This window comes from Streptomyces sp. LHD-70 (assembly GCF_031157275.1).
Taxonomy (GTDB): Bacteria; Actinomycetota; Actinomycetes; order Streptomycetales; family Streptomycetaceae; genus Streptomyces.
The window spans coordinates 567675-624223 of the sequence record NZ_JAVIFW010000002.1; the positions used below are offsets into that span (position 1 = coordinate 567675).

The window sequence follows — 56549 nt, forward strand, 5'->3', positions numbered from 1 at the left end:
GACCAGGACGCGCGGAGTGGTGCTGTCGGTCATACGGCAGGCCGCCCTTCGATCGCGGTACGAACGGCCCCCAGTCCGGCCCTGGCGCCGCGTCAGGGGCCGTTGGAGGCGTCGTCCCGGGGCCGCGCGCCAGGGCCGGACCAGGGCGCCAGGGCACGGGATACGACGCCCTCAGCAGGGATTGACACGCTAGGCAGCAGATCTTTAGATTGTCAACAATCTACCGTGCCGGTGGCCGCGCGAACAGGCCGCGCCGGGCCCGGAGACCGCCACGGCCGCACAGCCCGCGGGGCACCCCCACGCCCCCTGCTGCGACTTCCCCGGCACGGGTGCACACCACAACACCACTCCATGTCCACCAGGGCGCACGGCCGACCGTGCCCGTGCGCGTGCAGCGTCGAAGGGGAACTGCGTTGGACATCACCACCCTGGGCGGTCCACTGCCCCAGTGCGGCGTCGGCGTCGTCGCACCGTTCGACTTCGCCCTCGACCGCGAGCTGTGGCGCTGGGTCCCGGACGAGGTCTCCCTGCACATCACCCGCACCCCGTTCGTCCCCGTCGAGGTCAGCCTCGACATGGCCCGCCTCATCAGTGAGCACGAGACGCTGCGCGCCGCGGTCTCGGCCCTCCAGGAGGTCGAGCCGCGCACCCTCGCGTACGCCTGCACCTCGGGCAGCTTCGTCGCCGGGCTCGCCGGGGAGCAGGCCATGTGCGCCCAGATGAGCAGCGCGTCCGGCGGGCTCCCGGCGGTCACCACGTCCGGGGCGCTCCTGGAGGCGCTCGCCGACCTGCGGGTGCGCAGGCTCGCCGTGATCACCCCGTACACCCGCTCGGTGACGGACTCGCTCGCCGACTTCCTGCACCAGGTCGGCATCGAGGTCACCGGCCGCGAGTATCTGGGCCTGACCCGGAAGATCTGGGCGGTGCCCTACCGGGACGTGGTCGAGATGGCCCGCCACGTCACGCTCGGCGGCGCCGAGGCACTCTTCATCAGCTGCACCAATCTGCCCACCTACGACGTGATCCCGCAGCTGGAGGCCGAGCTGCGGATGCCGGTGCTGTCCGCGAACCAGGTCACGATGTGGGCGGCGCTGCGCCGCATCGGGGTCAAGCCCGTGGGCGACTACCAGGCCCTGATCGACCCGCAAGCACGCGTGGCGGCCGTGCCGCCCCCACCCGTCGAGTCCGGCGCGGCCTCCCCCGCGGCGCCCGCCGAGTTGGCGTCCGACGTGCCCTCCGACCTGCCGTACGACCTGCCCTGATCCCCCGGTGCCGATGATCGGCCGCTCGCAGATTGTCGAATGTCTACAACTTTTCGTCGTCTCGTCGACAGCGGGCTAAACTTCCCGCGCGAAAGGAAATCGAACCCATGCCTGACCGGACCACCTGCGTCGGATTTCTGTACCCGGGCCACTCCGCCGAGGACGACTACCCCCGCCTCGAAGCGCTGCTCGGCGACGGCACCCGACTCCCCCTGGTGCACACGGACATGGGCGAGGACGCGCACCGCGTGGACGCCCTCCTGGAGATGGGCTCCACCCACCGCCTCGCCGACGGCCTCACCGAGCTCTCCCGGCACAGCCCCGACGTCGTCGTCTGGGCCTGCACCAGCGCCAGCTTCATCTACGGCCCAAAGGGCGCTCTCCGCCAGGTCGAGGAACTCGCCGAGGCGGCGGGACTGCCCGTGAGCCGCGCCTCCTCGACGTCCTTCGCCTTCGCCCACGCCGTCCAGGCGCTCGGCGTGCGCAGGCTCGCGATCGCGGCGACCTACCCGGACGACGTCGCCGGCTACTTCGTACGCTTCCTCGAAGCCGCCGGGGCCGAGGTCGTCCAGGTCTCCGGGCGCGGCATCATCACGGCCGCCGAGGTCGGCACCCTCACCCGCGACCAGGTCCTGGACCTCGCCCTGTCCAACGACCACCCGGACGCGGAGGCGGTCCTCCTGCCGGACACGGCCCTGCACACCATCGCCTACCTCGACGACCTCGAACAGGCCCTCGGCAAGCCGGTCCTGACCGCCAACCAGGTCTCCGCCTGGGAGGGCCTGCGCCTGGCGGGCGACGCGAAGCCGCGCACGGGCCTCGGCGCGCTGTTCGCGCTCTCGCACCATCCCCGTATCACCACCGGCGTGGCCTGAGCCCGGCCGCGCCCCGACCAAGGACAAACCGAAGATGGCGGAAGTGAAGAGTCTGCGCCCCGTGAAGCGGGAGCCCGCGGCCATCGCGATCGCGGCCCAGCTCACCCAGGCCATCATGGACGGCAGCCTGCCGCCCGGACACCAGCTCGGCGAGGCCGAGCTGGCGGCCCAACTCGGCGTCAGCCGGGGGCCGTTGCGGGAGGCGATGCAGCGTCTCGTGCAGCAGGGCATCGCGGTGAGCGAGCCGCACCGCGGCGTCTTCGTCACGAAGCTCGACGAGGGCGACGTACGCGACATCTACTTCACCCGTTCCGCCATGGAAGCCGCGGCCTGCCGCCTCGTCCTGCGGCAGGACCCGCAGCGCACCGCCGACCGCCTCGCCAAGGCCCACCGGGCGATGGCGACGGCGGCGCGGCGCGGGAACATGACCGGGCTCAGCGCCGCCGACATGGAGTGGCACCAGATCCTGGTCGCCGAGTCCGGCAGCCGCCGGCTCGCCCGGATCGCGGAGACCCTCTTCGTCGAGACCCGTATGTGCCTCTCGGCCCTCACCCACCGCCACCCCGACCCCCAGGCCATGGTCGAGGAGCACGCCGCCCTGATCGAGGCCCTCCGCGCGGCGGACGAGCCGCGGTTGCTGACGCTGCTTGAGGCTCATATGCAGGATGCGGTGGATCGGTTGACGGGTGGGGAGGGTGGGGCCGAGGCGGGCTAGGTCGACCTGATCCGTTCCGTCGGCTCGGGCACCGTCGATCGCCCTTCGGGCTCGTCCTCGAGCTCCCCCAGCCTTCGGCCGGGAGGTGCCCCCAGACGGGCTGAAATCACCGCCGGGCTTCGGCGCCGCAGAGCCTCCACCGCCACCGTGACCGCGATGTTGGCCAGCAACGCCGGCAGCCCCGGGTCGACCGTGCCGATGTCCACGCCCCCGAACGTCAGCCAGCTCAGGACCGCGACGCCGGTGAGGATCCCGCTGAGCGCGGCGGTGGCGCTGAGCCGGACGCGGCGGGCGAGGCCCATCACGATCGCCGGGGCGAGCTGGGTGAGACCGCCGTACGTCAGCAGCAGCAGGTTGGACAGCAGGTCGGGGCGGGCGAGGCCGAGGACCAGGGCGAGTCCGGCGGCGGCGATCGCGACGGCGTGCGTCACCCGCAGCTGGGCCCGGTCGCCCCGGACGCCGAGGAGGTTGCGGGAGACCAGGCTGGAGATGCCGACGATGATCGCGGCGGAGGGCACCATCGCGGCGGAGGCCGCGGCGACGGCGACGAGTCCGACGAGCCACCCCGGCAGGGTCTGTCCGGCGAGGGTCAGGGCGACGGCGTTGCCCGGCGAGTCGGGGGCGAGGCCGAGGACACCGGCGAAGCCGACGATCACCGGGATCATCAGGGCGAGTTGATACAGCGGCAGCCAGATGGCGTTCTTGCGCAGCGCGCGGCCGCTGCCTGCGGCGAGGACCGGCGGCCACAGATGCGCCATGGTGCCGAGGCCGCCGCCGATGCCGGAGATCACCACGGCGCTGATGAACCAGGCGGTGTCGTACCCCTCCTGGTCGAAGCCGAGCAGGGCCGGACGCTCCTCTCGGATCGTGGTGAAGAGCCCGCCGAGGCCGCCGTCGAGGGAGGCCAGGACGCCGACGGCGAGCACGATCAGGCCGATCACCATCAGGAAGTCCTTGAGGTAGGCGACCCGGGCGATGCCGCGGATGCCGGACCACAGGACGAAGCCGACGGTGAGGACGGTGGCGAGGACCATGGAGAGCCGTCCGCCCGCCGCGCTCCCGGTGGCCAGTTCGACGATCATGCCGAGTCCGGTGATCTGGAGCTGGAGGTACGGGAGCAGGAAGACGGCTCCGACGACGGCGACGACCTTGCCGAGCAGCGGGCTGCGGAAGCGGTCGGTGAAGAAGTCGGCCTGGGTGAGATAGCCGCCCTGGACGCCGAGTTCACGCATCCGGGGCATCGTGAAGTACTGCAGGATCAGGTTGATGGAGAGGTAGCAGAGGGCGAAGCACGCGGCGACGCCGCCGCCGAAGGCGATCCCGGCGAGGCCGAGGAAGCTGAAGGTGGTGAACGCCTCGCCGGCCTGCAGGAACCAGGTGGTGAAGGCCCCGAAGCCGCGCTTGGCGACGGTCCATTCGCCGATGCCGTCCTGCTTGCGGCGGCGTCCGCCGATGCCGACGGCGGCCAGGCCGACGATCCCGATGAGGGTGACGACGGTCGTGGGGTCGAGGCTCATCGGCCGGCCTCCTCGGTGGCTCCGGCCGACGGGGCGGCGGCGAGGTCGTCGTCCCGGTCCATCCGGGCGAGCCGTTCGGTGAGCGCGAGGCAGACGGTGGTGCCGGCGGTCCAGGACAGGCACCAGACGAGGACGGACGGCAGCCCGAACCACAGGTGCGGGCCGTTGACGAACGGCAGGAACGGCGTACTGAGGAACCCGAGCACGGGCAGCACGGCCCAGAGCAGGTGCGGTCTTCTCAACGTGACTCCCGGGGAGAGGCGGGGACGAGCCGGAGAGGGTGGTACGAGAGAGGCGTTGGACAGGTAGGGGTGCGGACCGGCCGCCGGTGTTACGCGGCGGAGTCCAGGTCCGGGCGGCGGCGGCCGTGGCCGGTCGCGGCCTCGTACACCGCGCCGATCTCCAGGACCGCTCGCTCGGCGCGGGGGCGGCCGACGATCTGCAGGCCCACGGGGAGACCGCCGGGCGTGAAGCCGGCGGGGACGGCGAGCGCGGGGGCGCCGACTACGGAGAGGAAGTACGCGGAACGCATCCAGTCGAGGTAGGTGTGCTGGGGAACGCCGTCGACCGTCTGCGGGTACTCGGCGTCGACGTCGAACGGGACGACCTGGCTGACGGGGGCGAGCAGCACGTCGTAGCGCTCGAAGAAGGCGGTGGCGGCGAGGTGGATGCGGGTGTGCTCCGCGTGGGCGCGGGCGATGTCGGCGCCCGTGAGGCCGCGGCCGGCCTCGATGTTCCAGATGAGGCTGGGCTTGAACGCCTCGGGGTGCCGGTCGAGGAGCGAGCCGAGGCCGAGGTGGAACTCCTGGGCGCGCAGGGTGCGGAAGACCTCCTCGGCGCCGTCGAGGTCGGGGCAGTCCTCCTCGACGTGGGCGCCGAGCTCCTCGAAGACGGCGCGCTGGGCGGCGAACACGTCCCGGACGTCCCGGTCGACGGGGACGCGGCCGCCGAGGTCGGGGGCCCAGGCGACGCGCAGTCCGGTGAGGTCGGCGCGGGTGAACGGGGCGCGGAACGCGGCGGGTTCGGGGCTGTCCAGGGAGAGCGGGGAGCGTGCGTCGTGACCGGCCATCACGGAGAGGAGCAGGGCGACGTCGGCGACGGAGCGGCCCATCGGCCCGGCGACGGCGAGGGTCTCCCAGAGGTTGGCGGCGGGCAGGGCGGGGACGCGTCCCGGGGTGGGGCGCAGGCCGACGACGTTGCAGAAGGAGGCGGGGTTGCGGAGCGAGCCGCCCATGTCGGAACCGTCGGCGAGTGGCTGGAGCCCGGCTGCCAGGGCCGCGGCGGCGCCTCCGCTGCTGCCGCCGGCGGAGCGGCCGGTGTCGTAGGGGTTGCGGGTGGCGCCGAAGACGGTGTTGAAGGTGTGCGAACCGGCGGCGAACTCGGGGACGTTGGTCTTGCCGACGCGGATCGCGCCGGCCGACTGGATGCGGTCGACGAGGAGTTCGTCCTCGTCGGGGACGTGGTCGGCGAAGAGCGGGGAGCCGTGGGTGGTGCGCATCCCGCGGGTGAGGTGGGTGTCCTTGAAGGCGAGGGGCAGCCCGTGCAGGGGACCGGTGGCCTCGCCCCGTACGAGCTGTTCGTCGGCTCTGGCGGCGGCGGCGAGCGCGCCGTCCGCGTCGACCGTCACCAGGGCGTTGAGGCGGGGGTTGAGGCGTTCGATGCGCTCCAGGTGGGCGGTCACGACCTCGCGGGCGGACAGCTCCCGACGCCGGATGCGAGCGGCGAGTTCGGTGGCGTCGAGCAGGCAGGGGTGATCGGTCATCGTGGTGTCCCGAGGGCAGGGGTGGGCGGCGCGCGAACGGGCGCGCTCGCACAGAGGTGTGCGGTCCCACACTGCGATCCTCTGACGAGAAACATCAATATGCAGGTCTGGATGAACTTTTCAGACGCTTACGAATCCCCAGGGAATGTTTCAGTCACCTTTGAGCAGTGCGGTCGGGGTTCCGCTGCGCTTGAACGCCTCCACGACCAGGTGTGACTGCACGGACTCGACGTGGCTCACCCAGGGGCGCCGGGTCAGGAAGTCGTGGAGCGCCTCCTTGTCGGGCTGCGTGACGTCGACCAGGAGTTGGTGTTCGCCCATGACGACGGCGGCGTACCGCACCAGTGAGTCCTCGACGAGCATCCGGCCGACCGTCTCGACCTCGTCCGGCCGCGTGCGGATCCACAGCATCGCCTCGACCGGAAGACCGAGCAGTGCGGGTTCGACCGCCGCCCGGATGGAGACCGCGCCCGAGGCGATCAGCGACTCGACCCGGCGGCGGGCCGTGGCGACCGACACCCCGGCGAGGGCGGCGAGTTCGTCGTGGGTGCGGCGGCCGTCCTCGGCGAGGGCGAGCAGGATCGCCTCCTCGTCGGGCACCCACGGGCCGTGCTCGGCGCCGACCCCGTCGGCGAACGGGTCGACGCCGCCGAGCTCCGCCACCTCGTCCGCGTCGAGGATGTCGGGACGCCACTCGTGCACGGTCCTGAAGTACCGCAGGACCGGGGTGATCTGCTGGCCCGCGAGGCCCGGGAGCGCGGGCACCTCCTCGTACATCAGCTGCGCGAGCCGGCGCGGCGTGCACTGGATCTCGGCGACACAGTCGACGGATCCGGCCAGGACGTACGAGAAGACGGTGTCCTCGCGGCGGGCGGCGGCGACGGCGGTGTCCCGCACCCGTCCCGGCAGACAGCCGAGCCGTGCGATCACCGTCTCCCCGCGGACCACGAGGCCGGTGACGGCGACCGCCCCGCCGTCGAGGAGCCGCGCCCCGCGCCGGGCCACCTTCCGCTCGGGCTCGCCGAGGGCGGCGGCGATCCGGCGCCACGAGGCACGGCCGTCGATCTGGAGGGCGGCGACGATCCGGCGGTCGAGCGGGTCGAGCGGGTCGAGGGGCCCGGAGGGCCAGGGGGCGGTGGAGGTCACGCGTCGACCTTAACGAGGGCCGGGCGTCCACGGATCGGACGCATCTGGAAAACAGATTGCCTACCCCGAAAAGATCTGTTGGACAGGCTTTCCGGCTCGGGCCAAGGATGTTCATGCGGTAGCGCGCAACGCGACACCTCGATGAACTACCGCCCGAGTGGAGGCTGAAGTGCCGAGTGAACAGACCGAAGTCGTCGTCGTCGGGGCCGGACAGGCAGGCGTGGCGATGAGTGAGCACCTGGGGGCGCACGGCATCCCGCACGTGGTCCTGGAGCGGCATCGCATCGCCGAGCGCTGGCGGTCGGAGCGCTGGGACTCGCTGGTCGCGAACGGGCCCGCGTGGCACGACCGGTTCCCGGGCCTGGAGTTCCAGGACGTCCACCCCGACGCCTTCGCGTCGAAGGAACAGGTCGCGGACTACTTCGTGGCGTACGCCGAGAAGATCGGCGCCCCGGTCCGGTGCGGGGTCGAGGTGACCTCGGTGCGCAGGCACGAGGGGCGGCCCGGTTTCCGGGTCGAGACCTCCGAGGGTGTGATCGACACCCGCTTCGTCGTGGCCGCGACCGGACCGTTCCAGCGGCCCGTGATCCCGCCCGTCGTACCGGACGGCGCCGTGCCCGTGCAGATCCACTCCAGCGCGTACCGCAATCCGGGCCAACTGCCCGAAGGGGCCGTGCTCGTGGTCGGCGCCGGGTCGTCCGGAGTGCAGATCGCCGACGAGCTGCGGCGGTCCGGGCGCCGGGTGTTCCTCTCCGTGGGCCCGCACGACCGGCCGCCGCGGCAGTACCGCGGCCGGGACTTCTGCTGGTGGCTCGGCGTGCTCGGGCTCTGGGACCTGGACACGCCCCCGCAGGGCGCCGCACACGTGACGATCGCGGTCAGCGGTGCCCGCGGCGGCCACACCGTGGACTTCCGCGCCCTCGCCGCCGACGGCATCGAACTCGTCGGCATGACCGCCGCGTACGAGGACGGCGTTCTGCGCTTCGCCCCGGACCTGGCCGAGAACATCGCGCTCGGCGACGAGAAGTACCTGGAACTGCTGCGCGCCGCCGACGCCTACGTCGAGCGCAACGGGCTCGACCTGCCGGAGGAGCCCGAGGCGCACGTCCTCGGCGCCGACCCGGCGTGCGTGACCGAGCCGCGGCTCGAACTCGGCCTGGCCGAGGCGGGCGTGACCTCGATCGTCTGGGCGACCGGCTTCGCCGCCGACTACAGCTGGCTGGACGTCGACGCCTATGACGCGAACGGCCGGCCCGACCAGCGGCGCGGGGTGTCCGCCGAGTCCGGCGTGTACTTCCTGGGCCTGCCCTGGCTGTCCCGGCGCGGGTCGAGCTTCATCTGGGGCGCCTGGCACGACGCCAAGTACATCGCCGACCACATCACGACCCAGCGCGGCTACCTCGCGTACGGCGCGGACGAGAACTGAGGAGCAGCAGAGCATGACCTCCACGAACCAGCCCATCGTCGCCGGCGGGCACACCCGGGTCCGCCCGTTCAACACCCGCGACACGTACCCGGAGCAGAGCCTCGACAACGACCTCTGCCAGGCCGTCGTCGCCGGCGACACGGTGTACGTACGCGGCCAGATCGGCCAGGACCTCGACACCAGCGAGTCCGTCGGCATCGGCGACGCCGAGGCGCAGGCCGAGCAGGCCATGGCGAACATCAAGATGCTGCTCGAGGAGTCCGGCAGCCGGATGGAGCACCTGGTCAAGCTGACGATCTACCTGATCGACCCGCGGTACCGCGAGGCCGTCTACCGCACCGTGGGCCGCTGGACCAAGGGTGTCCACCCCATCTCCACGGGTCTGGTCGTCTCCGCGCTCGCCCGCCCGGAGTGGCTGTGCGAGATCGACGCGATCGCCGTGATCCCGCAGGCCTCGAAGGCCTCGCAGGCCGCCCCACAGGCCGCGCAGGCCTCGCAGGCCTCGCAGGCCTCGCAGGCCTCGCAGGCCTCGCAGGCCTCGCAGGCCTCGAAGGAGGAGCGGGCATGACGTTCTCCCTGGTGGTACGGGACGGCGAGCGGTTCGGCATCGCGGCGAGCTCGTCGAGCCCCGCCGTCGCCGCCCGCGTCGTCCATCTCCGGCCCGGCATCGGCGCGGCGACCTCGCAGAACGTCACCGACCCGACGCTCGGCCCCGGACTGCTCGACCGGCTCACCGACCACGGCGACCCCGAGCGCGCCCTGGCCGAGGTCACGGGCGCGGAGCGGAACCAGAAGTCCATCGCTTACCGGCAGTTGACGGTCCTCGGGCGGTCCGGGTCCGGCTTCGCGTACAGCGGCGCGCAGACCCTGGGCACCCACGCCTCGGCCTGCGCGGACGGTGCGGTCGCGGCGGGCAACATGCTGTCCGGGGAGCACATTCCCGGTGTGCTGCTCGACGCGTACGCCGCGGCCACCGGCGAGCTGGAGGAGCGCCTGGTCGCCGCGATGCAGGCGGCGCTCGCGGCGGGCGGCGAGGAGGGGCCGGTGTACTCGGCGGGCCTCGCGGTCGTCGCCGACGTCGGCTGGCGCGTGACCGACCTGCGCGTCGACTGGGCCGAGGACCCGCTCGACCGGCTCGGCGAGCTCGTCGACGTCTGGCTCCCGCAGCGCGACGACTACGTGCGGCGCGGGCTCGACCCGGCGTCGGCTCCCTCGTACGGCGTTCCGGGTGATCGGTGATGGGCGCGGTGATGGGCGCGGTGATCGGCGCCGAGCAGATGAAGCGGGGCGCGCGGGAGGCCGTGGAGCGGCGGGCGGATCGACTCGTCGCGCTCTCCGAGCAGTTGCACGCCGATCCGGAGACCGCGTGGGAGGAGCACCGGGCGGCCGCGGCCGTGCCCGAGCTCCTCGACCGCGCCGGGTTCGACGTGACCTCGGCCTATCTGGGCCTGGACACGGCGTTCCACGCCCGCTTCGGCAGCGGGCCCGTGCGGATCGCGCTCTGCGCCGAGTACGACGCGCTGCCCGGGCTCGGACACGCCTGCGGGCACAATCTGATCGCCGCGAGCTCGGTCGGCGCCGCGCTCGGTCTGGCCGCGGTCGCCGACCAGGCCGGGCTGACCGTGGAGGTGTACGGCACGCCCGCCGAGGAGGGCGGCGGCGGCAAGATCGAGCTCCTTGACCGGGGCGCGTTCGCCGGGGTGGACCTGGCGATGATGGTGCACCCGGCGCCGGTCGACGTGGCCGAGGCCCGCCCGTTCGCGGTCAGCCACTCGAAGGTCTCGTACACCGGGAAGTCCGCGCACGCCGCCGCGTACCCGGAGGCGGGGATCAACGCGGCCGACGCGTTCACCGTCGCCCAGGTCGCCATCGGCCTCCTGCGGCAGCAACTCCCGCAGTCGGCCAGGGTGCACGGCGTGGTGACGCACGCCGGGGACGCCCCGAACGCCATCCCGGAGCGGGCCGACGGCCGGTGGTACGTACGGGCCGAAACCCTCGCGGAACTCGCCGAGTTGGAGCCACGCGTCATGCGGGCCTTCGAGGCGGGCGCCCTCGCGACGGGCTGCGACCTGGAGATCGAACCGGAGAGCAAGCCGTACGCGGAGTTCCGCGCGGACGAATCGGCGCTCGCGCACTACCGCGCCAACGCCCTCGCCCTGGGGCGGGAGTTCGCGCCGCCCGGACAGGCGGCCCGGATGAACCGCGCCTCCACCGACATGGGCAACGTCTCGCAGGTGGTCCCGGCCATCCACCCGTACATCGGCATCGGCTCCCTGCCCGCCACCAACCACCAGCGGGAGTTCGCGGCCCACTGCGTCGGCTCCGCCGCCGAACGGGCCCTCCTCGACGGGGCGCTGGCGCTGGCCTGGACGGGCGTGGACCGTGCGGGGGCGGCGTCATGACCGGCGAAGGGTTCCGTACGGAGTACGACATGCTCGGCGCCGTCGACGTACCGGCGGACGCCTACCACGGGGCGCACACCGCGCGGGCCGTCGCCAACTTCCCGCTCACCGGGGAGACCCTGGCCGACCGCCCGCACCTGGTCCGCGCCCTGGCCGTCGTCAAGAGCGCCGCCGCGCGGGCCAACGCCGAGGTCGGCGCCCTCGACCCCGCGCTCGCCGACGCCATCACGGACGCCTGCGCCGAGCTTCGCCAGGGCGCCCTGCACGAGCAGTTCGTCGTCGACCTGATCCAGGGCGGCGCGGGCACCTCGACCAACATGAACGCCAACGAGGTGATCGCCAACCGCGCCCTGGAACGCCTCGGGCACCCCCGCGCCGCGTACGACGTCCTCCACCCCCTCGACCACGTCAACCTCGGGCAGTCCACCAACGACGTCTACCCGACCGCCGTGAAGCTCGCCCTGGACGCGCACATCGGCGAACTGCTCGCCTCCCTGGCGCAGTTGGGCGAGGCGTTCGCGGCGAAGGCGGCCGAGTTCGCCGACGTACTGAAGATGGGGCGCACCCAGCTGCAGGACGCCGTGCCGATGACGCTCGGCCAGGAGTTCGGGGCGTTCGCCGCCACCCTCGCGGAGGACCGGGACCGGCTCGCCGAGGCCCGGGTGCTGCTGCACGAGCTCAACCTCGGCGGCACGGCGATCGGCACGGGCCTCAATGCCCGCCCCGGCTACCGGGAACGGGCAGTCGAGCACCTTCGCCTGCTGACCGGCATCCCCACGCTCGTCTCCGCGCCCGACCTGGTCGAGGCGACGCAGGACGTCGGGGTGTTCGTCCAGCTGTCCGGGGTGCTCAAGCGGATCGCCGTGAAGCTGTCCAAGATCTGCAACGACCTGCGGCTGCTCTCCTCGGGGCCGCAGGCCGGGTTCGGCGAGATCGCGCTTCCCGCGCGGCAGGCCGGATCGTCGATCATGCCCGGCAAGGTCAACCCGGTGATCCCGGAGGCGGTCAACCAGATCGCGTTCGAGGTGATCGGGTACGACGTGACGGTCACCCTTGCCGCCGAGGGCGGGCAGCTCCAGCTCAACGCCTTCGAACCGGTCATCTACCGCGCCCTGAGCGCGGGCCTCGACCACCTCACCGCGGGCATCGGCGTCCTCACCGAACACTGCGTGCGTGGCATCACCGCCGACCGGGACCGGCTCGCGGCGACCGTCGCCGCGTCCACCGGCCTGGTCACGGCGCTCAGCCCCGCACTCGGCCACGAGACCGCCTGCGCCCTGGCGTTGGAGGCCCACCACACCGGCAGACCCGCGCTCGACCTGATCCGGGAACGGGCCCTGCTGACCGAGGCGGAACTCACCGCACTCACCACTCCCGCCGCGCTGACCGGCCTGCCCGCGCTCTGAGGGCACGGCACACCGGCGGCACCCGCCCATCAGCTCCGCTTCTCCACCCATCCACAAGGAGGCGTGCAATGCCTACCTCTCACACCGGCACCACGACGACCGAGCCCGAGTCCGGGGCCGGGGTCGAGGCGGCCACGGACGTGGTCACCCTGCGCAGGAGCGTCGCCGCGGGTGCCGTCGGCGTCTTCGTCCACTGGTTCGACTGGGCCGCGTACGCGTATCTCGCCGGCACCGTCGCGACCGTGTTCTTCCCCGCCGACGACAGTACGACCGGACTGCTCGCCGTGTTCGGCGTGTTCGCCGTCTCCTTCGGCATCCGGCCCGTCGGCGCCCTGGTCTTCGGCCCGCTCGGCGACAGGATCGGCCGCAAGCGCACCCTGTCCCTGGTCATCTTCACGATGTCCGGAGCGACCCTCGCGATCGGCCTGCTCCCCGGGTACGACTCGATCGGCATCGCCGCCCCGGTCCTCCTGATCGTCCTGCGCCTGATCCAGGGGTTCGCGGCGGGCGGTGAGTTCGGCAGTGCGGCCAGCTTCCTCGCGGAGAGCGCGCCGCGCCGACGCCGCGGATTCGGCGTGGGCTGGCTGGAGGTCGGCTCGCTACTCGGCTTCCTCGCCGGTTCGTTCGTGTTCCTGCTGCTCTCCACCGGGCTCGACGAGGCCCAGCTCACCGCCTGGGGCTGGCGCATCCCGTTCCTGATCGCGGCCCCGCTCGGCGTCATCGGCTTCATCATCCGCAACAAGATCGAGGACACCCCCGAGTACCGGGCCCTCGAAGAGAACGACACCGTCCCGCGCTCCCCCGCCCGCGAACTGCTCCGCTCCCACCGGCGCCAACTCCTCCAGGCGGCGGGCCTGATGGCGGCCATGCACGTCCCGTTCTACGCCGTCCTCACCTACCTGGTGACGTACGAGACCGACCACCTGGGCCACTCGGCGGACAGCGCGGCTCTCCTCTCCACGGTCATCTCGCTGCTCGGCCTCGCCCTCGTGCCGCTGTTCGGCGCGCTCTCCGACAAGGTGGGCCGCAAGCCGGTGTTCGTCGGTGCGACGACGGCGCTCCTGATCGTGGCCACGCCCGCGTTCTGGCTGATGCGTACGGGCAGCGCCGGGACGTGGATCGCGGGGCTCGTGCTCGGCGTGATCCTGGCGGCGATCCTCGGCACGTACGCGGTGTGGTCGGCGGAGATCTTCCCGACGCGGACGCGGCAGAGCGGACTCTCCATCGCGTACAACGTGACGGCCGCGCTGTTCGCCGGGACGGTCCCGTACCTGATGACGGTGCTGATCTCCGCGACGGGCAGCACGCTCGTACCCGGCCCCTACCTGATGGTGTTCGCACTCGGCGGTCTGATCGCGGCGCTGTCCCTGAAGGAGACGGCCGGTTCACCGCTGCTGCACGCCGAGGACGTGGCCGCCACGAGCGTTCCCGCCGATGCTGCGCCCGGCCGCCAGTAGCCGTCTAGGGTCGGGCCCGGACACGGTTCACCGGGCACGAAGGTCTCGTATGACGTCACCGCTGGGGTTCACCCTCGTACAGCTCCGCTACTTCCTGGTCGCCGCCGAGCGCGGTTCGGTCACGGAGGCATCGGTGGAGCTGCACATCGCGCAGTCCGCGGTGTCCGCGGCGATCCACAACCTGGAGCGGGACCTGCAGGTGCAGCTGTTCATCCGCCGCCGGGGCCGGGGCCTGACCCTGACCCCCGCCGGGGAGCGGCTGCGCCAGCAGGGCCGCGACCTGCTCGCGCGCGCCCGCGAGGTGGAGCGGGAGGCGCGGGGCGACGGCGAGACGGTCTCGGGCCCGGTCTCGGTGGGCTGCTTCGTGACGTTGTCCCCCTACTACCTGCCCGCGCTGTTCAGCGAGTGCACCCGGCGCTTCCCTGACGTCGAGATCGACGTGGTGGAGGCGGAGACCGACCAGCTCGTGCACGCCCTGGCGACGGGCCGTATCGACTTCGCCGTGACGTACGACCTGGGCCTGTCCACCGAACCGGAGGTACGCAGCGAGACGATCGCCCGCGCCCCGGCGTACGTCATCGTCGCGGCGGACCATCCGCTGGCGGGGCGGGACAGCGTGGAGCTGTCCGAACTGTCGACGGAGCCGCTGGTCCTCCTCGACCTCCCGCACAGCCGCGACTACTTCCGCTCCCTGGTCGCGGCGACGGGCACGGCACCGGATGTCCACTACCGCACCCAGTCGTACGAAACGGTCCGCTCCCTTGTCGCGCGCGGCCTCGGCTACTCCGTCCTGAACCAGCGTCCGGCTACGAGTCAGACGTACGGGGGCGGGGAGGTGGTGGAGCTCGAACTCCGCGGGGCGGGGCCTGCGTTGGAGGTCAGGCTGGCCGTCCTGGCCGGGGTGGCGCAGTCCGCGCGGGCGCGGGCGGTGATGGATCTGCTGCGGGAGATCGCGCCCCGGCCGGCGTAGGGGTCGTTCGGCTACCGCGCCGTCGTGGCTGGTCGCGCAGTTCCCCGCGCCCCTAAGAAACAGCCCCCGGCTACAGCGACGCGCACCCCGTGACCGCCCGCGCATGCGCAAGCACCAGCTCCCGCGCCCGCTCCGGCCGCACGGCCGCATTGTGACTGACGATGTGCAAGCCGTACCCGTCCTCAAGGGCGACCAGCCCATGCGCCAGATCCTGCGCGGACGCGGCCAGTGTGAACACCCCTGTCGCCGCGCCGACTTCGAGAGCCGTCGAGTAGAGCCCGACCTCCCGCGCGAACAGCGACGTCATCAGCTCGGCATGGCCGGGGCTGCGGCCCGCACGGCGGTGCAGTTGGTAGAGGAGTCCGTGCAGGGAGTCCTCCGGGCTCTCGGGCAGCCCGCTGTCGACGAGCGCCCGCAGCCGCACCGCCGGATCCGCCCCCGCCTCGTCGTACGCCCGCTGCCGGGACGTAACGAAGCCCTCCACCGCGCCGCGGTGCACCTCGAGGACGAGGTCGTCCAGCTCCGGGTAGTAGTACAGGACCGAGCCCTGTGAGACGCCCGCCGCGTCCGCGATGTCCTTGATGCGCAGGCCCTCAAGGCCGCGCTCCGTGATCGCCTGTCCCGCCGCGGAGACGAGGGCCTGCCTGCGCGCCGTCTGGTTGCGCGGTCTGCCGACTTTGCTCATGGCGGTCCATTCTCTGCCACCCGAACCATCTTTCGCAAGAAGATCTCGCCCAGAGCATTGACGATCCCGTCACCTATTGTTTGAATTTCGACTCAAAGAATTGCTCGGGCCGCCCCCGGCGCGCCGCCCAGGCCCCTTCCCCTCGGCCCGCCCCCGGCCCCTCCCCGCAATTCGCCCTCCCCGCAATCGAAGGCCACAGCATGACGACGTACTCGCACTGGCGGCAGCGCGCCGCCGAGCTCGTCCCCCGCACCCGCCTCTTCATCGACGGCACCTGGTCCGACCCCACCGGCGACGACCCGTGGCTGCCCACCGTGAACCCGGCCACCGGCAAGACCACCGCCCACGTCGCGATCGGCTCGGCCGCCGACGTGGACCGGGCCGTGGCCGCCGCCCGCGCCGCCTTCGAGGACGGCCGCTGGTCGCGCACCGCCCCCGCCGAACGCAAGCGCGTCCTGCTCGAACTGGCCCGCCTCATCGAGGCGCACGGCGAGGAGCTCGCCCTCTGCGACACCCTCGACATGGGCAAGCCGATCGCCGAGTCGTACGGCACCGACGTACCCGGCGCCGCCGGCGTCTTCGCCTGGTACGCCGAGGCCCTCGACAAGCTGTACGACGAGGTCGCCCCGGCCCCGCCCGGCAACCTCGCGCTGGTCCGCCGCGCCCCGCTGGGCGTCGTCGGCGCGGTCGTACCGTGGAACTTCCCGCTGGACATCGCGAGTTGGAAGCTGGCGCCCGCGCTCGCGGCCGGCAACAGCGTCGTCCTGAAGCCCGCCGAGCAGTCACCGCAGTCGGCGCTGCTGCTCGCCGAGCTTGCCACGCGGGCCGGTCTCCCCGACGGCGTCCTGAACGTCGTCACGGGTCCCGGCGAGATCACCGGGCGCGCCCTCGGACTGCACCCGGATGTCGACTGCCTGGCGTTCACCGGCTCAACCGCCGTCGCCAAGCGCTTCCTCGGCTACGCGGCCGAGTCCAACATGAAGCCGGTCTGGCCCGAGGCCGGCGGCAAGAGCCCCAACCTGGTGTTCGCCGACGCCGACCTGGAGGCCGCCGCCGAGCGCGCCGCCTGGGGCTTCGCCTACAACGCCGGGCAGGTGTGCTCCTCCAACACCCGGCTGCTCGTGGACGCCTCGATCGCCGAGGAGTTCACCGCCCGCGTCGCCGAGCACGCCCGCGGCTGGCTGCCCGGCGACCCGCTCGACCCGGCCACCCGCCTCGGCCCGCTGGTCGACGAGGCCCAGGCGCGGCGCGTCCTCGCGGCGGTCACGTCCTCCGGGGGCACGGTCCTGTGCGGGGGTACGCGGCCCGAGCGCGAGGGCGCGTACGTCGACCCGACCGTCGTGACCGGACTCTCCCCGGACTCCCCGCTCGTACGCGAGGAGCTCTTCGGTCCCGTACTCGCCGTCCTGCCGTTCCGCGACGAGGCAGAGGCCGTCCGGCTCGCGAACGACTCCGCGTACGGACTCGCCGCCTCCGTGTGGACCCGGGACCTGGGCCGGGCGCACCGCGTCGCCGACGCGCTCCGGGCGGGCACCGTCTCCGTCAACACGGTCGACGCGCTCAGCCCGTTCACGCCCTTCGGCGGCTTCAAGCAGTCCGGCCACGGCCGCGACCTCTCGCTGCACTCCTTCGACAAGTACACGGGCCTCAAGACCACGTGGATCGCGTACGAGGCCTGACCGGCCCCGCACTACCCAAGTTCGCTCACGAAAGGCACCAGACATGACCCTCGACGCCGCCGAACTCGCCCGCCTCGACCGGGCGCACATCATCCACCCCTACCTGCCGGGCACCGCCACCGAGCGCGTCGTGATGACCGACGGCGCGGGCTGCCGCCTCACCGACACCGAAGGGCGCAGCTACCTGGACGCCACCGGTGGACTGTGGCTCGCCCAGGTCGGCCACGGCCGCACGGACCTCGCCGACGTCGCCCACGAGCAGATGAAGAAGCTGGAGTACTTCACCAGCTTCTGGGACTTCTCCAACGACCGCGCGATCGAACTGGCCGCCCGGCTGGCGGAGTTGGCGCCGGACCCGCTGAACCACGTGTACTACACCTCCGGCGGTTCGGAGGGCGTCGAGGCCGCGATCAAGATGGCCCGCTACTACCACCACCGCCGCGGCGAGAGCAGCCGCACCTGGATCCTGGCGCGCAGCAAGGCGTACCACGGCGTCGGCTACGGCGGCAGCTCCGCCGCCGGATTCCCGCTCTACCAGGAGGGGTTCGCCCCGATGGTGCCGCACATCTCGCACCTGACCCCGCCGTGGCCGTACCGCACCGAGCTGTACGACGGGCAGGACCCCACCGACTTCCTGATCCGCGAACTGGAGGAGCGCATCGCGGAGATCGGCCCGGAGAACATCGCCGCGATGGTCGGCGAGCCCATCATGGGCGTCGGCGGCATGCTCGTACCGCCCGCCGACTACTGGCCGCGCGTGCGCGAAGTCCTCGACCAGCACGGCATCCTGCTGATCTTCGACGAGGTCGTCACCGCGTACGGGCGCGTGGGCGAGTGGTTCGCCGCCCAGTACTTCGGCACCACGCCCGACATCATCGTCACCGCCAAGGGCATCACCTCCGGGTACGTCCCGCTGGGCGCCCTGCTCGTCGCGGACCACGTCGCCGAGGCGCTCCTGCGTGAGCAGGGCTTCCCGATGGGCTACACGTACAACGGCCACCCGGTCGCCACCGCCGTCGCCCTCGCCAACCTCGACATCATCGAGAAGGAGGGCCTGCTCGCCCGCGCGACCACCCTCGGCTCCTTCCTGCACGCCGAACTCCAGTCGCAGCTGGGCGACCTGGAGGTTGTGGGCGAGGTCCGCTCGGTCGGCATGATGCTCGCCGTGGAACTCGTCGCCGACCGGGCCACCCGCGAGCCGCTGCCCCTCGACCCCGACCGGATGCCGCACGACGTGATCCGCCGCGAGACCGGCGTCATCGTCCGCGACTCGGCGCACAGCCTGGTCCTCTCCCCGCCGCTGATCATGACGGAGGCTGAGGCGAAGGAGGCGGCGTCGGCGCTGCGCGGCGTCCTGGAGCGTACGGAGCCGAACGGCCGGATCCGCCAGGCCTGACGACTCGCGGGGAGGCCCGTTCCCCCGCCGGGCCTCCCCTCCCCCGTACCGGCACAGACACGCACGTCCCCCGTACCGGCACAGACACGCACGTCCCCCATATCGGCACAGACACGCACGCGCCCGCACGCAGTCCCCGCAGTCCCCCGACTCCCGCCCTAGGAACTGCCCGTGTCCACCAAGCTCTCGTCCCCCGACCTGCCGGCGCCCGAGGCCACCCCGGGCCTGCGGCGCAGCCTCAAGCGCTTCGACATCACCGCCATGGCCATCGCCGCGGTGATCTCCTTCGACACCGTCGGACAGATCGCCACCGGCGGCGGTGAGGCCGCCACCTGGACGGCGGCCATCGCCCTGTTCTTCCTCGTCCCGTACGCCCTGGTCTTCGCCGAGACCGGCGCCGCGTTCCCGCAGGAGGGCGGCCCGTACATGTGGGTCAAGCTCGCCCTCGGCCGACCCGCCGCCGCGCTCACCACCCTCTTCTACTGGGTCACCAACCCGATCTGGCTGGGCGGTTCCCTGGTCTTCCTGGCCGCCGAGACCTGGGACGGCTTCGTCTCCCCGCTGGGCTCGGGCACGGTCGCCGACTACGCCTTCAAGCTCGTCTTCATCTGGGCCGCCATCCTCACCGCGGTCGTCTCCCTCAGCCGCGGCAAGTGGATCACCACGGCCGGCGCGATCGTGAAGGTCCTCTCCCTCGCCCTGTTCACGTTCACCGCCGTGCTCTACGGCGCCGAGCACGGCTTCCAGGGCCTCACCGACGCCGACTTCACCCCGACGACGGCGGGCTTCCTCGCCCTCGTACCGATCCTGCTCTTCGCGTACGTCGGCTTCGAGGCGCCGAACGCCGCCGGTGAGGAGATGCACGACCCGCAGCGCGACGTGCCCGCCGCCCTCGGCCGCTCCGCGACCGTCGCGGCCTGCTGCTACCTGCTGCCGGTCCTCGCGCTCCTCGCCGTCGTCCCGGCGGGCAGGGTCACCGGCGTCGGCGGCTTCATGGAGGGCGCCCGGCTCGTCTTCGGCGTGTACGGCGGCGCGGCCGGACCGCTGCTCACCCTCACCGCGGTCATGTTCGTCTTCGCGCTCCTCACCCAGGGCAGCGCCTGGATGATCGTCAGCGACCGGATGCAGGCCATGGCCGCGGCCGACGGCGGCTTCTTCTCCCGCGCGCTCGGCGCCTTCCACCCGAAGCTCGGCACGCCCATGCGCACCAACCTGCTCTCCGGCGCCGTGGCCACGCTGTTCATGGTCGCGGCGATGCAGCTCGCGGACGGCGACGCGGCGGCCGTCTTCACCGTGGTCCTGACGGTGGCGGTGACCACCCTGCTGCTCTCGTACCTGGTGGTCGTCCCCGCCCTGATCGTCCTGCGCCTGCGCCGCCCGGAGGTGCCGCGCCCGTACCAAGTCCCCTTCGGCAACCGGGGGTTCGTGACCTGCGCGGTGGTCGTGTACGTGTGGATCGTGGTCGGCTCCTGGTCGGCGCTGTTCCCCGGCGTCCTGGAGGGCCTCTTCGGCATCGACTACGTCTTCACCGACGTCTGGGGCGTCTCCCGCCTCGCCTTCGAGACCTTCACGCTCGGTACGGTCGCGCTGCTCCTCCTCATCGGGGCGGCCGGCCTCGCGGTGGCCCGGCGTGAGAACAACAACACAAGGTCTGACAACTGAACGCAACTGCTCACCTAACGAACAGGGCCCGGCTCCACGAGCCGGGCCCTGCCAGGCTTGCGGGCCTCTGCCCTTCCTTCATCGCGCGCAGAGGTGACCCTGATCACCGGCTCTTTCGCGTTCAAGATCCGAACAACTGGTCAGTAGAGTGAACAGAGAGCCCCTGTGACACGGGAGCGCACCGCACCACCGAGAGGACCAGATGAGCGACGACGCCGCCGCACCGGACGCCCTGACCAACAAGTCCGTGGTCAAGGCGGCCCGACTGCTGCGCGAGCTGGCGTCGCAGCCACGTTCGGGCGCCACCGCCACGACCCTCGCCAAGGCGGTGGGCGTCTCCCGGCCGACGGTCTTCCGGCTGCTGCAGAGCCTCGAACACACCGGGCTCGTCGACCGCGTCGACAACAACTACACGCTCGGCTGGGAGCTGGCCCGGCTCGGCCGCTTCGCCGATCCGTACACGGGCATGGTCAGCCGCGCCAAGCCGCTCCTTCAGGATCTGGCCGACCGCTTCAACGAGTCCGTGACGCTCTCCGTGCCCACGCCGCAGGACGGCATCGAGCTGGTCGCCGAGGCGTACGGCTCGCATGTGGTCGGCGTCATGCACCAGGGGATGATCGGCGAGCACTATCCGCTGCACGCCAGCTCCACCGGCAAGGTGTTCCTCGCCGACCTGCCGCCGGAGCGGGCGCGGGCGCTGCTGCCCGAGCGCCTGGAGGCGTACACGGAGCAGACGATCACCGACCGCGTCCAGCTCCTGCGTGAGCTCGACCGGGTCCGCGAGCAGGGCTACTCGATCATCGACAACGAGCTGGAGGAGGGCCTCCTTTCGCTGTCACGGCCGGTCCACGACCCGTCCGGTGTGCTGATCGCGATCCTGACGCTCAACGGCCCCCGCTACCGCCTCAGCCGGGACCGCATCCCGGGCGCGCTGCAGCAGATGCAGGAGACGGTGGAGCGGCTGAGGTCGTCCCTCTGGGACGAGCAGGCCTGAGCCGGAGCAGGCACCGGCGGGCCAGGCTCTTGCTCAGGCCGGTGCGCCGCGCGAGTTCGGCGGGGCTCGCGGGCGCGCCGCCCGCGGCCAGCTCGGAGGCGATCCGGCGCATGGCCCAGGCGGGCGGGTCCTTGGTGTCCATGGCGGATCTCCTGGTGGGGGTTGTCTTTCGCTGCAGTTCCCCGCGCCCGTTCAGGGGCGCGGGGAACTGCGCGACCAGCTCAGGACGGCCCGCACGCGGCGACGAACCGGACCGCCCCGAACCGAACCGGACCCGGAACGCTCAGCGCAGGCTGTCCCGTACCTCGCGGGCCACGCGCACCGCACTCTCCGCCGCGCCGTCGATGAAACCGGCCCAGATGTTCGCGTAGTCGCCGCCCGCGAAGTGCACGACCCCGGCGGGAGCCTGCAGCGCGCGGTGGTGGCCGGTGAACTGGCCGGGGCGCTGGATCAGCCAGGTCTCGCGGGAGTACGGGTCGGCCATCCAGTCGTGCCCGCCCACCTCCAGGACCTCCAGGTCGTCGCGCCAGACCCGGAGCGCGGCGGCGATCGCGTCCCGGTCGGTGACGTCGATCCGGGTGGAGTCCGCGCCGAAGGCCACCAGGACCGCGTCGTCCTCGCCGATGAACTCGGTGCGTACGACGGACAGCGGGTGGGCCTGCGAGGAGTACGCGAAGAACGGCTTGATCGGGCCGCGCACCCGGATCCACGCCTTGGCGCCCTGCGACGCCGTCTTCTCGCGGGCCGGGACGAGCTTGTCCTCGGGCAGGGCCGGAGTGACGTCGAGCCCGTCGAGCAGGTTCTGGCCGAGGGTGACGACGACGCGGCGGGCCCTGACCGTACGGCCGTCCCCGTACGTGACGGTGGCGCCGTCCGCGTCACGGGCGATCGAGCGGACGGGGGCGTTCAGGCGGATGTCGGCGCGGCCGGTCCCGCGGGCGTCGGCGGCGACGGCTTCGACCAGGCCGCGGGTGCCTCCGGCCAGGCGGAAGATCGCGGACGACTCGTGCATCAGGTGCCAGGAGCCCGCCGTGGCCGCCGTCCAGCGCAGGGCGGAGACGAAGGAGCACTGGTCGAGCGGGGCGTTGAAGTGCCCCACCCAGGCCGCTTCGTTGGCGTTCTTCTCGTCCTCGGAGAGCTTCAGGTCGTCCAGCTTCTCCTGGACGGTGTACCGGTCGGCCTCGGCCAGGTCCGGGTTGCGCAGCGGGTCGTCGGGGCGCGGGATCCACCGCATGGTCTCTTCGAGCAGCCGGGTCATGCCGGGGTCGATGAGGTTCATGAAGTCGTCGAGGGTGCCGCGCCTGACCTCGTCGCCCGCGAGCCAGTACGTCTCCTCGGAGCGCGGCCCGCGGGTGACCTCCAGGCCGTAGCGGTTGACCTCGGCCCAGGCGTGCGGCTGCAGCCAGTGCAGCCAGGTGCCGCCGATCTCCAGGTCGCGGCCGAGGCGGTGGTCGGTCCAGGTGCGCCCGCCGATGCGGTCGCGTGCCTCCAGGACGACGGTGTCCAGGCCGTCGCCGGCGAACTCGCGGGCCGCGATCAGGCCCGCGACTCCGGCTCCGACGACGACTATGTCTGCTTGCTCGTGCTGCATGGGTGGTCTGCCTTCCGGGGCCGGGGCTTGTTCTTGTACGGGGGCCTGTGCGGGGAGGGGTGGAACGGCGCGCGGTGTCGGCCGCGCGCCGTGGTCTCACGCGCTATCGGTCTCACGCGCCATCTGCCTCACGCGCCATCGGTCTCACGCGCCATCTGCCTCACGCGCCATCTGCCTCACGCGCCTTCGGTCTTGCCGTCGACGGTGCGCACCAGCTGCAGCGGGTTGTCCTCGCGCAGCGCGGCGGGCAGCAGCTCCGGCGGGGCGTCCTGGTACGCGACCGGGCGCAGGAAGCGCTCCACCGCGTACGCGCCGACCGAGGTGTGCGGCGAGGTGGCGGCCGGGTAGGGGCCGCCGTGCTGCTGGGCCCGCGTGACGGCGACGCCGGTGGGCCAGCCGTTGAACAGCACCCGGCCCGCCTTCTGCTGCGCCAGGTGCACCAGCGGCGCGAGCGTCTCGCCGTCGCCCTCGCCGGTGTGGAAGGTGACCGTGAGGCTGCCCTCCAGACGGTCGAGGAGGCGGGCGGCCTCGTCCGGGGGATCGTACTGGACGAGCAGCGCGCTGGGCCCGAAGCACTCCTCCAGGAGGTTGTCCGCCTCGCGCAGGAACTCCTCGGCCGAGGCGACGGAGAACAGGGTCGGCGAGGCCTGCGGGCGGCCGTCCCCGTCGGTGGTCAGGGTGCCCTCGACCAGGGTGCGGGTGCCGGTGGCGCGGGTGACCTCGTCGAGGCGGCGGCGGTAGCCCTCCGCGATCGGCGCGGACAGCATCGCGGCGGCGGCGCCGGGGCGGACCTGCGCGGCGATCTCCTCGACGGCCAGCGGGTCGCGGGGCAGCAGCAGGATGCCCGGCTTGGTGCAGAACTGCCCGGCGCCCAGGGTGAACGAGCCCGCGAAGCCCGCGGCGATCTCCGCCCGGCGCTCGGCGAGGGCGGCCGGAGTGACGACGACCGGGTTGACGCTGCCGAGCTCGCCGAAGAACGGGATCGGCACGGGCCGGGCGGCCGCGATGTCGAAGAGCGCGCGCCCGCCGCGCACCGAGCCGGTGAAGGCGGCGGCCCGCACGCGCGGGTCGCGCAGCACGGCGACACCCGCCTCACGGCCGGTGAACAGCGCGAACGTGCCGAGCGGCGCGCCCGCCGCGGCCAGCGCCTCGCGGACCAGGGCGGCCGTGGTGGCCGAGGTGCGCGGGTGGCCGGGGTGCGCCTTGAGCAGGACCGGGCAGCCGGCGGCGAGCGCGGCGGCGGTGTCGGTGCCCGCGACGGAGAACGCGAAGGGGAAGTTGCCGCCCGCGAACACCTCGACCGGGCCGAGCGGCACCTGGTGGCGGCGCAGCTCGGGGCGGGGCGGAGCGGCGGCGGGGTCGGCGTGGTCGATGGTCACGCCGAAGGGGGCGCCGGAGGCGGCGTACGCGCCGTAGCCGCGCAGTTGGCCCGCGGTGCGCTTGACCTCGCCGCTCAGTCGGGCGACGCCGAGCCCGGTCTCCCGGTCGGCGATGGCGACGAGGTGTTCGCTGTTCGCCTCCAGGGCGTCCGCGACCGCGACCAGAACGGCGGCACGGGCCTGCGGAGTGTGGGCGGCCCAGAGCGGTGCGGCCTCGACGGCCTGGACGATCAGGGACTCGATCTCCCCGGCGGGCGTCTCGGGTTCGGCGCCGTGGGGCGGGGTGGTGCTGAGGTCGTTCACGGGGGTTCCCCTGGGGTCGCGGGTGGTTACGGCCGGGTGGGCGGACGGTGCGTGGTCCGGCGGGTGGGCGGAGGTACCGGCCGGGTGGCGGGACAAGTACGGGCAAGGCGCCGAGCGGGTCTCACCCGGGGGCGGGGGCTCAGGCGGCGGCCGGGGCGCGGTAGCCGCCGAGCTTGCCCTTGTGGAAGACGAGCGGTTCGCAGGCGCCTGCGGACATCCGCAGGGCGCGGCCGACGACGATGACGTGGTCGCCGCCGTCCAGCTCGTGCAGCAGCTCGCAGTCGATCCAGGCGGCGGCCCCGGTGAACTGCGGGGCCCCCTCCGGCGAGGCGACCCAGTCGACGCCCTCGAACTTGTCCCCGGTCCTGCGGGACAGCGCGCGGCAGACGTCGGTCTGGTGCTCGGCAAGGACGCTGGCGCTGAACCGGCCGGTGGTGCGGATCTTGGGCCAGCTCGTGGAGGAGCGGTCCACGCTGAAGGTGACGAGCGCGGGGGTGAGCGAGAGGGACTGGAAGGTCCCGACGATCATTCCCGCGGGCCGCCGGCTCTCGGCCTCCAGGCCCGTGATGGCCACCACGCCGGTGGGCAGATGGCCCATCACGTCGCGGAAGAGGCGCTGGTCGACGGCGGCGTCCGCGCCGGTGGCGGTGGTGATGACAGTCATGGCGATTCCTTCGACGTCGTCGTACGGGGAGTTGGGGGACGAGAGGAAGTTCGGGACGAGAGGAAGTTCGGGGCGTACGGGAGCGGCGTCGGACTACGCGCGGCGGACGGCCGAGGCCGGGTGGTCGGGCAGCGTGAGGCGGCTGCCGTAGAAGGTCTCGCGGAGGGTGGCGGCGTTCGTGTCGTACGCCTCCGGGAGCAGGCCCTCCGCGCGCAGGACGGGCTGGGCGAGTTCGATGAACTCCTGCCAACTGCCGCCCTTGGTGGTGTAGCTGAGGTTGATGCCGTCGATGTCGGCGGTGTCGCGCCACTTGCGCAGCTCGGCGGCGACGGTCTGCGGGGAGCCGACGACGACGGCGCCGCTGCCGCCGATGCCGATGAACTCGGCGATCTGGCGGGTGGTCCACTTCCGGTCCGGATCGGCCTTGGAGAACATCTCGACCATCGAGCGGGAGCCGTCGACCTCGACGTACTCGAGCGGGGTGTCCGGGTCGACGCCGCTCAGGTCGATGCCGGTCCAGCCGGCGAAGCGGGCCAGGGCGCCGTCGTAGGAGACGTTGCGGACGTGCTCCTCGTACTTGGCCTGCGCCTCGGCGTCGGTGCGGCCGACGATCACGGTCATCAGGGCGAGGACCTTGACGGAGCGCGGGTCGCGGCCGGCCTCGGCGACGGCGGTGCGGACCTTGTCGACGCTGCGGCGGGTCGTCTCCGGCGTCATCGTGTTCACGAAGACGGCCTCGGCGTTGTGCGCGGCGAACCGCATGCCGCGCGAGGAGGCCCCGGCCTGGAAGAGCATCGGTGTGCGCTGCGGCGACGGCTCGCACAGGTGCAGGCCCGGCACGTCGAAGTAGGTGCCCTTGTGCCCGATGGGGTGGATGCGGGACGGCTCGATGTACGTGGCGGAGGCCGCGTCCCGGACGACGGCGTCGTCCTGCCAGGAGCTCTCCCACAGCTTGTAGACGACCTCCATGTATTCGTCGGCCATGTCGTACCGCTTGTCGTGCGGGATCTGCGTGCCCAGGCCGAGGTTGCGCGCGGCGGACTCGTTGTACGAGGTGACGATGTTCCAGCCGACGCGGCCCGCGGTGAGGTGGTCCAGGGTGGAGAACTTCCGCGCCAGCGCGTACGGCTGCTCGTACGTCAGGGAGGCCGTGACGCCGAAGCCGAGGTGGCGGGTGTGCGCGGCCATCGCCGAGACGACGAGGCTCGGGTCGTTGATCGGGAACTGGGCGGCGTCGCGCATCGCGGCGTCGGGGGACCCGGCGTACACGTCGTGATAGCCGACGGTGTCAGCGAAGAAGATCCCGTCGAAACGAGCCTCTTCCAGCATCTTCGCCGTGTCGGTCCAGTACGCGAGGTCCGTGTACCGGAAGCCCTGGTCCGCGGCATCGCGCCAGGACCCCGCTGTCAGGTGCGCGGGCGCGCAGACGTCGAAAGCGAAGAGCTTGAGGGGCTGGTTGCTCATGCTGTCCTCCCGGATCCACAAGATCGTGGACGTTCACCATGCGAACGTCACGTTCAGTTTGAGCGGATGGAATGGGATCGGTCAAGAGGGGGGATGGGAAGGAGGTCAAGAGCCTTGCGCCCGCCGATAGAACCCTTGAGGGCCCTTGAGGGCCCTTGACAGTGCGGAAAGGCCGTGGAAGCTTTCGATCGCCTGCGAGTCCGTTGAATGAACGTGACGTTCACATAATTCGAGGGTCCGACGTGGCGCTGAGCTCGCTCCCCCGCCCCTTCTCCAGCAAGGAACCCCCGCCGTGGAACAGCACCTCATCTCCCTCGCCGACCGCATCGAAGCCGCCCGCCGCGAGCGCCGGCCCCTCCCCCCGCTCACCGACGAGCTCCCCGACCTGGCGCTCGCCGACGCCGTCGCCGTACAGCGGCACAACGTCCGCCGCCGCATCGCCGACGGCGACCGCCTCGTCGGCTACAAGCTGGGCAACATCGCCAAGGTCATGCAGCAGGCCTTCGGCGTGGACCAGCCCGACTACGGCCACCTGCTCGCCTCCGACCTGCACCTGGAGAACCTGCCGGTCCGCCTCGACCGGTTCATCGAGCCGTTCGCCGAGGTCGAGCCGGCCTTTCTGCTCAAGGGCCGCCTGGAGGGCCCGAACGTCACGGTCGCCGACGTCATCCGCGCCACCGAGTACGTCCTCCCGGCCGTGGAGATCATCGACTCCCGCTTCAAGGACTGGCGCATCCGGATCGCCGACACCCTCGCCGACAACGGCTCCGTCGGCGGCATCGTCCTCGGCACGACGCCCAAGCCCCTGACCGACCTCGACTTCTCCACGATGCACGGCACGCTGCACTACGACGACGAACAGGTCGGCTCCGGCCCGGCCTCCGCCGTCCTCGGCAACCCGATCGCCGCGATCGCCTGGGTCTGCAACGAACTCTCCCCGTACGGCATCGCCTTCGAGCCGGGCCAGATCGTCCTCCCGGGCAGCTGCCTGGAGGCGGTCCCCCTGCGGAAGCCGGGGACGGTACGGGCGGAGTTCGGGGGGCTCGGGCGGGTGCAGTTCGAGGCGGTCTGACGTCCGCGTCGGCACAAGGGCCACTCCCGGGGGCCGGGGCCCCGGAGGCCGCGCTACGCCAAGTCGAGGAAGCTCCAGCGCGCTTGGGGCTGTGCACCGCTGAGCCAGGCTCCGCAGTTCTGCAGCACCACCGGACTTGAGGTGATGTGCTGGGAACCCGTGCCGAGGTCGCGCAGGAACCGGTCGATCGGCCCCCGACGGATCGCCGCTGTTCCCGCCCATCGGTGGACCGCCCTGCCCACGTCAAGGGCGGTCGACGTCGCGTGGTTGAGCGCCAGCCTCAGCAGGGTGTCCTGGTCGGTGCTCGGCAACTCCCCGGATTCCAGGGCGACTTCGATGCCGCGCCAGACCTCCGTCGCCCAGGCCCGTGCGGCCCGGAGCTTGGCTTCCGCGGTCGCGTACTCCGCGTGGAACTGGGAGGTGTCGACGGCGGCGTTCCGTGTGCCGGTCCGGGCCGCGGCGACCGACCTCAGTTCGTCGAGCAGGCGCCGCCCGACACCGAACGCCCAGCCGGTGTGCCCGATCGCGGACAGGTTGACCAGGCCGAGACGGTAGATCGCGCCCCCGTTGGCGGGGGTGGTCGTGGTGGCGGGATAGGTGTGCGTCGACGGGACGTACACATCGGCGCAGTGGTAGTCGATGCTGTGCGTCGCGCGCAGCCCGAGCACGTCCCAGTTGGCGTCGAGTACCACCTGCGACTTGGGCATCGCCAGTACGCGCAGCTCCCCGGTGCCCTCGACCTGGATCGCGCTGTGGACGTGGGAGGCGTGCGCCATGCCGGAGGCGAACTGCCAGGCGCCGCTGACGAGGAAGCCGCCGTCCACCGGGACCGCCCGGCCGGGACGGGTGCCATGACCGGCGAGGAGCGCGTACTTCCCGCCGGCGACATCGGGGAACAGGTCAGCCGCCGCGGCGGGACCGAGGAAGGCCGCGGTGGTGGCGGTCATCACCTGCAGCGCCTGCATCGTCCAGCCGGCGGCTGCGTCGTGGTAACTGACCCGCTCCACCATCTCCATCAGCTGGCGCGGGGAGAACTCGTACCCTCCGAGGCTCTTCGGCAGCTCGGCCCGGACGATCCCCGCGTCGAGCAGGGCCCGCGCGGTGCCCTCGGTGTGCCGTCCGAGTTCCTCGGCCGGCCCCGCGTTCGCGTCGAGGGTCGCGCCGAGCTCCTCTATTCGCTCCAGCACTGCGGGAAATTCCGGGCTGATGTGCAGTCCGGCCGTGGCCGCCATGGCGGGTCACTCCTTGCTTCGACGTCCGAGTCTCTGCCAACTCCGTTGAGTCTGGCGCACGTTGAGTGCCGCGACCGGTCCGGACACTCTCAACCGGTGTGTCAGATACGTCATGTGCCGACTGTGAGCCCGAAGGGGCACCGCTTGCCATCCCGTGAGCCGAGGCACGATCCTGATCGGGTCAACGAACGAACCCCGCAGCGGGCGTACGCTATACCGAACGATGACTGAAGGTGAAGGGGCAGGACGTGAGCGTCTCCGAAGGTTCCGTTCGGGACATGCTGGCCACCAATCTCCGGCGCGCCCGGACCGAGCGGGGGCTGTCGATCTCCGAGCTGTCCCGGCGCTCGAAGATCGGCAAGGCGACGCTCTCGCAGCTGGAGTCCGGCGCCGGAAACCCCACGATCGAGACGGTGTTCAGCCTCTCCCGCGTCCTGGAGGTCCCCCTCTCCGACCTGCTCGACGCGCGCCCCACCAGCGGGCTCACCGTGGTGCGCGCCGAGGACGTGGACACCCTCAGCGGCGAGGGCGTGGACCTGCGCCCGCTCCAGCGGATCGAGTCCGGCGACACCGTCTTCGAGGTCTTCGACCAGCAGGTTCGCGCGGGTTGCCGACAGGAGTCCCTCGGCCACGTGGGCACCGAGCACACCATCGTGCAGGCCGGCCGGCTGCACGTACAGGTGGAGGGGCAGGAGGTCGAGCTCGGACCGGGCGACTACGTCGGCTTCGACGGCTCGCTCCCGCACAGCTACACGGCGAACGACGAGACGGTCCGCTCGGTGCTGCTGCTCCAGTACCGGGCCGACCAGCGCCTCCACCTCTCCGAAGCGGCCCCCGCCGACCCGTCCCCGACGGCGGACTGAGCACCGCGGGCCGCGAACGGCCCGCCCCGCGGGGGAAGTTCGGCCCGACGTGCCCGTTGACACACCCTGAGCCCCGTCGTACGTTCCCATCGTTCGGTTTAACGAACGAGGAGGGTTCGATGTACGGAACGCGGGTGGCGGTGCTCGGCGCCGGGATCGTCGGCGCCGCCTGTGCTCGCGAGCTGGCCCTGGCCGGGCTCGACGTCACCGTCGTCGACCGCGGCGCGGCCGCCTCCGCGACCACCGCCCACGGCGAGGGCAATGTGCTCGTCTCCGACAAGGGCCCGGGCCCGGAGCTCGAACTCGCCCGGATCTCCCGGGAGTTGTGGCCCGAGGTGCTCGCCGGCATCGCCGAACGGTCGGCGCACGCGGCCGCCGCCGTCGAGTGGGACCCCAAGGGCGGCATCGTGGTGGCGACCACCGACGCGGGCGCCGAGGGCCTGACCCGCTTCGCCGACGGCCAGCGCGCGGCGGGCGTACGCGCCGAGGTGCTCGCCCCCGACGAGCTGGCGAAGGCCGAGCCGTACGTCACCCGCGAGCACACCGCCGCCCTGCACTACCCCGAGGACGCCCAGGTGCAGCCCGCCGGGGCGGCCGCCGCGCTGCTCGGCGACGCGCTCGCCGCGGGCGCGCGCCTGCGGACCGGCTGCGAGGTGCTCGGCGCGGTCACGCGCGGCGGCCGGATCACCCAAGTCCGCACCTCCACCGGCCTGTTGGAGGCCGACTGCTTCATCGACGCCGCCGGGCCCTGGGCCGGTGAACTCTCCGCCCGCCTCGGCGCCCCGGTGGACGTCCGGCCCCGGCGCGGCGACGTCCTGGTCACGACCCCGCTGCCGCCGACGGTGTTCCACAAGGTGTACGACGCGGACTACGTCGGCGCGGTCGGCAGCAGCGCCGAGGATCTGCAGACGTCGGCTGTCGTGGAGTCCACGCACGGCGGCAGCGTCCTGATCGGCTCCTCGCGCCGCCGCGTCGGCTTCGACGACCGGCTGCGCCCCGACGTCCTGTCCGCCGTCGCCGCGAAGGCGCTCCGGCTCTTCCCGACGCTGGCGCACGTGCCGGTGATGCGTGCGTACGGCGGCTTCCGGCCCTACGTACCCGACCATCTGCCGGTCATCGGCGCCGATCCGCGCCTCGACGGCCTCTGGCACGCGGGCGGTCACGAGGGCGCCGGGATCGGCCTGTCGGTGGGCACCGGACTGCTGGTGCGGAACCTGCTGCTCGGCGAGGAGCCGGTCATGGACGCGAGCCCGTTCCGGGTGGACCGTCCGGCCGCCCTGGTGCAACGGTGAGTGAGGAGACGGCATGAGCCCCAGACGTGTCCGCGCCGAGTCCGACGCCGTCGGCCGGCAGGACCGCCCGCTGCGGATCACGGTCGACGGCGAAGCTGTCGACGGCATCGCGGGACAGACCATCGCGGGCGTCCTGCTCGCCGCCGACCGCCTGGCCTGGCGCCGGGGACGCTCCGGCGCTCCCCGCGGGGTGTTCTGCGGGATCGGCGTCTGCTTCGACTGCCTCGTGACGGTGGGCGAGGAGCGCGACGTACGGGCCTGCCGCCGCCGGGCCCGGGACGGCGACATGGTGACCACCCAGACCCGCGAACCTCAGCCCCGCGAACCCTCGACCGGTGAACCCTCGGCCGGTGAACCGGCCCCGGCGCCACAGGAGTTCCCCGCCTCACCCGACGAGCCCGACGCATCCGCCCCACCCGACGCACCCGACGCACCCGGAACGGAGGAGCGATGACGTCCCGTCATGTCGTGGTGGTCGGCGCGGGGCCTGCGGGCCTCGCCGCCGCCGAGGCCGCGCTGGCCGCAGGCGCCCGGGTCACCCTGCTCGACGCGGCGGACCGGCCGGGCGGCCAGTACCACCGGATGCTGCCCGAGGCGTACGACGCCGCCCGCCCGGAGGTGCTGCAGCACGGCTGGACCGCCTTCGACCGGCGGCGCCGCCGGGTGCTCGCACACCCGCGGTGCGCCTGGTGGCCCGAGAGCCCGGTGTGGTCCCTGGAGCGCCCGGACCCCGCGCGGCCGGGCCCGCCGCGCGTCCATGTGCTGCGCGGTCCGGCCGACGGCGGCGGCCGTCCTCGTACGGCACTCGATCCCGACGCCCTGGTGCTTGCCGTCGGCGCCCACGACCGTGTCCTGCCGTTCCCCGGCTGGGAGTTGCCCGGTGTCTTCACCGCGGGTGCGGCCCAGGCCCTCGCCAAGGGTGAGCGGGTCGTGGTCGGCGACCGTGTGCTGGTGGCGGGCACCGGACCGTTCCTGCTCCCGGTCGCCGCCTCACTCCTGGAGGCCGGGTCCGAGGTCGTCGGGGTCCTTGAGGCCAACACCCCGGGCACGCTCGCCCGTGGCTGGGCGCGGCGGCCCTGGGAGCTCGCGGCCCAGGCCGCCAAGACCGGTGAACTCGCCGCGTACAGCGCCTTGTTGCTGCGCCGCCGCGTCCCGTACCGCACCGGCCGCACCGTGGTCGAGGCGCGCGGCGACGGGCGGGTCGAGGAGGTCGTCACCGCACGGCTGCGCCCGGACTGGTCGGTGGTGCCGGGCAGCGAGCGCGCGGTCGCGGTCGACGCGGTGTGCGTCACGCACGGCTTCAGCCCGCAGCTGGAACTGCCGCTGGCCGCCGGGTGCGCGCTGCGCCGCACGCCGGGCGGGGAGTTCGTGGACGTCGACGGCGACCAGGCCACCAGCTGTCCCGGCGTGTACGCGGCCGGTGAGATCACCGGCGTCGCGGGCGCCCCGGCCGCCCGTGCGGAGGGCGCGCTCGCCGGCTGGCTGGCCGCCGAGGGAGCCCCGGACGCGCGGGCGCTGCGTGCGCTGCGCCGCAGCCGCGACCAGGGGCGCGCGTTCGCCGAACGCCTGGCCCGCGCGCATCCGATCGGTGCGGCCTGGCCCGGCTGGCTGCGCCCCGAGACCGTGGTGTGCCGCTGCGAGGAGACCGACTACGCCTCGGTCCGCCGGGTCGCCGCCGACCGGGCGAGCTCGGGCACCCGCGTCGCCAAGCTGGAGACACGGGCCGGGCTCGGGCCCTGCCAGGCCCGGATCTGCGGCCCCACGGTCGCGGAGCTGAACGCCCGCCTGTCGGGCGAGCCCGCCGACCGGCCGGTCGAGGGCCTGCCCGCACCCGCACCCCACCGGCGCCCGATCGCCCAGCCCATCCGGCTCGGCGAACTGGCGTCCGCGCCGGATCCCCCGTACCACCCGTACCACCCCTGACCCGCCCCCTCCGGCTTTCTCCGTACCGTCAACTCCCTTACCAAGGAGCACAGTTCATGAGCGAGTCCCCCCAGCAGTCCCTCTCCCTCGGCGGCGTGATCGTGGCGACCGCCCTGCCGTACTACGAGGACGCCGCCGCCCCCGCCGGACTGGCCGTCGACCACGACAAGTACGCCGAGCACTGCCGCTGGCTGGTCGAGAACGGCTGCCGCGGCGTCGGCCCGAACGGCTCGCTCGGCGAGTACTCGTCGCTGACCGACGACGAGCGCCGCAAGGTCGCCCGGACGGCGATCGAGGCGGTCGGCGACTCGGGCACCGTGGTCGTCGGCGTGCACGGCGCCGGCGCGCACCAGGCCAGGCACTGGGCCGAACTCGCGGCCGAGGACGGCGCCGACGGGCTGCTCTGCCTGCCGCCGACCCTGTACCGCGCCAACCGCGGCGAGGTCCTCGCGCACTTCGAGGCCGTGGCCTCCGTCGGCCTGCCGGTCATGGTCTACAACAACCCGATCGACACCAAGGTCGACCTGACCCCGCACCTCCTCGGGGAGATCGCCCGGATCGACAACGTCGTCGCCGTCAAGGAGTTCTCCGGCGACGTACGCCGCGTACTGGAGATCAAGGAGCAGGCGCCCGGCATCGAGGTGATCAGCGGCGCCGACGACGTCGTCCTGGAGAGCCTCCTGATGGGCGCCACCGGCTGGTTCGCCGGCTTCCCGAACGTCTTCCCCGCCGAGTCGGCGCGCCTGTACGAACTGGCCGTGAGCGGCAAGCTGGAGGAGGCCCGTTCGCTGTACGAGCCGCTGGTCGCCGCGTTCCGCTGGGACTCCCGTACGGAGTTCGTGCAGGCCATCAAGCTCGGCATGGAGGAGGTCGGCCGGTTCGGCGGCCCCTGCCGTCCGCCGCGCGGGCCGCTGACGCCCCAGCATCGCGAGCAGGTGCGGGCCGACATGGCCCGCGCGATCGCCTCGCTCGAGCAGCGGCCTGCCTGATGCGGTCCGTCCGTACGCTGAGCGCCGTCGACTCGCACACCGAGGGCATGCCCACCCGCGTCGTCACCGGCGGGGTGGGCCCCATCCCGGGCGACACGATGGCCGAGCGCCGCCGGTACGCCGTGCAGCACCTGGACGGTCTGCGCCGGTTCCTGGTCGACGAGCCGCGCGGGCACTCCGCGATGAGCGGGGCGATCCTGCAGCCGCCGACCCGCCCGGACGCGGACTGGGGCGTGCTCTACATCGAGGTCAGCGGCTTCCTGCCGATGTGCGGCCACGGCACGATCGGCGTGGCCACCGTCCTGGTGGAGACCGGGATGGTCGAGGTCACCGAGCCGGAGACCTTGGTCCGCCTGGACACCCCCGCCGGCCTGGTCGAGGCACGGGTGACGGTCACCGACGGCCGTGCCGAGAAGGTCACCCTGCGCAATGTCGACTCCTTCGCGCTCGAACTGGACGCCTCGGTCAAGGTCCCCGGAATCGGCGAGGTCCGCTACGACATGGCGTACGGCGGGAACTTCTACGCCATCGCCCAACTCGACCAGCTGGGGCTGCCGTTCGACCGGGCGCGCAAGGACGAGATCCTCGCCGCCGGACTGGCCATCATGGGGACGATCAACGAACGGAACCGTCCCGTGCACCCGGTCGACCCGCTCATCGGCGGCTGCAAGCACGTCCAGTTCCTCGCCCCGGACTCCACGGCACGGCACTCCCGCAACGCGATGGCGATCAGCCCCGGCTGGTTCGACCGCTCCCCCTGCGGCACCGGCACCTCGGCCCGGATGGCGCAGCTGCACGCGCGCGGTGAACTGCCGCTGCACACCGAGTTCGTGAACGAGTCGTTCATCGGCACCCGGTTCACGGGCCGCCTCCTGGAGGCCACCGAGGTCGGTCAACTCCGCGCGGTGGTACCGGAGTTCTCCGGCCGCGCCTGGATCACCGCCACCGCGAACTACCTCCTCGACCCGACCGACCCGTTCCCGCACGGCTTCGTGCTGTAGGGGGCGCCCCGTTTTTCGGGGCGCGGCGAACTGCTTTTCAGGGGCGCGGGGAACTGCGCGACCAGCCCCCACGCAGCCGCACCCGGCAACGCACGAAGAGTCCCCCCACGAGCCCCGTAGGGGCCCGCACACGAAAATCCGTACGTCTCACGGAGGGACCCCCATGTCCCGCACAACCCCGCCCATACCCCGTGACCGGAGAACCCCGCCCGGCCAGGGCCTCCTCACCCGGCAAGGCATCTTCCGCCTGAAGCCCGTCGACTCCTCCGAGGAGGAGACCCCCGGCGGCCTCCGCCGGACCATGGGCCTCTGGCAACTCGTCGCGCTCAGCCTCGGCGGCCTCGTCGGCGCGGGAGTCTTCTCGCTCGCCGGTGTCGTGGCCCACGAGGACGCCGGGCCGGGCGTGATGATCTCCTTCCTCGTCGCGATCGTCGCCAGCACCGCCGCCGCCCTGTGCTACGCCGAGTTCGCCGGCACCATCCCCAAGGCGGGCTCCGCCTATACGTACGCGTACGCCTCGCTCGGCGAGGTCGTCGGCTGGCTGATCGGCTGGGACCTGCTCCTGGAGTACACCGCCATCGTCGCGGTGGTGGCCATCGCGGTGTCCGGCTACTTCTCGTACATCCTGGAGCGGATCGGTCTCGACCTGCCGTCCTGGATGCTGGGCGCGCCCGGCACCGGCCCCGGTCACCAGGTCGACCTGTTCGCCGCGGTGCTCTGCCTGCTGCTCGCGTTCGTACTGTCGCGCGGCACCAAGGAGTCGGCCCGGTTCGAGACCGTCCTGGTGGTCGTCAAGCTCGGCATCGTCGCCCTGGTCGTGATCGCGGGCGCCTTCCACATCTCGGCGGGCAACTACTCGCCGTTCCTGCCCTTCGGCATCGGCGGCGCGTTCACCGGCGCGGCGACCGCGTTCTTCGCCGTGTACGGGTACGACGCGATGAGCGCGGCCGCGGAGGAGAGCGCCGAGGCGAAGAAGGTGCTGCCGAAGGCGATCCTGATCTCGCTCGCCATCGCCGCGGTCGTCTATCTGCTGGTCTGCGTCGTGCTGTTGGGCATGCAGGACTACCGCGACATCGACACGCAGAGCCCGTTCTCCAGCGCGCTCGGCGCGGTCGGCCTCGGCGGTCTCGGCATCGTCGTGGCGGTCGGCGCGATCATCGGCATCACCACCTCCGCGTTCGCCAACATGCTGGCCGTCTCCCGGGTCTGGTACTCGATGAGCCGCGACGGGCTGCTGCCGCGCTACTTCGCCAGGAACCACCCGAAGCGGCACGTGCCGACGCGGGTGATCTGGCCGGTGGGCATCGGCTCCGCGTTCATCGCCGGGTTCCTGCCCATCCGGGAGGCCGCCGACCTGACCAACATCGGCATCCTGGCGGCGTTCTCCGTCGTGGCCATCGCCGTCGTGGTGCTGCGCCGGACACGACCCGACCTGCCGCGCTCCTTCCGCACGCCGCTGGTGCCGCTGGTGCCCGCCGTCGGGGTCGTCTTCTCCATCTGGCTCATCGCCAACCTGGACCCGGTCACCTGGCTCCGCTTCGCCGGCTGGATGGCCCTCGGACTGCTCGTCTACTTCGTGTTCGGCGTCCGCAACTCGCAGGAGAACAAGCCCCGTTCCGCTCCGCGGGACACCCTGCCCGAGCCACGCGACGGGAGCTCCGCATGACCACCGCCCGCTCCACCCCTGATGGCACAGGCACAGGCACCGGCACCGGGCCTGGCCACGACCCGAAGACCGTCAGAAAGGTGATGACGGCCTCCGCGATCGGCCACTTCGTCGAGTGGTACGACTTCGCCGTCTACGCGTACGCCGCCCCGGTGATCGCCACCCTCTTCTTCCCCGACGCCCACACGTTCGTCGCCCTTCTCTCCACCTTCGCCGTGTACGCGGTCGGGTTCGTGATGCGCCCCATCGGCGCGTTCTTCCTCGGCAGCCTCGGCGACCGGATCGGCCGCAAGAAGGTCCTGGCCGGCGTGATCCTCATGATGGGCTGCGCCACGACGGGCATCGGCCTGCTCCCGACATACGCCCACATCGGCGTCCTGGCGCCGGTGCTGCTCGTCGTCCTGCGCCTGGCCCAGGGCTTCTCGGCCGCGGGCGAGACCATCGGCTCCAACTCCTTCGTCGCCGAGCACGCACCGCCGAAGCGCCGCGGCTTCGCGGTCGGCATGGTCTACACGTGGTCCAACCTGCCGCCGGTCCTGGCCGCGCTCCTCGTGTACTTCCTCACCGGGGCGATGAGCAGCGGTGCGTACGAATCATGGGGCTGGCGCGTGCCGTTCCTGCTCGGCGCTCCGCTCGCCGTCGTAGGCCTCTACATCAGGACGCGCGTCGACGAGTCCCCGGCGTTCGCCGCGGTCAAGGAGGCCAAGCGGGTGTCCCCCGCGCCGATCCGCACCGTGTGGCGCGAGCACCGCAAGGAGATGGTCGTCTGCTTCGCCGTCGCGGCCGTCGCCAGCCTCGGCTACTACTCGCTGACCGGCTACTTCTTCACGTACCTGACGGTCACGATCGGCATGGGCGAGTCCGCGGCCCTGCTGTCCAACGGCGTCGCCCTCACCCTGACCTTCCTCACGGTGCCCCTAGCGGCCGCCCTGTCGGACCGCATCGGCCGCAGACGCGGACTGCTGCTCGCCGCCGCGCTGAACGCGCTGGTCGCCGTGCCCGCCTATCTCCTTGCCGGGCAGGCGAACCTGACGAGCGCGATCATCAGCCAAGGGCTTCTCGCCTTCAGCCTCGGCATGTTCTTCGGCCCGGCCGGCGCCGCGTTCGTCGAGCTGTTCCCCGCCCACACCCGCTATTCAGGCGCGTCCGTCAGCTACAACCTGGCGTTCACCCTCTTCGGCGGCACCGCCCCGCTGCTCTCGATCTTCCTGATCGAACAGACCGGCAGCACCATCGCCCCGGCCTGGTACGTCGTGGCCGTCTCGATCACGTCCCTGATCGTCATCGCCCGCATGCCGGAGACGGGCGGACGCTCGATGCTGCCGGAGACGTGACGGGCTCCCGCCGGGTGCGGGGGCAGAAGCACCAAGGGGCCCAGCCTCGAAAGGCCGGGCCCCTGCGTGTCCCGCCGGCCGGGCGGGGTGGTCGTGCCGAACAGCGCCGGCAAGGGCCCGAGGTCTCACCGACTCCCGCGCCCCGCCTGCCATCCGCCACTCACAGTGGCCAGGCGGTCAGCAAATCGCCGGGGCCGTAGGTGGCGTCAAGCCCCGGACAGTCGACTCCACTGCGCGAAACCGCCACGACTGGAACGGGTTCGCCGGTGAGGGCGGCCCGATGTCGATGGAGAGCTGCCAGGTCATGCCGGTCGAAGGGTGACCGCTCCAGCCACTTGATGGAGCCGAGGAAGAACAGCTCCTTGGCAATGGGGGAGCGGTCCGCCCCGACGATGTCAATCTCAACGTCGTTGGTACGGGTCCAGTAGCCGCCCACTGCGGGGGCGGCGGGCAGCCGGTCGTCGGGCAGTATCCGCGCCACGGCCTCACGGACAAGTGGCTCGACGGCCCGGCCGCGCCAGCTGGTCCAGTTCTCCCGGATGCGCGCCAAGGTCAGATCGCCCCGCCCCCGCTCGATCTCCTCCATGGACGGGCCGAGCAGATGCAGCCAAAACCTCAGGTAGGGATCTGCCACCCGGTAGCGGCGATCCTTCGACGGACGCAGCGATACGGGCAGTTCCGCAGCGACGATCCGCTTGTCCGTAAGCAGCTCCAGCGCTCGCTGCAGCGGCGTGGCCCCGATTCCGCCGGCTGCACGGGCGATGTTGGTGAAGGTCCGCTCGCCACTGCCGATGGCCGCCAGCACCGTACGCGCCTGAGCCTGCGGGGGAAACTCGGCAGCCAGCGAGCGCTCGGCCGACACCAGCAGGGCCGAGACCGGATCACTCAGCGCCTCGCCGAGGAAGTCCCACAGCCCTGCGCCGCGCGGCCATTCCGCGCAGATCAGCGGCAGCCCGCCGGTGACCAGCGCGGCGTCGAAGGCTTCCGCCGGATCCAGCCCAAGCATCTGCCCCACCTCTGCGGGGTTGAGCGGTCCGAGCACCATCTCCCGGCCGCGCTGATGGAAGGGACGTCCGTAGCTGTTCAGCGCCTCCATCATCGACAGATCGGAGCCGATGAGGACCAGCAGCACTGGCTTGGTTTCCAGAACCCGATCCCAGGCCCGCTGCAGCATCCCCTCAAAGGCGCCAACGGTATCCATCAGGTACGGCACTTCGTCGATGACCAGCACGCTCGGCCGGTCGGCGGGCAGCGCCGCGGCCAGCACGTCGAACGCGGCATCCCAGCTCTCCGGCCGCGCGGCGGCCACCAGCCCCGCCAACGGAAGCGTCGATGCTTGGGCGTCCCGGGCCAGCCGTGCCAGATCATCCCTGGGGGACGCGCCGGTCGCCGCGTAGAACAGGAACGGGGCTCCGGAGCGCTCCGCAAACCGGTCGACCAGTCGCGATTTGCCCACCCGGCGCCGCCCACGCAACATCACGCACCGACCGGGTCGCTCCCCGCCAACCCCTGCCGCCACTTTCTGCAGCTCTCGCTCCAACGTCGCCAGCTCCTGCCGACGGCCTACAAAATCCACCACGTCTGTCGACCTCCACGCATGATACTAACGGCGATGTCACTAACATTGACATTAGTAGATCGCGTTCGCCAGTTGTCACTCACGGTCACGAGTCATCCCGTGGGGGGTCTTGATATGCAGTGCAGCCACACGCTATGAATGTAGCGATACAGACGTAGCGAATGGAGGTTGTTGTCGTGATCGACGTCGTCATCGTGGGAGCCGGCCCCGCCGGCCTGATGGCCGCCTGCGAGCTGGCCCTGACCGGCGTGTCCTGCACGATCGTGGACAAGCGCGGCAGCGAGTCCAACGTCACCCGGGCCTTCGGTCTGCACGCCCGGGCCCTGGAACTGCTCGACGCCCGTGGCATGGGCGACGAATTGGTGGCGCGGGGCAACCCGCTCCGGACGGTTTACCCCGCCTACGCCTCACGCGTGGACTTCGGCCGACTCGACACGCGGTACCCGATGCTGCTGATCGTGCCCCAGAACGGCACCGAGAAGATCCTGCAGCAGCGTGCTGCCGAACTCGGCGTGGAGATCCGCCGCAACGCCAACGTCATCGGTCTGGCACAGGACACCGAGTCCGTGCGGCTGACACTTGAGGACGGAACCGAGCTGGCCGCCAAGTACGTCATCGGCGCCGACGGCGCCCACAGCGCCATCCGCGACCTGGTGAACGTGGGCTTCGCCGGCGCGACCTACAGCCTGCCCATGCTGCTGGCCGACGTGCGCATCCCCACCTCCGAACCGCCACCCATCACGCAGGTCGGCACACAGGGCGTGGTTGTGACCCTCCCGTTCGGCGACGGCTGGTTCCGGGTCGGCGCATGGCTGCTCAAGGAGCCAAACAACACGGACTTCGCCCAACTCCGCAATGCCTTCCGGCACATCGCCGGCACCGACTACGACATGAGCGAGCCGCGCTGGTTCTCCCGCTTCACCGCCGAGCGCCGGCAGGCCCGCAGCTACCGGTCAGGGCGGGTCTTCCTGATCGGGGACGCCGCCCACGTGAACTCGCCCATCGGCGGCCAGGGCATGAACACCGGCATCCAGGACGCCGTCAACCTGGGCTGGAAGCTCGCCGCCGACCTGCACGGCTGGGCCCCGCCCTGGCTGCTCGACACCTACCACGCTGAGCGGCACCCCGTCGGCTCCGCCGTCCTGGCCCTGACCGACCACCTCACCGGCCTGGTGCTGGGCGGATCAAGACTGCGCCTGGCGATCAACCGGCGCATCATGGCGACTCTGCTGCACACCGGTGCCGGCCGCCGGCGCATCCTCGGAAGGCTGTCCGGCCTGGAGTTCGCCTACCCACCCGGCGAGCCGGAAGCCCACCCGCTGGCCGGGCACCGCGCCGCTGACGGTCCGACGGATGCGGGCCGCCTGTACGAGGTGCTGCGTGCGGGGGCCTTCGTCCTGCTCTCGGATGAGGCCGTGCCCGCCCCTTGGCGGAATCGCGTACGACCAGCCAGGCCGCTCCGCAGCACCGGGCTGCAGGCGACACTGATCCGCCCGGACGGCTACGTGGCCTGGGCCGGTGACTACGACGGCATCGAGGCGGCTCTGGTGAAATGGTGCGGCCCAGCCAACCACACCGAACCGGAAGGCCCCCGTGCCAGCACCTAACCCACAGCGCCGCGCCCGTCTGGAAGACGCGGCCATCGCCGTGCTGGCCGAGCACGGGTCACGCGGACTGACCCACCGAGCCGTCGACACCGCCGCCGCCGTCCCGGCCGGGACCGCCTCGCGCTACTTCCGCACCCGCGACGCGCTGCTCAACGGGGTCATCGAGCGGATCACTCACCGGCTCAACGCACGAGTGGACTCCTATACCGTCCGCCCGATCTCGCCCGCCGACCTGGAGGAAGCGCTTGTCGCCGTCCTGACCACGCTGCTGACCGACGGCCGACATGACCCATTGGCCCTGTTCGAACTGCACTTGGAGAGCACTCGCGCGCCCCGCCTGCGGGCCATACTGACCGACGCTCTGCGCAGCCGCATCGATCTCATCGTCCGGCAATGCCGCGCCGCCGGGATCGATATCGGCGAGGACGATGCCATGCTCCTGGAGGTGAGCGTCCTGGGCATCCTGTTCACCGCCTTGACCACGGGCGTCCCCGAATCCCCAGGCGAGTCGATCCGCACCGCCGTACGAACTCTCCTGGCCCCTCATCAGAAGCTGACGACGTCGTAGCGGGTGAAGCCGCCGGCGACGCAGACCAGCCTGGGCTCGCTCCACAGGACCTGGGCTGCGACTGCGCCCCAAGCGTGCATGTTTGCCAGATTGGCGACGTGGCGATACGTCAGCCGCTACACGTTGAAGCGGAACTCCACCACATCCCCGTCCTGCATCACATACTCCTTACCCTCCATCCGCGCCTTCCCCTTCGCGCGGGCCTCGGCGACCGAGCCCATGTCCACCAGGTCGGCGAAGGAGATGACCTCGGCCTTGATGAAGCCCTTCTGGAAGTCCGTGTGGATGACGCCGGCCGCCTCGGGGGCCGTGGCGCCCTTCTTGATGGTCCAGGCGCGGGATTCCTTGGGGCCGGCCGTCAGGTAGGTCTGGAGGCCGAGAGTGTCGAAGCCGACGCGGGCGAGGGTCGCCAGGCCCGGCTCCTCGGCGCCGACGGACTGGAGGAGTTCGAGGGCGTCCTCCTCGTCGAGCTCCGCGAGGTCCGCCTCCAGCTTGGCGTTGAGGAAGATCGCCTCGGCCGGGGCGACCAGGGCGCGCTGCTCCTCCTTGAACGCCTCGTCGGTCAGCTCGTCCTCGTCGACGTTGAAGACGTACAGGAAGGGCTTCGTGGTGAGGAGGTGCAGGTCGTGCAGGAGCTCCTCGTTGTCGCCGCCGTTGACGATGCCGGCCGAGAACAGCGTCTGGCCGGATTCGAGGATTTCCTTGGCCTCCTCGACCGCCTTGACCTTCGGGGCGATGTCCTTCTTGATGCGCGACTCCTTCTGGAGGCGCGGCAGGACCTTCTCGATGGTCTGGAGGTCGGCGAGGATCAGCTCGGTGTTGATCGTCTCGATGTCGCTCTTCGGCGAGACCTTGCCGTCGACGTGGACGACGTTCTCGTCGTGGAACGCGCGGATGACCTGGCAGATGGCGTCCGACTCGCGGATGTTCGCGAGGAACTTGTTGCCGAGGCCCTCGCCCTCGCTCGCGCCGCGCACGATGCCCGCGATGTCGACGAAGTCGACCGTCGCCGGGAGGATCTTCTGGGAGGCGAAGATCTCCGCCAGCTTGTCGAGGCGGGGGTCGGGGACGCCCACGACGCCGACGTTGGGCTCGATGGTGGCGAACGGGTAGTTGGCCGCCAGCACGTCGTTCTTGGTCAGGGCGTTGAACAGGGTCGACTTGCCGACATTGGGCAGGCCGACGATTCCGATCGTGAGCGACACGTTGCGACTTCCCGTACGTGAGGTCTGGTGGAGGACCCGTATGGCTGCCGGGCCGATCCACCAGTCTACGGCGCGCCACGAGTCCGGCCGCCGCCCGCCCGCGAGCCCGTGGCCGGTACGCGTCGAACGCCGGGCCAAGGTGCGCCAAAAGGCGTGTCCAAGGGCGGTTTTCCGGGCGCAGCCGACCTAGGTTGGAGCGGTGGAGCAACACAGGACGCGACCGCCCGGGGACAGAGCGCGACGAACCGCACCCCTCCCGCCGCAGGCCGGCGGGCCGCCCGTCCGCCGCCGGCCCGTGGCCGGGCGGAGCCCCGGCAGCGGAAACGGAGACGGCACCGTGTACCGGGCCGCCGCCCGGCCGCGTCTTCCCGGCGGCGGATCGCCGGTCGTCCGCGGGGTGCGCGCCGTGGTGCGGGCCGTGCGGAGGTTCGTGGCCGCGGTGCGCGCCCTGCCCAACCCGCGCCTGACCGGGCTCGGCAGCGGACTGTTCTGCACCGTGGTGATGCTGCTGACCGGCTTCCTCGACCGCCTCCTTTTCGGCGGCTCCGGTCTCGCGTACGGGCTGCTGTTCCTGCCCGTCAGCGCGCTGACCGCGGTGTGGGTGCGGCCGGCGGACCTGGTGACCGCGCCGGTCGCGGTACCGATCGCGTTCGCCGTCGGGACGCTGCCGATCTCGGGCGGCACGGACGGCTTCGGCGGCCAGGTGATGGGCCTGTTCACCTCGCTCGCCGTGCACGCCGGGTGGTTGTACGGCGGCACACTGATCGCCGGAGTGATCGCTTCCGTACGCAAGATCCGGCTCATGGGGCGGAAGCGGGCGCTGCGCGCGCAGGCGGCTGCGAGTTCGGGCCGGCCACCACAGCGCCGGATGCCCGCCCAGCATTCCTGAGATCCGGACCCGGCCGACCCTCGTTACGCGGCTCTCTCCCCCGCCGCCATCGCCGCGCCCACGATGCCCGCGCTGTTCTGCAGCTCCGCGGGGACGATCTCCGCCTTGATGCCCTCGATCAGGGGCAGGAACTTCTGCGCCTTACGGCTGACTCCGCCGCCGATGATGATCAGCTCCGGCGAGAACAGCATCTCCACATGCGCGAGGTACTTCTGGAGTCGGCGGGCCCAGTGCTCCCAGCTCAGCTGTTCGTCGTCTCGGGCCTTGGTGGAGGCCCGCTTCTCCGCGTCGTGACCGTGCAGCTCCAGGTGGCCCAGCTCGGTGTTGGGGACGAGGACGCCGTCGATGAAGAGGGCGCTGCCGATGCCCGTGCCGAGGGTGAGCATCAGGACCGTGCCCTTGCGGCCGCGGCCGGCGCCGAAGTGCGTCTCGGCGACCCCGGCGGCGTCCGCGTCGTTGAGCACCGTGACCGGGCCGCAGCCCGTGCGCTCGCCGAGCAGGGCGCGGGCGTCGACGTCGATCCAGGACTTGTCCACGTTGGCCGCCGTGCGGATCGTGCTGCCGCCGGTGACGACGCCGGGGAACGTGACCCCGATCGGGCCCGACCAGCCGAAGTGGCCGATGACCTGCTTGACGCCGTCCGCCACCGCGTCCGGCGTCGACGGGTGCGGGGTCAGGACCTTGTGCCGGGGCTCGCTGAGCTCGCCCCGGTCCAGGTCGACCGGGGCGCCCTTGATACCGGATCCGCCGATGTCCACGCCGAAGATCTGCATGGACACCACGTTACGACGCGGCACTGACAGTCACGACGGGAACGATGTGAACGGCGGGAACGGCGGGAACGGCGGCGCCGGGCGACCGCCGCGGGGGCCGCGGCCGCGGCCCCCGCAGGTCAGGACTCCGTCGTACGCCCCGTGCGCTCCTCGATCAGGGTGGCGGCCTCGGCGCGCAGGTCGCGGCGGAGCTCCTTCGGCAGGGAGAACGTGAGGGACTCGTCGGCGGTCTTCACGATCTCGACGTCGCCGTACCCCTTCTCCGACAGCCAGGCCAGGACCTCCTCGACCAGGACGTCCGGGACCGAGGCGCCCGAGGAGACGCCAACCGTGCCGACGCCCTCCAGCCAGGTCTCGTCGATCTCGCTGGCGAAGTCGACCAGGTACGCGGCGGGGCAGCCGGCCTGCTTGGCGACGTCGACCATGCGCTGGGAGTTGGAGGAGTTCTTGGAGCCGACCACGATGACCAGGTCGGACTGCTGGGCCAGCTCCTTGATGGCGATCTGGCGGTTCTGCGTGGCGTAGCAGATGTCGTCCGAGGGCGGGGAGATCAGGTTCGGGAACTTCTCCTTGAGGGCGTCCACCGTCTCCATCGTCTCGTCGACGGAGAGCGTGGTCTGGGAGAGCCAGACGACCCGGGAGTCGTCGCGCACCTCGACGTTGGCGACGTCCTCGGGGCCGTCGACCAGCGTGATGTGGTCCGGGGCCTCGCCCGAGGTGCCGATGACCTCCTCGTGGCCCTCGTGGCCGATGAGGAGGATGTCGTAGTCCTCGTTCGCGAAGCGGACGGCTTCCTTGTGGACCTTGGTGACCAGGGGGCAGGTGGCGTCGATGGTGGCGAGCCTGCCCTCGCGGGCCTCGTCGTGCACGGACGGGGCGACGCCGTGGGCGGAGAACATCACGATGTTGCCCGGCGGGACCTCGGTCGCCTGGTCGACGAAGACCGCGCCCTTCTTCTCCAGGGTCTGCACCACATATTTGTTGTGCACGATTTCGTGCCGGACATAGACGGGAGCCCCGTACTGCTCCAGGGCCTTCTCGACGGCGATCACGGCGCGGTCCACGCCCGCGCAGTAGCCGCGGGGGGCGGCCAGCAGGACGCGGCGGGCTTGGGTCTGTGCAGTCATGCCCCCCATCGTAAGGGCGTCCCCAGCGCGTCAAAGATCCACACCTTGGGGAGACTGGAGCGGGCGGTCCGCACCGGGCGGGCGGGGCCAGGGAGGCGCACGATGTCGGGTGACGGCGGCAGCACCGCAACCGGGGGCGGCGAGCCCGTCACGGGCGACACCCATGTGGGCCTGCGGCGCAGCCTCGGCTTCAAGGATCTGGTGGTCTACGGGCTGCTGTTCATCGCCCCCATGGCGCCGGTCGGCGTCTTCGGCACCCTGGACGCCAAGTCGCACGGCGCGGTCGCGCTCGTCTATCTCGTCGCCACGGTCGCGATGGCGTTCACCGCGTACAGCTACGCCCAGATGGTTCGGGTCGTCCCCCAGGCGGGTTCGGTCTTCGCCTACGCGCGCGTGGCGCTGGGTCAGGGGCCCGGTTTCATCGCGGGCTGGATGGCGATGCTGGACTACCTGCTGATCCCGGCGGTGGCCTACCTGTTCTCCGGGATCGCGATGCACGAACTGGTCCCGTCGGTCTCGCAGTGGGTGTGGACGGCGCTCGCGGTGGTGGTCACCACGGCGCTCAACCTGTGGGGTGTACGGGCCGCCGCGCGGGTCGGTTTCGCCGTCCTGGCGATGGAGATCGTGGTGCTGCTCGTCTTCGTCGTGGCGGCACTCGTCGTGCTCGTACAGGACGGGGCGCAGCGCGGGTGGCTGACGCCGCTGACCGGTGACGGCACGTTCGCGGTGAGCGCGATCCTCGGGGCGGTGTCGATCGCCGTGCTGTCGTACCTGGGCTTCGACGCGATCGCCACGTTCGCGGAAGAGGTCACCGGGGGTTCGGCGAAGGTCGCCCGCGCGGTGCTGTTCTGCCTGGCGCTTGCGGGCTTCCTGTTCGTGGCGCAGACGTATCTGGTGGCACTGCTCGAACCGGTGTCGTCGGCGCAGCTCGCGGCGGAACCGGGCAAGCAGGGATCGGCGTTCTACGACGCCGTGGACGCGTCGGTCGGGGCCTGGCTGCACGATCTGGTGGCGGTGAGCAAGGCGATCGGTGCCGCGTTCGCGGCGCTCGCCGGGCAGGCCGCGGCCGGTCGCCTCGTCTTCGCGATGGCCCGCGACCGGCGGCTGCCGAAGGTGCTCTCCCGTACGGACTCGGGCGTTCCGCGGGTGGCCATCGGGGTGGCCGCGGTGATCACGCTGGTGGCCGCGGTGTGGGCGGCGCGGCGGGACGACGGCATGGACCACCTGGTGTCGGTGGTCGACATCGGCGCTCTGGTGGCGTTCACCATGCTGCACGCGTCCGTGGTGTCGTGGTTCGCGGTGCGCCGGCAGGGCGGTGCGGTCAGCTGGTGGCGGCACGGGCTCATTCCGGTGCTCGGGGCGGCGATCACGATCGCGGTGATCGTGGAGGCCTCGCGCACAGCGCAGATCGTGGGGGCGGTGTGGTTCTTGGTGGGGCTTGTGGTGCTGTTCGCTCAGCGCGGGCGGCGGGTTCTTACGTAGCGGGTTCTTACGTAGCGGGTTCTGTGCCGTCGGCTCGGGCGCCGTCGCATAGCCCTGCGGGCTCGTCCTCAAGCGCCGGACCGGCTGATTTTGATCCCCTCCCCGCCCCTTCCCTAAGGACTGCCGTCGGCTGCGGGGGCTCCGCCCCCGGACCCCCGCTCCTCAAACGCCGGAGAGGCTGAATTTGCCGGGGCGGCGTTGTCAGTGGGGGCGACTACGCTCCCCCCATGGCTCTCAACACCTCCCCCGAAGCCCCCCTGCCCGTGGGCGAGGTCTCGCGGCTTATTGGCGGGTGGATCGACCGGCTCGGCGCGGTGTGGGTCGAGGGGCAGATCACCCAGCTGAACCGCCGCCCCGGCGCCGGGGTGGTGTTCCTGACGCTGCGCGACCCGTCGTACGACATCTCGGTGAGCGTGACGTGCTACCGCCAGGTGTTCGACGCGGTGGCGGACGTCGTGTCCGAGGGGGCGCGCGTGGTGGTCCTCGCGAAGCCGGAGTGGTACGCGCCGCGGGGGCAGTTGTCGCTGCGGGCGGCCGAGATCAAGCCGGTCGGTGTGGGTGAACTGCTCGCGCGGCTCGAGCAGTTGAAGAAGGCGCTGGCGAGCGAGGGGCTCTTCGCGGCCGAGCGGAAGAAGCCGCTGCCGTTCCTGCCGCAGCTGATCGGGCTCGTCTGCGGGCGTGCCTCGGCGGCCGAGCGGGACGTCCTGGAGAACGCCCGGCACCGCTGGCCCGCCGTCCGCTTCGAGGTGCGCAACGTCCCGGTGCAGGGCGTGCACGCCGTGCCGCAGGTCGTGCAGGCGGTCAAGGAGCTGGACGAGCACCAGGGCGTGGACGTGATCGTCGTCGCGCGCGGCGGCGGCAGCGTGGAGGACCTGCTGCCCTTCTCCGACGAGCAGTTGGTGCGCGCCGTGGCCTCATGTCGTACGCCGGTGGTGTCGGCGATCGGGCACGAGCCGGACTCTCCGCTGCTCGACCTGGTCGCGGACCTGCGCGCCTCGACGCCGACGGACGCGGCGAAGAAGGTCGTCCCTGACGTGGGCGAGGAGTACGACCGGGTGCGGCTGCTGCAGGAGCGGGCCCGGCGCGCGGTGGGCATACACCTGGACCGTGAGGAGCGCGGGCTCGACGTCGCGATGTCGCGCCCCTCGATGGCGCATCCGCACCGGATGATCGCCGAGCGGGAGGAGCAGGTCACAGCCCTGCTCGACCGCGGCCGCCGCACCCTCGGCCACCTCCTGGACCGCGCCGACTCGGAGCTGACGCACACGCACGCGCGCGTGGTGGCCCTCTCCCCGGCGGCCACCCTCCAGCGGGGGTACGCGGTGCTGCAGCGCCAGGACGGCCACGTGGTCCGTGACCCGGGCGAGGTGGAGGCGGGCGATGCGCTGCGGGCCCGGGTCTCGGGCGGAGAGTTCAGGGTCGCGGTGGCCGAGGCGCCGGACGCGGACTCCGGCGGGCAGCGGTAGTCCTGCCGCGACCCCCGCGACTTAGTCCTGCCGCAACATCGTCTTCGTATCGGAAATCTAGGGTGGAGCACATGAGCAGTACGGGTACCGAGACCGCGACCCAGAGCGCGCTCGGCTACGAGCAGGCGCGGGACGAACTGATCGACGTGGTGCGGCGCCTGGAGGCGGGCGGCACGTCGCTCGAGGAGTCGCTCGCCCTGTGGGAGCGGGGCGAGGAGCTGGCGAAGGTGTGCCGGCGCTGGCTCGACGGCGCGCGGGCCCGGCTCGACGCGGCGCTCGCGGAGCGGGAGGACGGGGATGAAGGGGCCGAGCAGGACGCGTAAGCAGGTGGCGGCCCCGCCCGGTCTGGCGCGCGCGGAGGAGCCGCCTCCGCTAGCAGGAGCCGCCCCCGCCCGACCTGTCGCGTTTGTGAACCCGATCACGCTGCTCCGATTTTGGTTGAAACTTAAACCTATCTGGGAGTAAGGTGATCACCGCAAGCGTTCCCACGATCGTCTTCTCGAGAAGGTTGACCGCATGTCCCTCGCCCTCGACGCCGCCGCCCAGGACCTCCTCTTCCGCGAGGCCCGCACCGCCAACACCTTCACCGACGAGCCGGTGAGCGACGAGCAGGTCCAGGCCATCTACGACCTGGTCAAGTACGGCCCCACGGCCTTCAACCAGTCGCCGCTGCGCGTGACCCTGGTCCGCACCCCCGAGGCCCGTGAGCGCCTGGTCAAGCACATGGCCGAGGGCAACCGCCCGAAGACCGCCACCGCCCCGCTGGTCGCGATCCTCTCCGTGGACAACGAGTTCCACGACGACCTGCCGAAGCTGTTCCCGCACGCCCCCGCCGTGAAGGACGCCTTCTTCGCCGAGCGCCCGGTGCGCGAGCAGGCCGCCGCCCTGAACGGCGCGCTGCAGGCCGGTTACTTCATCGTCGGCGTGCGCGCCGCGGGCCTGGCCGCAGGACCGATGACCGGCTTCGACTTCGCCGGCGTGCAGAAGGAGTTCCTGGACGACGACCACACCCCGCTGATGGTCGTGAACATCGGCAAGCCCGGCGACGACGCCTGGTTCCCGCGCTCCCCGCGCCTCGACTACGACGAGGTCATCACCTCCGTCTGACCTCGCTCTGAGCCGCATACGAAGGGGCCCCGGCGATTCCCGCCGGGGCCCCTTCATGTCTGCCGTATCCGCGTCACTTCAGCGCGCCCGCCATCTCCGCGAGGGTCTTGAAGGAGGCCGAGCCGGTGACCACCGTCGTCGCGCCCTTCTCCGTACGCACAAGCGCGTCGTACGTCTCGCCCTCGTAGCGCGTCCACGTGGAGCCGTCGATGCGCTCGCTGCGGGCCGTCTCCTCGGCGCCGCGGGTGACATCGTCGACGAAGACCGGGGCCTTCTCGGTGGACTGCTCGACCGCGACGTACTTGCCGTCCGGGGCGTGGAAGCCCAGGTGCCAGTGGTCCCGCTCGTCGCCCTGGAAGCGGACCGAGGTCGCCTTCCAGTCCTTGCCCAGGCCCTCGGGCGCGAGGACCGGGTACGCGGCCGCGCGCTGGGCCGTCGCCAGCTCGACGTCGTAGGTCACCGTCTTGACGGGGCTCTGGGACTCGTCGTGCGGGATGAAGATGTAGATGACCGCCACGACTGCGCCGATCACCGCGAGGGACAGCAGCATGTCCCGAATCGTCTTGGTGCCTCTCGTACCTGCCACGCACCCATCGTCGCAGGTGCCCCCTCTGCTCATGCGTGGGGGCCACTGCTCAATTTGTCGGCCTCCGGATAGAGTGCGAACCACACCCTCCTCGGCCGCCCACCCGACGCCCGCCACGCCCCTCGGCACTTCGGGCGCGGCCTGCTGGTCGTATCAGAAAGGTGCGCTCCGATGACCGAGCATCACTTGCCGTCCGCTCTGGAGGTCTCCCCCGAGGCCCCCGACCGCAACCTCGCCCTGGAACTGGTCCGGGTCACCGAGGCCGCCGCCATGGCCGCCGGGCGGTGGGTCGGCCGCGGCGACAAGATCGGTGCCGACGGCGCCGCCGTGCGCGCCATGCGCACACTCGTCTCGACCGTCTCGATGAACGGCATCGTCGTCATCGGCGAGGGCGAGAAGGACGAGGCCCCCATGCTGTTCAACGGGGAGCGGATCGGCGACGGCACCGGCGCCGAGGTGGACATCGCGGTCGACCCGATCGACGGCACCACCCTGAACGCCAAGGGCATGCCGAACGCGATCGCCGTGCTGGCCGCCGCCGACCGCGGCGCGATGTTCGACCCGTCCGCCGTGTTCTACATGGACAAGCTGGTCACGGGCCCGGAGGCCGCGGACTACGTGGACATCAACGCCCCGGTGTCGGTGAACATCCGCCGGGTCGCCAAGGCCAAGCGCTCGGCGCCCGAGGACGTCACGGTGGTCATCCTGGACCGGCCGCGGCACGAGGGCATCGTCAAGGAGATCCGCGAGACGGGCGCCCGGATCAAGTTCATCTCGGACGGCGACGTGGCCGGTTCGATCATGGCGGTCCGCGAGGGCACCGGCGTCGACCTGCTGATGGGCGTCGGCGGTACGCCCGAGGGCATCATCTCGGCCTGCGCCATCAAGTGCCTGGGCGGCACCATCCAGGGCAAGCTCTGGCCCAAGGACGAGGCGGAGAAGCAGCGCGCCCTGGACGCCGGGCACGACCTGGACCGGGTGCTCTACACCCACGACCTGGTCTCCGGCGACAACGTCTTCTTCGTCGCCACCGGCATCACCGACGGCGAGATCCTCCGCGGGGTGCGCTACCGCGCCGAGACCGCGACCACGCAGTCCCTGGTGATGCGCTCGAAGTCCGGCACGATCCGGCAGATCGACTCCACGCACCGCCTGGAGAAGCTGCGCGCGTACAGCGCGATCGACTTCGACCGCGCCAAGTAGGCCGCCAGGCCGCCGGGCCTGGCTGATACGACGCCAACGGGGTGCCCCTGTGCGGAGGGGCACCCCGTTCGCGTACGCACAGGCCGTCAGCCGGCGGCCGCTATCGCCTCGGTCTGGGCAGCCGCCTGGGTCGCCTTCTTCAGCTCCATGTCGCGGCGCCTGCGGCGGGCGAGGACCACGCGGCGCTCGGCGGCGGTGAGCCCGCCCCACACTCCGTACGGCTCGGGCTGGAGCAGGGCGTGCTCGCGGCACTCGACCATCACGGGGCAGCGGGCGCAGACCCGCTTCGCGGCCTCTTCGCGGGCCAGGCGGGCGGCCGTCGGCTCCTTGGAGGGGGCGAAGAAGAGACCGGCCTCGTCCCGGCGGCAGACCGCGTCCGAGTGCCAGGGCACGTCCTGGTCCCGTGCCGGGGCGCCCTCCTGCCCCTGACTTCGCGTCGCTGGCGCCCTTCCCCAAGCTCTCGACTGCGCTCGAGCAGGGGAGACCCCAACCGCCGGAACGGCGGCGACCTGCAGGGACTGATGCGGCGTTTGCAGCACGGTCTACTCCTGACGACGGCTTCGCGAGCGAGAAGAAGGCGACGAACCGTCCCTACCCGCTGTACGCGGCCCTATGCACTGAGTTCCCATGCGTCGCCCGGATCAACTTCCCACCCAGCCACGGAGGTTGACGCCGTCAGAGGTGCTTGCGCAGGTGCTTGGCCGTGTACCGGCCGACGTACTTGTGCAGGTCGGCGATCAGCTTGCCGCGCTTGGGCTTGGCCTCGATGCTGCCGAAGACGGAGTAGCCGTCGACGAAGACCACCGGGGCCTGCGCGTCCTCCGCCTCCTGGGTGTCCACCTCGAAATTGCCGAAGACGCCGCTGCCGGTGCCGCGGAGCGTGACGTTCTCCGGGACCCGGACCTCGACGCTCCCGAAGACCGACCAGGCCTTGATGACGATCTGCGGGTACTCGAAGATCGCCTCGGTCAGGTCGATCTCCACGCTCCCGAACACCGCGTACGCATGCGTCCTGCGGCCCACGCGCCAGCGGCCCCTGCGGGTGGCGCCACTGAAGACCGCGACCAGGTTCTCGTCCGGCTCCGCGGGGATCGTGCCAGGCAGGGGCGCATCGGTGTGCGGCGCGGGGGCCGGACGCGACTGGTGCGCCCCGGGCAAGTCCCTTACGTACGGCTCGAGTTCGGCGAGGGTCTTCGCGCGGTACACCCCGTCGATGCGGTCGGCGTGCTCCTCCGCCGTGAGCCGGCCCTCGGCCATCGCCTCGCGCAGGATGTCCGCCGTGCGATCGCGGTCGGCGTCGGACGCGCGCAGGTCGGTCGGCTCCGCGGCGGGGGCGGTCTGCTGAGGGCGCTTTTCGAGGTCCACCCCACCAGCGTACCCAAACGCGATAGATCGCGACTAGACGTAGGGAAAACGCACGGGAGAAGAGGACCGGAGGCACGGGGGGAACGAACTGAGCCTTACCTCACAGACCCGGCCGCCGCGCCAGGTTCTACGCTGGTTGGCGCTGCCACCGGAGGCCAGCTGCTACCTGTCGAGTGAGGAATGGGCGAGATGCCTGAGTTCGCGTACACCGATCTGCTCCCCCAGGGCGAGGACACCACCCCGTACCGCCTGGTCACCGCGGAGGGTGTCTCCACCGCCGAGGGGCCGGACGGCCGTACGTTCCTGAAGGTCGAGCCCGAGGCGTTGCGCAAGCTCGCCGAGGAGGCCATCCACGACATCCAGCACTACCTGCGCCCGGCGCACCTCGCGCAGCTGCGCCGCATCGTCGACGACCCGGAGGCGTCGGGCAACGACAAGTTCGTGGCGCTCGACCTGCTGAAGAACGCGAACATCGCCGCGGCCGGCGTGCTGCCGATGTGCCAGGACACCGGCACCGCGATCGTCATGGGCAAGCGCGGCCAGAACGTCCTGACCGAGGGCGAGGACGAGAAGTCGCTCTCCAAGGGCATCTACGACGCGTACCAGAACCTGAACCTGCGCTACTCGCAGATGGCCCCGCTGAACATGTGGGAGGAGAAGAACACCGGCTCCAACCTCCCGGCGCAGATCGAGCTGTACGCGACGGACGGCGGCGCCTACAAGTTCCTCTTCATGGCGAAGGGCGGCGGCAGCGCCAACAAGAGCTTCCTCTACCAGGAGACGAAGGCCGTCCTGAACGAGGCCTCCATGATGAAGTTCCTGGAGGAGAAGATCCGGTCCCTGGGGACCGCCGCGTGCCCGCCGTACCACCTCGCCATCGTCGTCGGCGGCACCTCCGCCGAGTACGCCCTGAAGACCGCCAAGTACGCCTCCGCGCACTACCTCGACGAGATCCCGTCCGAGGGTTCCGAGCTCGGCCACGGCTTCCGGGACAAGGAACTGGAGGAGAAGGTCTTCGAGCTGACGCAGAAGATCGGCATCGGCGCGCAGTTCGGCGGCAAGTACTTCTGCCACGACGTACGCGTGGTGCGGCTGCCGCGGCACGGCGCCTCGCTGCCCGTCGCGATCGCCGTCTCCTGCTCGGCCGACCGCCAGGCGACCGCGAAGATCACGGCCGAGGGCGTCTTCCTTGAGCAGCTGGAGACGGACCCGGCGCGGTTCCTGCCGGAGACCACGGACGAGCACCTGTCCGAGGACACCGAGTCCGACGTGGTGAAGATCGACCTGAACCAGCCGATGGACGCGATCCTCGCCGAGCTCACCAAGTACCCGGTCAAGACCCGCCTTTCGCTGACCGGCCCGCTGGTCGTGGCCCGTGACATCGCGCACGCCAAGATCAAGGAGCGGCTCGACGCGGGCGAGGAGATGCCGCAGTACCTGAAGGACCACCCGGTGTACTACGCGGGTCCGGCGAAGACCCCGGAGGGGTACGCGTCGGGTTCGTTCGGTCCGACGACGGCCGGGCGCATGGACAGCTACGTGGAGCAGTTCCAGGCGGCCGGCGGCTCGAAGGTCATGCTGGCCAAGGGCAACCGGTCCAAGCAGGTCACCGACGCGTGCGACGCGCACGGCGGCTTCTACCTGGGCTCGATCGGCGGCCCGGCGGCCCGCCTCGCGCAGGACTGCATCAAGAAGGTCGAGGTCGTCGAGTACGAGGAGCTCGGCATGGAGGCGGTCTGGAAGATCGAGGTCGAGGACTTCCCGGCGTTCATCGTCGTGGACGACAAGGGCAACGACTTCTTCCAGAACCCGGCGCCCGAGCCGACGTTCACGTCCATTCCGGTGCGCGGCCCGGGTCTCGCCTAGGGTCCTAGCCGGATGTCGTACGGGCCGTACGGGTCGCGCCGCTCGCACGGCCCGTACGAACCGTGCGGCCCGCAAGGAACCGTTCCCCCGCGCTCGGCGCCGCCAGCGCGAGGTCGCGGTGGACGCGGCGCAGCATCATGCGCGCCATCGTGGGGTGCACCGGCCTGACGACGCTCCAGTAGAGCCGGGCGCGCAGCGAGTCGGGGGCGGCGACCGTGCACAGCGTGACGTGATCCTCGTCGACGAGGATCGACGCGCGGGCCGAGAGGCCCGCCGTGTCCACCCGCATCAGCAGCTCCCCGCCCTCGCGCGCGATGACCGGGAAGGCGTCGCGCAGCACCCCGGTCCACGCCGCCGGATCGCGCGGCAGCCCCGGCTGGAGTTGCATGCGGTACGCGTCCTGGTAGGCCGGGCGGTCCAGGGCCGTACGGATCAGGCGGGCGTGCTCCGGGACCGCGACCGTCTCCGGCCGGGCCCACAGGGCCTTGCGGAGCAGCCGTACGCGCGCGGAGTGGCGCACCGGATGCGGGAGCGAACCGGTCGCGACCAGCTCGATGTTGTCGAAGAGCTCCTCGATCATCGTGTCGTGCACGGGCCGGATCGCGCCCAGCCAGGCGAGCCGCATGAGGCCCGGGAACTCCATCTCCAGGACGTGCCGCACCCGGCAGCGCCCGTCGCCCAGAGGCTCGACCGACAGCTCGTGGTGGCCGTCCCAGGGCGGGGTGCCGTCGAACCGGACGCGGCGCCCCGGCTCGTACTCCGTGACCTCGTAGGCGACCGGGCCGTGGCCGCCGCGCGCGCCGACGCCCAGCGGCCGGTCGAACCGCATCGGGTCCCAGACGGGCACCGGGAAGATCGGGTCGTCCTCGGCCGAGAGCCGGTCGAGGAGCGCCCCGACGGCCGCCGCCGGGGCCTGGATCTCACGCTCGTGGACATTGCGGACCGCACCCATCACGCACCTCCATACGCTGCCGTATGGTTTCACCGTACGGTAGCGTATGGTCATGGCGCAACGGCAGCAGCGACCGCGGCAGGACAGCGGCAGGAAGCCCCGGTTGACGGCACAGGACTGGGCGGACGCCGCGCTCGCGGCGATCGCGGAGGGCGGGCTCGCGGCCGTCGCGGTCGAGCCACTCGCCACCCGCCTCGGCACCACGAAGGGCAGCTTCTACTGGCACTTCGCCAACCGGGACGCCCTGATCGACGCGGCACTCGACCGCTGGGCCGAGATCAACACCGAGGGCACCATCGCCGAGGTCGAGGAGGAGTCCGACCCCGAGCTGCGGATCCGGCGCCTCTTCGCCTTCGCCGTCGAGGCCGCCGCCGACGACCCCCTCGAGGTCTCCCTGCTCGCCACCGCCGCGCACCCCCGGGTGGCCGCGGCGCTCCACCGGGTCACCGAGCGGCGGGTGGCGTACGTGGCGCAGCTCTTCGCCGCCCTGGGCTTCCCACCGGCGGAGGCACGCCGCCGCGGCCTCCTCGCGTACTCCGTCTACCTCGGGCACGCCCAACTCCGCCATGCCGCACCGTCCGTGCTGCCCCCGGCGGAGGACGGAGAGTTCCGGGAGTACCTCGACGAGGCGCTCGGGGTGCTGATGC

The 56549-nt window shown here is 71.8% G+C and carries 53 protein-coding genes (2 of these 53 cut by a window edge); 33 read left to right on the forward strand and 20 right to left on the reverse strand.

The genetic code is table 11. The annotated features are described in order from the left end of the window. Positions 1 to 33, reverse strand: the 5' portion of a protein-coding gene (locus RCO28_RS07535) for a D-2-hydroxyacid dehydrogenase (protein WP_308940171.1). The gene continues 963 nt to the left of window position 1, outside the view; the window shows 33 of its 996 coding nt (coding positions 1–33); the start codon lies at positions 31 to 33; its stop codon lies beyond the left edge, outside the window. A 380-nt stretch (positions 34 to 413) separates the two neighbouring features. Between RCO28_RS07535 and RCO28_RS07540 the strand changes: the two genes are divergently transcribed. From RCO28_RS07540 to RCO28_RS07550, 3 genes are all read left to right on the forward strand, one after another. Continuing rightward, positions 414 to 1262, forward strand: a complete 849-nt coding sequence (locus tag RCO28_RS07540) for a decarboxylase (RefSeq protein ID WP_308940172.1) — start codon at positions 414 to 416, stop codon at positions 1260 to 1262. 107 nt (positions 1263 to 1369) lie between these two features. Then, positions 1370 to 2137, forward strand: coding sequence for a decarboxylase (locus RCO28_RS07545; protein WP_308940173.1), 768 nt, complete (start codon positions 1370 to 1372; stop codon positions 2135 to 2137). A gap of 34 nt (positions 2138 to 2171) precedes the next feature. Continuing rightward, positions 2172 to 2852, forward strand: a complete 681-nt coding sequence (locus RCO28_RS07550) for a GntR family transcriptional regulator (protein WP_308940174.1) — start codon at positions 2172 to 2174, stop codon at positions 2850 to 2852. Here RCO28_RS07550 and RCO28_RS07555 read toward each other — a convergent pair. The 4 genes from RCO28_RS07555 to RCO28_RS07570 form a co-directional block, all read right to left on the reverse strand. Continuing rightward, complete coding sequence (locus RCO28_RS07555) at positions 2849 to 4369, reverse strand: sodium:solute symporter family protein (protein ID WP_308940175.1); 1521 nt, start codon at positions 4367 to 4369, stop codon at positions 2849 to 2851. The genes RCO28_RS07550 and RCO28_RS07555 overlap by 4 nt on opposite strands. Next, entirely contained in the window at positions 4366 to 4611 is a 246-nt protein-coding gene (locus RCO28_RS07560) for a hypothetical protein (protein WP_308940176.1), read from the reverse strand. Before RCO28_RS07560 ends, RCO28_RS07555 begins: the two co-directional genes overlap by 4 nt. A gap of 89 nt (positions 4612 to 4700) precedes the next feature. Further along, positions 4701 to 6131, reverse strand: coding sequence for an amidase (locus RCO28_RS07565; RefSeq protein ID WP_308940177.1), 1431 nt, complete (start codon positions 6129 to 6131; stop codon positions 4701 to 4703). 150 nt (positions 6132 to 6281) lie between these two features. After that, positions 6282 to 7277, reverse strand: coding sequence for an Lrp/AsnC family transcriptional regulator (locus RCO28_RS07570; RefSeq protein WP_308940178.1), 996 nt, complete (start codon positions 7275 to 7277; stop codon positions 6282 to 6284). Positions 7278 to 7446: 169 nt separating this feature from the next. Between RCO28_RS07570 and RCO28_RS07575 the strand changes: the two genes are divergently transcribed. The 7 genes from RCO28_RS07575 (at position 7447) to RCO28_RS07605 (ending at position 14938) form a co-directional block, all read left to right on the forward strand. Beyond that, positions 7447 to 8703, forward strand: coding sequence for an NAD(P)/FAD-dependent oxidoreductase (locus RCO28_RS07575; protein WP_308940179.1), 1257 nt, complete (start codon positions 7447 to 7449; stop codon positions 8701 to 8703). 13 nt (positions 8704 to 8716) lie between these two features. Then, positions 8717 to 9271 carry a RidA family protein gene (locus RCO28_RS07580; RefSeq protein ID WP_308940180.1) on the forward strand — a complete coding sequence of 185 codons (555 nt, stop codon included), beginning with the start codon at positions 8717 to 8719 and terminating at the stop codon, positions 9269 to 9271. Next, positions 9268 to 9942 (forward strand): DUF1028 domain-containing protein, encoded by a 675-nt coding sequence (locus RCO28_RS07585; protein ID WP_308940181.1) that lies wholly within the window; start codon positions 9268 to 9270, stop codon positions 9940 to 9942. Before RCO28_RS07580 ends, RCO28_RS07585 begins: the two co-directional genes overlap by 4 nt. Next, positions 9942 to 11105, forward strand: a complete 1164-nt coding sequence (locus tag RCO28_RS07590; RefSeq protein ID WP_308940182.1) for a M20 family metallopeptidase — start codon at positions 9942 to 9944, stop codon at positions 11103 to 11105. Before RCO28_RS07585 ends, RCO28_RS07590 begins: the two co-directional genes overlap by 1 nt. Then, a complete protein-coding gene (locus RCO28_RS07595; protein ID WP_308940183.1) occupies positions 11102 to 12511 on the forward strand; it encodes an aspartate ammonia-lyase in 1410 nt (469 codons plus the stop codon). The genes RCO28_RS07590 and RCO28_RS07595 overlap by 4 nt, the downstream gene beginning before the upstream one ends. A 68-nt stretch (positions 12512 to 12579) precedes the next feature. Continuing rightward, positions 12580 to 13968 carry an MFS transporter gene (locus RCO28_RS07600; protein WP_308940184.1) on the forward strand — a complete coding sequence of 463 codons (1389 nt, stop codon included), beginning with the start codon at positions 12580 to 12582 and terminating at the stop codon, positions 13966 to 13968. 49 nt (positions 13969 to 14017) lie between these two features. After that, complete coding sequence (locus tag RCO28_RS07605) at positions 14018 to 14938, forward strand: LysR family transcriptional regulator (RefSeq protein ID WP_308940185.1); 921 nt, start codon at positions 14018 to 14020, stop codon at positions 14936 to 14938. A 70-nt stretch (positions 14939 to 15008) separates the two neighbouring features. Here RCO28_RS07605 and RCO28_RS07610 read toward each other — a convergent pair whose 3' ends face one another. Beyond that, complete coding sequence (locus tag RCO28_RS07610; RefSeq protein ID WP_308940186.1) at positions 15009 to 15623, reverse strand: TetR/AcrR family transcriptional regulator; 615 nt, start codon at positions 15621 to 15623, stop codon at positions 15009 to 15011. Positions 15624 to 15823: 200 nt separating this feature from the next. Between RCO28_RS07610 and RCO28_RS07615 the strand changes: the two genes are divergently transcribed. From RCO28_RS07615 to RCO28_RS07630, 4 genes are all read left to right on the forward strand, one after another. Next, positions 15824 to 17302 carry an aldehyde dehydrogenase gene (locus RCO28_RS07615; protein WP_308940187.1) on the forward strand — a complete coding sequence of 493 codons (1479 nt, stop codon included), beginning with the start codon at positions 15824 to 15826 and terminating at the stop codon, positions 17300 to 17302. 43 nt (positions 17303 to 17345) lie between these two features. Beyond that, positions 17346 to 18698 carry an aspartate aminotransferase family protein gene (locus RCO28_RS07620; protein WP_308940188.1) on the forward strand — a complete coding sequence of 451 codons (1353 nt, stop codon included), beginning with the start codon at positions 17346 to 17348 and terminating at the stop codon, positions 18696 to 18698. A gap of 171 nt (positions 18699 to 18869) precedes the next feature. Next, positions 18870 to 20360 carry an APC family permease gene (locus RCO28_RS07625; RefSeq protein ID WP_308940189.1) on the forward strand — a complete coding sequence of 497 codons (1491 nt, stop codon included), beginning with the start codon at positions 18870 to 18872 and terminating at the stop codon, positions 20358 to 20360. Between the two features lie 202 nt (positions 20361 to 20562). Then, positions 20563 to 21354, forward strand: coding sequence for an IclR family transcriptional regulator (locus tag RCO28_RS07630; protein WP_308940190.1), 792 nt, complete (start codon positions 20563 to 20565; stop codon positions 21352 to 21354). Here RCO28_RS07630 and RCO28_RS39310 read toward each other — a convergent pair. The 5 genes from RCO28_RS39310 to RCO28_RS07650 form a co-directional block, all read right to left on the reverse strand. Then, positions 21266 to 21496 (reverse strand): helix-turn-helix domain-containing protein, encoded by a 231-nt coding sequence (locus tag RCO28_RS39310; protein ID WP_374991109.1) that lies wholly within the window; start codon positions 21494 to 21496, stop codon positions 21266 to 21268. The two genes, RCO28_RS07630 and RCO28_RS39310, sit on opposite strands and share 89 nt — an antisense overlap. A gap of 141 nt (positions 21497 to 21637) precedes the next feature. Continuing rightward, entirely contained in the window at positions 21638 to 22945 is a 1308-nt protein-coding gene (locus RCO28_RS07635) for an NAD(P)/FAD-dependent oxidoreductase (RefSeq protein ID WP_308940191.1), read from the reverse strand. Between the two features lie 176 nt (positions 22946 to 23121). Next, positions 23122 to 24627, reverse strand: coding sequence for an aldehyde dehydrogenase family protein (locus RCO28_RS07640; protein ID WP_308940192.1), 1506 nt, complete (start codon positions 24625 to 24627; stop codon positions 23122 to 23124). Between the two features lie 139 nt (positions 24628 to 24766). Beyond that, positions 24767 to 25291, reverse strand: a complete 525-nt coding sequence (locus RCO28_RS07645; RefSeq protein ID WP_308940193.1) for a flavin reductase family protein — start codon at positions 25289 to 25291, stop codon at positions 24767 to 24769. Positions 25292 to 25384: 93 nt separating this feature from the next. Then, positions 25385 to 26755 (reverse strand): LLM class flavin-dependent oxidoreductase, encoded by a 1371-nt coding sequence (locus RCO28_RS07650; RefSeq protein ID WP_308940194.1) that lies wholly within the window; start codon positions 26753 to 26755, stop codon positions 25385 to 25387. A 292-nt stretch (positions 26756 to 27047) separates the two neighbouring features. Here RCO28_RS07650 and RCO28_RS07655 point away from each other — a divergent pair, with 292 nt between their 5' ends. After that, positions 27048 to 27827 carry a 2-keto-4-pentenoate hydratase gene (locus tag RCO28_RS07655; protein WP_308940195.1) on the forward strand — a complete coding sequence of 260 codons (780 nt, stop codon included), beginning with the start codon at positions 27048 to 27050 and terminating at the stop codon, positions 27825 to 27827. A gap of 53 nt (positions 27828 to 27880) precedes the next feature. Here RCO28_RS07655 and RCO28_RS07660 read toward each other — a convergent pair whose 3' ends face one another. Further along, positions 27881 to 29059 (reverse strand): acyl-CoA dehydrogenase, encoded by a 1179-nt coding sequence (locus RCO28_RS07660; protein ID WP_308940196.1) that lies wholly within the window; start codon positions 29057 to 29059, stop codon positions 27881 to 27883. Positions 29060 to 29307: 248 nt separating this feature from the next. Between RCO28_RS07660 and RCO28_RS07665 the strand changes: the two genes are divergently transcribed. The 8 genes from RCO28_RS07665 to RCO28_RS07700 all read left to right on the forward strand — a co-directional run bounded on the left by RCO28_RS07665 (position 29308) and on the right by RCO28_RS07700 (position 38127). Next, positions 29308 to 29922, forward strand: coding sequence for an XRE family transcriptional regulator (locus RCO28_RS07665; protein WP_308940197.1), 615 nt, complete (start codon positions 29308 to 29310; stop codon positions 29920 to 29922). A gap of 119 nt (positions 29923 to 30041) precedes the next feature. Then, positions 30042 to 31214 (forward strand): FAD-binding oxidoreductase, encoded by a 1173-nt coding sequence (locus tag RCO28_RS07670; protein ID WP_308940198.1) that lies wholly within the window; start codon positions 30042 to 30044, stop codon positions 31212 to 31214. A 13-nt stretch (positions 31215 to 31227) separates the two neighbouring features. Continuing rightward, on the forward strand, positions 31228 to 31668 hold the full coding sequence (locus tag RCO28_RS07675; RefSeq protein WP_308940199.1) for a 2Fe-2S iron-sulfur cluster-binding protein: 441 nt from the start codon (positions 31228 to 31230) through the stop codon (positions 31666 to 31668). Beyond that, the gene (locus RCO28_RS07680; RefSeq protein ID WP_308940200.1) at positions 31665 to 33137 is read left to right on the forward strand and encodes an FAD/NAD(P)-binding oxidoreductase; all 1473 of its coding nucleotides are present in this window, start codon (positions 31665 to 31667) and stop codon (positions 33135 to 33137) included. The genes RCO28_RS07675 and RCO28_RS07680 overlap by 4 nt, the downstream gene beginning before the upstream one ends. A 56-nt stretch (positions 33138 to 33193) precedes the next feature. After that, the gene (locus tag RCO28_RS07685) at positions 33194 to 34126 is read left to right on the forward strand and encodes a dihydrodipicolinate synthase family protein (RefSeq protein WP_308940201.1); all 933 of its coding nucleotides are present in this window, start codon (positions 33194 to 33196) and stop codon (positions 34124 to 34126) included. Beyond that, positions 34126 to 35127 (forward strand): proline racemase family protein, encoded by a 1002-nt coding sequence (locus RCO28_RS07690; protein ID WP_308940202.1) that lies wholly within the window; start codon positions 34126 to 34128, stop codon positions 35125 to 35127. Before RCO28_RS07685 ends, RCO28_RS07690 begins: the two co-directional genes overlap by 1 nt. Before the next feature lie 163 nt (positions 35128 to 35290). Next, a complete protein-coding gene (locus RCO28_RS07695) occupies positions 35291 to 36793 on the forward strand; it encodes an amino acid permease (RefSeq protein ID WP_308940203.1) in 1503 nt (500 codons plus the stop codon). Next, positions 36790 to 38127 (forward strand): MFS transporter, encoded by a 1338-nt coding sequence (locus RCO28_RS07700; RefSeq protein WP_308940204.1) that lies wholly within the window; start codon positions 36790 to 36792, stop codon positions 38125 to 38127. Before RCO28_RS07695 ends, RCO28_RS07700 begins: the two co-directional genes overlap by 4 nt. Before the next feature lie 160 nt (positions 38128 to 38287). Here the strand turns inward: RCO28_RS07700 and RCO28_RS07705 are convergent, their stop codons facing one another. Beyond that, positions 38288 to 39706, reverse strand: coding sequence for a DUF234 domain-containing protein (locus tag RCO28_RS07705; protein ID WP_308940205.1), 1419 nt, complete (start codon positions 39704 to 39706; stop codon positions 38288 to 38290). A 176-nt stretch (positions 39707 to 39882) separates the two neighbouring features. On the opposite strand from RCO28_RS07705, the gene RCO28_RS07710 reads away from it, so the two are divergent. Then, positions 39883 to 41313 (forward strand): FAD-dependent monooxygenase, encoded by a 1431-nt coding sequence (locus RCO28_RS07710; protein ID WP_308940206.1) that lies wholly within the window; start codon positions 39883 to 39885, stop codon positions 41311 to 41313. Next, positions 41300 to 41881: a TetR family transcriptional regulator gene (locus RCO28_RS07715; protein ID WP_308940207.1), complete on the forward strand. Its 582-nt coding sequence runs from the start codon at positions 41300 to 41302 to the stop codon at positions 41879 to 41881. Before RCO28_RS07710 ends, RCO28_RS07715 begins: the two co-directional genes overlap by 14 nt. Positions 41882 to 41997: 116 nt before the next feature. Here RCO28_RS07715 and ychF read toward each other — a convergent pair whose 3' ends face one another. Next, complete coding sequence (ychF, locus tag RCO28_RS07720) at positions 41998 to 43086, reverse strand: redox-regulated ATPase YchF (RefSeq protein WP_308940208.1); 1089 nt, start codon at positions 43084 to 43086, stop codon at positions 41998 to 42000. 337 nt (positions 43087 to 43423) lie between these two features. Here ychF and RCO28_RS07725 point away from each other — a divergent pair, with 337 nt between their 5' ends. Beyond that, positions 43424 to 43975, forward strand: coding sequence for a DUF6542 domain-containing protein (locus RCO28_RS07725; protein ID WP_374991110.1), 552 nt, complete (start codon positions 43424 to 43426; stop codon positions 43973 to 43975). A 23-nt stretch (positions 43976 to 43998) separates the two neighbouring features. On the opposite strand, the gene ppgK is transcribed toward RCO28_RS07725, so the two are convergent. Both ppgK and RCO28_RS07735 read right to left on the reverse strand, forming a co-directional pair. After that, positions 43999 to 44748: a polyphosphate--glucose phosphotransferase gene (ppgK, locus tag RCO28_RS07730; RefSeq protein WP_308940209.1), complete on the reverse strand. Its 750-nt coding sequence runs from the start codon at positions 44746 to 44748 to the stop codon at positions 43999 to 44001. Positions 44749 to 44867: 119 nt separating this feature from the next. Next, positions 44868 to 45884 carry a 4-hydroxy-3-methylbut-2-enyl diphosphate reductase gene (locus RCO28_RS07735; RefSeq protein WP_308940210.1) on the reverse strand — a complete coding sequence of 339 codons (1017 nt, stop codon included), beginning with the start codon at positions 45882 to 45884 and terminating at the stop codon, positions 44868 to 44870. A gap of 93 nt (positions 45885 to 45977) precedes the next feature. On the opposite strand from RCO28_RS07735, the gene RCO28_RS07740 reads away from it, so the two are divergent. From RCO28_RS07740 to RCO28_RS07755, 4 genes are all read left to right on the forward strand, one after another. After that, positions 45978 to 47357 carry an APC family permease gene (locus tag RCO28_RS07740; protein ID WP_308940211.1) on the forward strand — a complete coding sequence of 460 codons (1380 nt, stop codon included), beginning with the start codon at positions 45978 to 45980 and terminating at the stop codon, positions 47355 to 47357. Positions 47358 to 47584: 227 nt separating this feature from the next. Further along, positions 47585 to 48823: an exodeoxyribonuclease VII large subunit gene (gene xseA / locus RCO28_RS07745; RefSeq protein ID WP_308940212.1), complete on the forward strand. Its 1239-nt coding sequence runs from the start codon at positions 47585 to 47587 to the stop codon at positions 48821 to 48823. 71 nt (positions 48824 to 48894) lie between these two features. Next, a complete protein-coding gene (locus RCO28_RS07750) occupies positions 48895 to 49146 on the forward strand; it encodes an exodeoxyribonuclease VII small subunit (protein ID WP_308940213.1) in 252 nt (83 codons plus the stop codon). 193 nt (positions 49147 to 49339) lie between these two features. Further along, positions 49340 to 49930, forward strand: a complete 591-nt coding sequence (locus RCO28_RS07755; protein WP_308940214.1) for a malonic semialdehyde reductase — start codon at positions 49340 to 49342, stop codon at positions 49928 to 49930. A gap of 73 nt (positions 49931 to 50003) precedes the next feature. On the opposite strand, the gene RCO28_RS07760 is transcribed toward RCO28_RS07755, so the two are convergent. After that, on the reverse strand, positions 50004 to 50516 hold the full coding sequence (locus tag RCO28_RS07760) for a DUF4245 domain-containing protein (RefSeq protein WP_308940215.1): 513 nt from the start codon (positions 50514 to 50516) through the stop codon (positions 50004 to 50006). 171 nt (positions 50517 to 50687) lie between these two features. Here RCO28_RS07760 and glpX point away from each other — a divergent pair, with 171 nt between their 5' ends. Then, on the forward strand, positions 50688 to 51719 hold the full coding sequence (gene glpX, locus RCO28_RS07765) for a class II fructose-bisphosphatase (protein ID WP_308940216.1): 1032 nt from the start codon (positions 50688 to 50690) through the stop codon (positions 51717 to 51719). Between the two features lie 86 nt (positions 51720 to 51805). Here the strand turns inward: glpX and RCO28_RS07770 are convergent, their stop codons facing one another. After that, on the reverse strand, positions 51806 to 52258 hold the full coding sequence (locus tag RCO28_RS07770; protein ID WP_308940217.1) for a WhiB family transcriptional regulator: 453 nt from the start codon (positions 52256 to 52258) through the stop codon (positions 51806 to 51808). Positions 52259 to 52394: 136 nt separating this feature from the next. Beyond that, positions 52395 to 53084 (reverse strand): DUF1707 domain-containing protein, encoded by a 690-nt coding sequence (locus tag RCO28_RS07775; protein WP_308940218.1) that lies wholly within the window; start codon positions 53082 to 53084, stop codon positions 52395 to 52397. A 189-nt stretch (positions 53085 to 53273) separates the two neighbouring features. On the opposite strand from RCO28_RS07775, the gene RCO28_RS07780 reads away from it, so the two are divergent. Beyond that, positions 53274 to 54950: a fumarate hydratase gene (locus RCO28_RS07780; protein WP_308940219.1), complete on the forward strand. Its 1677-nt coding sequence runs from the start codon at positions 53274 to 53276 to the stop codon at positions 54948 to 54950. A 4-nt stretch (positions 54951 to 54954) separates the two neighbouring features. On the opposite strand, the gene RCO28_RS07785 is transcribed toward RCO28_RS07780, so the two are convergent. Continuing rightward, positions 54955 to 55902, reverse strand: coding sequence for a DUF2867 domain-containing protein (locus tag RCO28_RS07785; RefSeq protein ID WP_308940220.1), 948 nt, complete (start codon positions 55900 to 55902; stop codon positions 54955 to 54957). Between the two features lie 52 nt (positions 55903 to 55954). On the opposite strand from RCO28_RS07785, the gene RCO28_RS07790 reads away from it, so the two are divergent. Further along, on the forward strand, positions 55955 to 56549 hold the 5' portion of the coding sequence (locus tag RCO28_RS07790; RefSeq protein WP_308940221.1) for a TetR/AcrR family transcriptional regulator. The gene runs 8 nt beyond the window's last position; only the first 595 of its 603 coding nucleotides appear in the window; it begins with the start codon at positions 55955 to 55957; its stop codon lies off the right edge, out of view.

Excerpts from the sequence above, each read along its gene's own strand:
- RCO28_RS07610 (WP_308940186.1), bottom strand. The coding sequence starts at position 15,623 with ATGAGCAAAGTCGGCAGACCGCGCAACCAGACGGCGCGCAGGCAGGCC.
- RCO28_RS07650 (WP_308940194.1), bottom strand. The coding sequence starts at position 26,755 with ATGAGCAACCAGCCCCTCAAGCTCTTCGCTTTCGACGTCTGCGCGCCC.
- RCO28_RS07685 (WP_308940201.1), top strand. The coding sequence starts at position 33,194 with ATGAGCGAGTCCCCCCAGCAGTCCCTCTCCCTCGGCGGCGTGATCGTG.
- RCO28_RS07740 (WP_308940211.1), top strand. The coding sequence starts at position 45,978 with ATGTCGGGTGACGGCGGCAGCACCGCAACCGGGGGCGGCGAGCCCGTC.
- RCO28_RS07585 (WP_308940181.1), top strand. The coding sequence starts at position 9,268 with ATGACGTTCTCCCTGGTGGTACGGGACGGCGAGCGGTTCGGCATCGCG.
- RCO28_RS07660 (WP_308940196.1), bottom strand. The coding sequence starts at position 29,059 with ATGGCGGCCACGGCCGGACTGCACATCAGCCCGGAATTTCCCGCAGTG.
- RCO28_RS07555 (WP_308940175.1), bottom strand. The coding sequence starts at position 4,369 with ATGAGCCTCGACCCCACGACCGTCGTCACCCTCATCGGGATCGTCGGC.
- RCO28_RS07545 (WP_308940173.1), top strand. The coding sequence starts at position 1,370 with ATGCCTGACCGGACCACCTGCGTCGGATTTCTGTACCCGGGCCACTCC.
- RCO28_RS07645 (WP_308940193.1), bottom strand. The coding sequence starts at position 25,291 with ATGACTGTCATCACCACCGCCACCGGCGCGGACGCCGCCGTCGACCAG.
- RCO28_RS07600 (WP_308940184.1), top strand. The coding sequence starts at position 12,580 with ATGCCTACCTCTCACACCGGCACCACGACGACCGAGCCCGAGTCCGGG.
- RCO28_RS07630 (WP_308940190.1), top strand. The coding sequence starts at position 20,563 with ATGAGCGACGACGCCGCCGCACCGGACGCCCTGACCAACAAGTCCGTG.
- RCO28_RS07550 (WP_308940174.1), top strand. The coding sequence starts at position 2,172 with ATGGCGGAAGTGAAGAGTCTGCGCCCCGTGAAGCGGGAGCCCGCGGCC.
- RCO28_RS39310 (WP_374991109.1), bottom strand. The coding sequence starts at position 21,496 with ATGGACACCAAGGACCCGCCCGCCTGGGCCATGCGCCGGATCGCCTCC.
- RCO28_RS07605 (WP_308940185.1), top strand. The coding sequence starts at position 14,018 with ATGACGTCACCGCTGGGGTTCACCCTCGTACAGCTCCGCTACTTCCTG.
- RCO28_RS07700 (WP_308940204.1), top strand. The coding sequence starts at position 36,790 with ATGACCACCGCCCGCTCCACCCCTGATGGCACAGGCACAGGCACCGGC.
- RCO28_RS07675 (WP_308940199.1), top strand. The coding sequence starts at position 31,228 with ATGAGCCCCAGACGTGTCCGCGCCGAGTCCGACGCCGTCGGCCGGCAG.
- xseA (WP_308940212.1), top strand. The coding sequence starts at position 47,585 with ATGGCTCTCAACACCTCCCCCGAAGCCCCCCTGCCCGTGGGCGAGGTC.
- RCO28_RS07635 (WP_308940191.1), bottom strand. The coding sequence starts at position 22,945 with ATGCAGCACGAGCAAGCAGACATAGTCGTCGTCGGAGCCGGAGTCGCG.
- RCO28_RS07785 (WP_308940220.1), bottom strand. The coding sequence starts at position 55,902 with ATGGGTGCGGTCCGCAATGTCCACGAGCGTGAGATCCAGGCCCCGGCG.
- RCO28_RS07735 (WP_308940210.1), bottom strand. The coding sequence starts at position 45,884 with ATGGGGGGCATGACTGCACAGACCCAAGCCCGCCGCGTCCTGCTGGCC.
- RCO28_RS07695 (WP_308940203.1), top strand. The coding sequence starts at position 35,291 with ATGTCCCGCACAACCCCGCCCATACCCCGTGACCGGAGAACCCCGCCC.
- RCO28_RS07565 (WP_308940177.1), bottom strand. The coding sequence starts at position 6,131 with ATGACCGATCACCCCTGCCTGCTCGACGCCACCGAACTCGCCGCTCGC.
- glpX (WP_308940216.1), top strand. The coding sequence starts at position 50,688 with ATGACCGAGCATCACTTGCCGTCCGCTCTGGAGGTCTCCCCCGAGGCC.
- RCO28_RS07780 (WP_308940219.1), top strand. The coding sequence starts at position 53,274 with ATGCCTGAGTTCGCGTACACCGATCTGCTCCCCCAGGGCGAGGACACC.
- RCO28_RS07620 (WP_308940188.1), top strand. The coding sequence starts at position 17,346 with ATGACCCTCGACGCCGCCGAACTCGCCCGCCTCGACCGGGCGCACATC.
- RCO28_RS07750 (WP_308940213.1), top strand. The coding sequence starts at position 48,895 with ATGAGCAGTACGGGTACCGAGACCGCGACCCAGAGCGCGCTCGGCTAC.
- RCO28_RS07670 (WP_308940198.1), top strand. The coding sequence starts at position 30,042 with ATGTACGGAACGCGGGTGGCGGTGCTCGGCGCCGGGATCGTCGGCGCC.
- ppgK (WP_308940209.1), bottom strand. The coding sequence starts at position 44,748 with ATGCAGATCTTCGGCGTGGACATCGGCGGATCCGGTATCAAGGGCGCC.
- RCO28_RS07595 (WP_308940183.1), top strand. The coding sequence starts at position 11,102 with ATGACCGGCGAAGGGTTCCGTACGGAGTACGACATGCTCGGCGCCGTC.
- RCO28_RS07755 (WP_308940214.1), top strand. The coding sequence starts at position 49,340 with ATGTCCCTCGCCCTCGACGCCGCCGCCCAGGACCTCCTCTTCCGCGAG.
- RCO28_RS07690 (WP_308940202.1), top strand. The coding sequence starts at position 34,126 with ATGCGGTCCGTCCGTACGCTGAGCGCCGTCGACTCGCACACCGAGGGC.
- RCO28_RS07590 (WP_308940182.1), top strand. The coding sequence starts at position 9,942 with ATGGGCGCGGTGATGGGCGCGGTGATCGGCGCCGAGCAGATGAAGCGG.
- RCO28_RS07580 (WP_308940180.1), top strand. The coding sequence starts at position 8,717 with ATGACCTCCACGAACCAGCCCATCGTCGCCGGCGGGCACACCCGGGTC.
- RCO28_RS07680 (WP_308940200.1), top strand. The coding sequence starts at position 31,665 with ATGACGTCCCGTCATGTCGTGGTGGTCGGCGCGGGGCCTGCGGGCCTC.
- RCO28_RS07615 (WP_308940187.1), top strand. The coding sequence starts at position 15,824 with ATGACGACGTACTCGCACTGGCGGCAGCGCGCCGCCGAGCTCGTCCCC.